Annotated in this window: 50 protein-coding genes and 1 pseudogene; 31 read left to right on the top strand and 20 right to left on the bottom strand. The window is 60.8% G+C overall.

Features of this window, described 5'->3' with window-relative positions:
- Positions 1-610, top strand: a 610-nt coding sequence (locus JHD62_RS09800) for a TlyA family RNA methyltransferase (protein ID WP_199102732.1), incomplete at its 5' end; no start/stop codon positions are given.
- Between the two features lie 96 nt (positions 611-706).
- On the opposite strand, the gene JHD62_RS09795 is transcribed toward JHD62_RS09800, so the two are convergent.
- On the bottom strand, positions 707-1,165 hold the full coding sequence (locus JHD62_RS09795) for a universal stress protein (protein ID WP_199102731.1): 459 nt from the start codon (positions 1,163-1,165) through the stop codon (positions 707-709).
- 248 nt (positions 1,166-1,413) lie between these two features.
- Here JHD62_RS09795 and JHD62_RS09790 point away from each other — a divergent pair, with 248 nt between their 5' ends.
- Positions 1,414-1,728, top strand: coding sequence for a hypothetical protein (locus tag JHD62_RS09790; RefSeq protein ID WP_199102730.1), 315 nt, complete (start codon positions 1,414-1,416; stop codon positions 1,726-1,728).
- A gap of 14 nt (positions 1,729-1,742) precedes the next feature.
- Here JHD62_RS09790 and ggt read toward each other — a convergent pair whose 3' ends face one another.
- The 11 genes from ggt to JHD62_RS23065 form a co-directional block, all read right to left on the bottom strand.
- Positions 1,743-3,461, bottom strand: a complete 1,719-nt coding sequence (ggt, locus tag JHD62_RS09785) for a gamma-glutamyltransferase (RefSeq protein ID WP_199102729.1) — start codon at positions 3,459-3,461, stop codon at positions 1,743-1,745.
- Between the two features lie 152 nt (positions 3,462-3,613).
- Positions 3,614-4,966: a glutamine synthetase family protein gene (locus JHD62_RS09780; protein WP_199102728.1), complete on the bottom strand. Its 1,353-nt coding sequence runs from the start codon at positions 4,964-4,966 to the stop codon at positions 3,614-3,616.
- A 573-nt stretch (positions 4,967-5,539) separates the two neighbouring features.
- Positions 5,540-7,150, bottom strand: a complete 1,611-nt coding sequence (locus JHD62_RS09775) for a methyl-accepting chemotaxis protein (protein WP_199102727.1) — start codon at positions 7,148-7,150, stop codon at positions 5,540-5,542.
- A gap of 266 nt (positions 7,151-7,416) precedes the next feature.
- Positions 7,417-8,799: a DUF2252 domain-containing protein gene (locus tag JHD62_RS09770; RefSeq protein ID WP_199102726.1), complete on the bottom strand. Its 1,383-nt coding sequence runs from the start codon at positions 8,797-8,799 to the stop codon at positions 7,417-7,419.
- 95 nt (positions 8,800-8,894) lie between these two features.
- A complete protein-coding gene (locus JHD62_RS09765; RefSeq protein ID WP_199102725.1) occupies positions 8,895-9,641 on the bottom strand; it encodes an alpha/beta fold hydrolase in 747 nt (248 codons plus the stop codon).
- Positions 9,642-9,913: 272 nt separating this feature from the next.
- Positions 9,914-10,273, bottom strand: coding sequence for a hypothetical protein (locus JHD62_RS09760; protein WP_199102724.1), 360 nt, complete (start codon positions 10,271-10,273; stop codon positions 9,914-9,916).
- A 77-nt stretch (positions 10,274-10,350) separates the two neighbouring features.
- Entirely contained in the window at positions 10,351-10,824 is a 474-nt protein-coding gene (locus tag JHD62_RS09755) for a hypothetical protein (RefSeq protein WP_199102723.1), read from the bottom strand.
- A 155-nt stretch (positions 10,825-10,979) separates the two neighbouring features.
- Positions 10,980-12,239, bottom strand: a complete 1,260-nt coding sequence (locus JHD62_RS09750) for a glutamate-5-semialdehyde dehydrogenase (protein ID WP_199102722.1) — start codon at positions 12,237-12,239, stop codon at positions 10,980-10,982.
- Between the two features lie 104 nt (positions 12,240-12,343).
- A complete protein-coding gene (locus JHD62_RS09745; protein ID WP_199102721.1) occupies positions 12,344-12,730 on the bottom strand; it encodes a DUF1987 domain-containing protein in 387 nt (128 codons plus the stop codon).
- A gap of 11 nt (positions 12,731-12,741) precedes the next feature.
- Positions 12,742-13,299, bottom strand: a complete 558-nt coding sequence (locus tag JHD62_RS09740) for a SiaB family protein kinase (protein ID WP_062788682.1) — start codon at positions 13,297-13,299, stop codon at positions 12,742-12,744.
- Positions 13,300-13,326: 27 nt separating this feature from the next.
- Positions 13,327-14,493, bottom strand: coding sequence for a SpoIIE family protein phosphatase (locus JHD62_RS23065; protein ID WP_199102720.1), 1,167 nt, complete (start codon positions 14,491-14,493; stop codon positions 13,327-13,329).
- Positions 14,494-14,873: 380 nt separating this feature from the next.
- Between JHD62_RS23065 and JHD62_RS09730 the strand changes: the two genes are divergently transcribed.
- A complete protein-coding gene (locus JHD62_RS09730) occupies positions 14,874-16,772 on the top strand; it encodes a propionate--CoA ligase (protein WP_199102719.1) in 1,899 nt (632 codons plus the stop codon).
- 99 nt (positions 16,773-16,871) lie between these two features.
- Here JHD62_RS09730 and JHD62_RS09725 read toward each other — a convergent pair whose 3' ends face one another.
- Both JHD62_RS09725 and JHD62_RS09720 read right to left on the bottom strand, forming a co-directional pair.
- On the bottom strand, positions 16,872-18,497 hold the full coding sequence (locus JHD62_RS09725; RefSeq protein ID WP_199102718.1) for a methyl-accepting chemotaxis protein: 1,626 nt from the start codon (positions 18,495-18,497) through the stop codon (positions 16,872-16,874).
- A 238-nt stretch (positions 18,498-18,735) separates the two neighbouring features.
- A complete protein-coding gene (locus JHD62_RS09720) occupies positions 18,736-20,034 on the bottom strand; it encodes a DUF3422 family protein (RefSeq protein WP_199102717.1) in 1,299 nt (432 codons plus the stop codon).
- 360 nt (positions 20,035-20,394) lie between these two features.
- On the opposite strand from JHD62_RS09720, the gene JHD62_RS09715 reads away from it, so the two are divergent.
- The 4 genes from JHD62_RS09715 to JHD62_RS09700 are packed head-to-tail and all read left to right on the top strand — an operon-like array spanning position 20,395 to position 24,256.
- Entirely contained in the window at positions 20,395-21,387 is a 993-nt protein-coding gene (locus JHD62_RS09715; RefSeq protein ID WP_045846446.1) for a sulfate ABC transporter substrate-binding protein, read from the top strand.
- A gap of 20 nt (positions 21,388-21,407) precedes the next feature.
- The gene (cysT, locus tag JHD62_RS09710) at positions 21,408-22,238 is read left to right on the top strand and encodes a sulfate ABC transporter permease subunit CysT (protein ID WP_199102734.1); all 831 of its coding nucleotides are present in this window, start codon (positions 21,408-21,410) and stop codon (positions 22,236-22,238) included.
- Positions 22,239-22,247: 9 nt separating this feature from the next.
- The gene (cysW, locus tag JHD62_RS09705) at positions 22,248-23,126 is read left to right on the top strand and encodes a sulfate ABC transporter permease subunit CysW (protein WP_199102716.1); all 879 of its coding nucleotides are present in this window, start codon (positions 22,248-22,250) and stop codon (positions 23,124-23,126) included.
- Between the two features lie 47 nt (positions 23,127-23,173).
- Positions 23,174-24,256: a sulfate/molybdate ABC transporter ATP-binding protein gene (locus JHD62_RS09700; RefSeq protein ID WP_045846443.1), complete on the top strand. Its 1,083-nt coding sequence runs from the start codon at positions 23,174-23,176 to the stop codon at positions 24,254-24,256.
- A 98-nt stretch (positions 24,257-24,354) separates the two neighbouring features.
- On the opposite strand, the gene JHD62_RS09695 is transcribed toward JHD62_RS09700, so the two are convergent.
- The 4 genes from JHD62_RS09695 to JHD62_RS09680 all read right to left on the bottom strand — a co-directional run bounded on the left by JHD62_RS09695 (position 24,355) and on the right by JHD62_RS09680 (position 29,726).
- A complete protein-coding gene (locus JHD62_RS09695) occupies positions 24,355-25,965 on the bottom strand; it encodes an inorganic phosphate transporter (RefSeq protein WP_199102715.1) in 1,611 nt (536 codons plus the stop codon).
- A 159-nt stretch (positions 25,966-26,124) separates the two neighbouring features.
- The gene (locus JHD62_RS09690; protein ID WP_199102714.1) at positions 26,125-26,556 is read right to left on the bottom strand and encodes a DciA family protein; all 432 of its coding nucleotides are present in this window, start codon (positions 26,554-26,556) and stop codon (positions 26,125-26,127) included.
- A 99-nt stretch (positions 26,557-26,655) separates the two neighbouring features.
- Positions 26,656-27,972, bottom strand: coding sequence for an AAA-associated domain-containing protein (locus tag JHD62_RS09685; protein WP_199102713.1), 1,317 nt, complete (start codon positions 27,970-27,972; stop codon positions 26,656-26,658).
- A gap of 14 nt (positions 27,973-27,986) precedes the next feature.
- On the bottom strand, positions 27,987-29,726 hold the full coding sequence (locus tag JHD62_RS09680; protein ID WP_233160799.1) for an ABC transporter permease subunit: 1,740 nt from the start codon (positions 29,724-29,726) through the stop codon (positions 27,987-27,989).
- 478 nt (positions 29,727-30,204) lie between these two features.
- Between JHD62_RS09680 and secA the strand changes: the two genes are divergently transcribed.
- The 7 genes from secA (at position 30,205) to JHD62_RS09645 (ending at position 38,485) form a co-directional block, all read left to right on the top strand.
- Entirely contained in the window at positions 30,205-32,922 is a 2,718-nt protein-coding gene (secA, locus tag JHD62_RS09675; RefSeq protein WP_199102712.1) for a preprotein translocase subunit SecA, read from the top strand.
- A gap of 177 nt (positions 32,923-33,099) precedes the next feature.
- Complete coding sequence (locus tag JHD62_RS09670; protein WP_199102711.1) at positions 33,100-33,696, top strand: nucleoside triphosphate pyrophosphatase; 597 nt, start codon at positions 33,100-33,102, stop codon at positions 33,694-33,696.
- A gap of 14 nt (positions 33,697-33,710) precedes the next feature.
- Positions 33,711-35,207 carry a ribonuclease G gene (gene rng / locus JHD62_RS09665; protein WP_045846438.1) on the top strand — a complete coding sequence of 499 codons (1,497 nt, stop codon included), beginning with the start codon at positions 33,711-33,713 and terminating at the stop codon, positions 35,205-35,207.
- Positions 35,208-35,254: 47 nt separating this feature from the next.
- Positions 35,255-36,040 carry a serine O-acetyltransferase gene (gene cysE / locus JHD62_RS09660; protein WP_045846437.1) on the top strand — a complete coding sequence of 262 codons (786 nt, stop codon included), beginning with the start codon at positions 35,255-35,257 and terminating at the stop codon, positions 36,038-36,040.
- Complete coding sequence (locus JHD62_RS09655) at positions 36,037-36,816, top strand: DUF3658 domain-containing protein (protein WP_199102710.1); 780 nt, start codon at positions 36,037-36,039, stop codon at positions 36,814-36,816. The genes cysE and JHD62_RS09655 overlap by 4 nt, the downstream gene beginning before the upstream one ends.
- A gap of 105 nt (positions 36,817-36,921) precedes the next feature.
- The gene (locus tag JHD62_RS09650; RefSeq protein WP_199102709.1) at positions 36,922-37,764 is read left to right on the top strand and encodes an isopenicillin N synthase family oxygenase; all 843 of its coding nucleotides are present in this window, start codon (positions 36,922-36,924) and stop codon (positions 37,762-37,764) included.
- Positions 37,765-37,948: 184 nt separating this feature from the next.
- A complete protein-coding gene (locus JHD62_RS09645) occupies positions 37,949-38,485 on the top strand; it encodes a cell division protein FtsI (protein WP_199102708.1) in 537 nt (178 codons plus the stop codon).
- On the opposite strand, the gene JHD62_RS09640 is transcribed toward JHD62_RS09645, so the two are convergent.
- A complete protein-coding gene (locus JHD62_RS09640; protein WP_199102707.1) occupies positions 38,472-39,134 on the bottom strand; it encodes a flagellar basal body L-ring protein FlgH in 663 nt (220 codons plus the stop codon). The genes JHD62_RS09645 and JHD62_RS09640 overlap by 14 nt on opposite strands.
- A 229-nt stretch (positions 39,135-39,363) precedes the next feature.
- Here JHD62_RS09640 and JHD62_RS09635 point away from each other — a divergent pair, with 229 nt between their 5' ends.
- Positions 39,364-39,585, top strand: coding sequence for a hypothetical protein (locus tag JHD62_RS09635; RefSeq protein ID WP_062788424.1), 222 nt, complete (start codon positions 39,364-39,366; stop codon positions 39,583-39,585).
- On the opposite strand, the gene JHD62_RS09630 is transcribed toward JHD62_RS09635, so the two are convergent.
- On the bottom strand, positions 39,569-40,483 hold the full coding sequence (locus JHD62_RS09630) for an ABC transporter substrate-binding protein (RefSeq protein WP_199102706.1): 915 nt from the start codon (positions 40,481-40,483) through the stop codon (positions 39,569-39,571). The genes JHD62_RS09635 and JHD62_RS09630 overlap by 17 nt on opposite strands.
- Positions 40,484-40,609: 126 nt before the next feature.
- Between JHD62_RS09630 and uvrD the strand changes: the two genes are divergently transcribed.
- From uvrD to JHD62_RS09550, 16 genes and pseudogenes are all read left to right on the top strand, one after another.
- Positions 40,610-42,760, top strand: coding sequence for a DNA helicase II (gene uvrD / locus JHD62_RS09625; RefSeq protein ID WP_199102705.1), 2,151 nt, complete (start codon positions 40,610-40,612; stop codon positions 42,758-42,760).
- A 34-nt stretch (positions 42,761-42,794) separates the two neighbouring features.
- Positions 42,795-44,507 (top strand): tetratricopeptide repeat-containing response regulator, encoded by a 1,713-nt coding sequence (locus JHD62_RS09620; protein ID WP_199102704.1) that lies wholly within the window; start codon positions 42,795-42,797, stop codon positions 44,505-44,507.
- Positions 44,495-45,235: a LytTR family DNA-binding domain-containing protein gene (locus tag JHD62_RS09615; RefSeq protein WP_199102703.1), complete on the top strand. Its 741-nt coding sequence runs from the start codon at positions 44,495-44,497 to the stop codon at positions 45,233-45,235. Before JHD62_RS09620 ends, JHD62_RS09615 begins: the two co-directional genes overlap by 13 nt.
- Before the next feature lie 236 nt (positions 45,236-45,471).
- Entirely contained in the window at positions 45,472-46,953 is a 1,482-nt protein-coding gene (locus JHD62_RS09610) for a sensor domain-containing diguanylate cyclase (protein ID WP_199102702.1), read from the top strand.
- 105 nt (positions 46,954-47,058) lie between these two features.
- Positions 47,059-47,238 (top strand): DUF3460 family protein, encoded by a 180-nt coding sequence (locus tag JHD62_RS09605; protein WP_199102701.1) that lies wholly within the window; start codon positions 47,059-47,061, stop codon positions 47,236-47,238.
- 118 nt (positions 47,239-47,356) lie between these two features.
- Entirely contained in the window at positions 47,357-48,025 is a 669-nt protein-coding gene (locus JHD62_RS09600) for a class I SAM-dependent methyltransferase (RefSeq protein WP_199102700.1), read from the top strand.
- A gap of 133 nt (positions 48,026-48,158) precedes the next feature.
- On the top strand, positions 48,159-48,572 hold the full coding sequence (locus JHD62_RS09595; RefSeq protein ID WP_131356292.1) for a biopolymer transporter ExbD: 414 nt from the start codon (positions 48,159-48,161) through the stop codon (positions 48,570-48,572).
- A 3-nt stretch (positions 48,573-48,575) separates the two neighbouring features.
- A complete protein-coding gene (locus JHD62_RS09590) occupies positions 48,576-49,535 on the top strand; it encodes a TonB C-terminal domain-containing protein (RefSeq protein WP_199102699.1) in 960 nt (319 codons plus the stop codon).
- Between the two features lie 95 nt (positions 49,536-49,630).
- Entirely contained in the window at positions 49,631-50,896 is a 1,266-nt protein-coding gene (gene tolB, locus JHD62_RS09585; RefSeq protein WP_233160798.1) for a Tol-Pal system beta propeller repeat protein TolB, read from the top strand.
- A 31-nt stretch (positions 50,897-50,927) separates the two neighbouring features.
- Positions 50,928-51,458: a peptidoglycan-associated lipoprotein Pal gene (gene pal, locus JHD62_RS09580; protein ID WP_199102698.1), complete on the top strand. Its 531-nt coding sequence runs from the start codon at positions 50,928-50,930 to the stop codon at positions 51,456-51,458.
- Positions 51,459-51,588: 130 nt separating this feature from the next.
- Positions 51,589-52,344 (top strand): tol-pal system protein YbgF, encoded by a 756-nt coding sequence (gene ybgF / locus JHD62_RS09575; protein WP_199102697.1) that lies wholly within the window; start codon positions 51,589-51,591, stop codon positions 52,342-52,344.
- A gap of 54 nt (positions 52,345-52,398) precedes the next feature.
- A complete protein-coding gene (locus JHD62_RS09570; RefSeq protein WP_199102696.1) occupies positions 52,399-53,220 on the top strand; it encodes a CPBP family intramembrane glutamic endopeptidase in 822 nt (273 codons plus the stop codon).
- A gap of 121 nt (positions 53,221-53,341) precedes the next feature.
- Positions 53,342-53,830: a 5-(carboxyamino)imidazole ribonucleotide mutase gene (gene purE, locus JHD62_RS09565; RefSeq protein ID WP_199102695.1), complete on the top strand. Its 489-nt coding sequence runs from the start codon at positions 53,342-53,344 to the stop codon at positions 53,828-53,830.
- Positions 53,831-54,961, top strand: a complete 1,131-nt coding sequence (locus JHD62_RS09560) for a 5-(carboxyamino)imidazole ribonucleotide synthase (RefSeq protein WP_131356274.1) — start codon at positions 53,831-53,833, stop codon at positions 54,959-54,961.
- A gap of 111 nt (positions 54,962-55,072) precedes the next feature.
- Positions 55,073-55,954 carry a phosphoribosylaminoimidazolesuccinocarboxamide synthase gene (locus JHD62_RS09555; RefSeq protein WP_045846420.1) on the top strand — a complete coding sequence of 294 codons (882 nt, stop codon included), beginning with the start codon at positions 55,073-55,075 and terminating at the stop codon, positions 55,952-55,954.
- Between the two features lie 133 nt (positions 55,955-56,087).
- Positions 56,088-56,313: pseudogene (locus JHD62_RS09550) on the top strand (alanine acetyltransferase); the annotation flags it as partial.

Raw genomic sequence — 56,313 nt, 5'->3', positions numbered from 1 at the left:
GCCGCTGGAAGTGCGACCGGACCCATCCGACCGCTTTGTCTCACGCGGTGGACAGAAGCTGGATGCCGCCCTGCAGGAAGCCGGGCTGGATATCCATGGCTGGCGGGTGCTGGATGTGGGCCAGTCCACCGGCGGCTTTACCGACTGTGTGCTGCAGGCCGGTGCCGCTTATGTGGTTGGCGTGGATGTAGGGCACGACCAGTTACATCCGCGACTGTGGGATGACCCGCGCGTGCGTTGCTTTGAAGGGGTGAATGCGCGTGAGCTGGACCGCCAGCGCCTGCTGCAGGCCAATGACGGTTTGCCCTTCGACCTGATGGTGTGCGACGTGTCCTTTATTTCGCTCACGCTGATTCTGCCGTCTGCCTTGCCCTTGCTGGGTGAGAACGGCTGCCTGCTCGGCTTGGTGAAGCCGCAGTTCGAGGTGGGGCGAGGAGCCTTGGGGCATGGCGGCATCGTCCGCGATGAAAGCCTGTTTGCCGGGGTGCAGGACAAGATCACCGATTGCCTGGACGAACTGGACTGGAAGGTGGAGCGCTGGTTTGACAGTCCGATTACCGGTGCCGATGGCAACAAGGAATTCTTTGTGCTGGCGCGTCCGCTGTTCTGAACCGGCAAAGAAAATCCGCAGGGGCATGGGCCGCTGCGGATGGCACCCGCCACCTTGCCTGTGGCGTTGTGGTGCGGTGGGATGAAAAACGCTGTGTCAGTCCTCGCTGCTGCGTACCACCAGCAAGGGACAATGTGTCTTGCGCATCACGTTTTCGGCAAAGCTGCCCAGCAGCAGATGCGCGAGGCCGGTACGGCCATGGGTGCCGATGACGATGAGTTCGGCATGGCGGCTGTCGGCAAAGCGGATCAGTGATTCGGCCATATCCTTGCCGCCCTCCCAGCTTTCCGCAATATGGCATTCCACCCGGCCAATGCCTTCGTTGATGATGCGTTTTTCTGCCTTCTCCAGCAGCTCGCGTGCCTGCCTGAAAGCCAGATCGTGCAACTGGTGGGTATCCAGCGCACCCACACCTTCAATCGCCATGTCGCGCAAGCTGGCGACATGTACCAGCGATATCGACGATTTGGCTATTTTTGCAATGCGGATTGCTTCATCCAGTGCTTTTTCTGCCGTCTTGCTGCCATCTACGGCAATCACGATATGTTGATACATGGCATACTCCTCTTCTATACCGGCGGTAAACCAGCGGCGCTGGCCTGTACTGTACGCAAGGCATGCCATGATGTCGGCATGCGTGGCGACAGCATCTTGTGTTTGGTTTTAGCATACTCGCGAGCAGACTAGCCTCTCTCGAACTAATTGGCAGGCGGTTGATCTATCACAAATATTAAAATAAGCACATAAGTCGACACAGACTGATGTTGCGAATTTCATTCTTTTTCAGGGGAAATTTCTAAGCCATGCTGACTTTTGTCCTGCTAAGCCTGTTGAGCATCATCCTGTTGCTGCTGTGGCTGCGTCACACCGGCAAACGCAACAAGCAGGGTCCGGCTGCGGACAGTCGCATTTATGCGGCTCATACCCAGTCACGCCCGGTGGAGCCGCTGGAACACAGCACCGGTCAGGCTTTTGGCCTGTTGCTCAAGGCGGCACGTGGAGATCGGTCGCAAGTGGAAAAGTGGATCAGCGCCACCCAGCAGCAAAGCATGCCGCCACTGGACCGGGACAGCGCCATTGCCGAACTGGCCCAGCGCCTGCAGGCCAGCCGTCGCTGAGCGCGGCCAGCCGTCTAATCACCCAGCACCACGCCTTCCCGGCGCGGATCGGCTCCGCCGACATAGCCACGCGAGGTTTTGACGATGGCCGACAGGCCACTGGTCATCTCCACCTGACGAACCACATGCCCCATGGCTTGCAAGGTACTGGCCTGTGCATCCAGACCGCGTCCGCTTTCCAGTTCGGTATCCCCATTGCGGTTGCCATAGTGTGGCAGGCTCACCGCTTGCTGCGGGTCCAGTTTCCAGTCCAGCAGGCCCAGCAGTGTCTGGCCGACATAGCCGATGATCTGGCTGCCACCCGGTGAACCGGTGGCTAGCAGGAATTGCCCGCGGGCATCAAACACCACGGTGGGCGACATGCTGCTGCGCGGGCGCTTGCGTGCTTCCACCCGGTTGGCAACCGGCGTGCCGTCTTCATCCGGACGGAAAGAAAAATCGGTGAGCTGGTTGTTCAGCAAAAAGCCCTTCACCATCAGCCGGCTGCCAAACTGGTCTTCGATGGAGCTGGTCATGCTGACCACCCGCCCGGCACCATCCACAATGTTCAGATGCGAGGTGCATGGGAATTCCGGCGCATTGTCCCGGCCGTAACGGCTGAGCCGGATGCCGGAAGGCTCGCCCGCTGTGGCGCGTCCCATGCTGCGGGCCGGGTTGATAAGCTGGCTGCGCTGTTGCAGGTAGTCCGTTGCAATCAGGGCCTGGCTGGGCACGCTGACAAAGCCAGGGTCGGCCAGATAGCGGTTGCGGTCGGCAAAAGCCAGCTTGTTTGCCTCGGCAAACAGGTGGATGGTGTTGCTGCCCGTGGGCGACATGGAGGACAGGGGGAAGCGCTGCAGCATGCCCAGCATCTGCAAAACGGCAACCCCGCCGGAGCTTGGCGCATCCATGCCGCATACCTGCCAGCTGCGATAGGGGCCGCATAGCGGTTTGCGCTCGATGGCCTGGTAAGCGGCCAGATCGGCCGCCAGCATGCGGCCGGGGTTGTCCGGGTGATGGTTGACGGCTTCGATGATGGCCCGGCCGATCTCTCCTTGATAAAACGCTGCCGGGCCTTGCTTCGCCAGCAGCTCCAGCGTGGCGGCGTAGTCCGGGTTTTTCAGCAGGGAGCCAACCGGTAGCGGACTGCCATCAGCCTGATAAAAATAAGCCCGCGCCTGCGAGTCTTGCTGCAAGAAGCGCTCGCTCTCCAGCAAGGCATGCAGGCGTGGTGACATGGCAAAGCCGTTGCGTGCCAGCGTAATGGCCGGCTGGAACAGGCTGGCCCAGGCGAGCTTGCCGCCGCGCTGGTGCGCCAGTTTCAGCATGGCCACCACACCGGGCACGCCAACCGAACGGCCACCTACTACTGCGCGGTAAAAATCCATCGGCTGGCCGTTTTTTTGCAGGAACAGGTTTGCCTCGGCAGTAGCGGGGGCGGTTTCCCTGCCGTCAAAGCTGGTGAGCTTGCGGCCATCGAAATACAGCATGAAAGCACCACCGCCGATGCCAGAGGATTGCGGCTCGGTCAGCCCCAGCACCAGTTGTGCGGCGATGGCTGCGTCAATGGCACTGCCGCCACGGTGCAAGATATCGCGTGCGGCTGCACTGGCGTAGGGATTGGCCGTGCTGACCATGCTGTGGCGGCTGTAAACGGCAGGGCGGGTCTGAAAGCCGCTGGCCGCTTCCGGTGCTGCGGTATCGGCCAGTGCACACAGCGGTACCAGCAACAAGAGCAGGGCGGTAAAGCGCATGTCATTCCTCGGGGACGGGGTTGGCAGTCTGGTCCGTACAGGACAGCAGCATGGTGGCTCAGGCGCTCTGCAGGGTCAATCCAGCGCGGTTGGCAACAAAAAAGCTGCCAGTCGCAACAGGGCGGCTGGCAGCTTGGTGTGCTGGGTGAAGATCAGGCTAGCGTGGTCAGGTACTGGCGTTCCCAGGCGGTAATCTGGTTGTGATAGTGGCTCAGCTCGATGTCTTTCACTGCCAGATAGGCATCAGTGAATTCCTGACCAAACAGGCGTTTGGCGGTGTCGTGCGCGGCCATCAGGGCGCAGGCGGCATCCAGGGTGTTGGGCAGGGTGGCGGCGTCATCGTTGTTGAAGACATTACCCACGGCGGCCTCACTCGGGCTGCGCTTTTCTTCCACACCCAGCAGGCCGGCGCCCAAGCTGGCGGCCAGCGACAGATAAGGGTTGGCATCGCAGCCGGGCAGGCGGTTTTCCACGCGGCGCGCAGCCGCGCCGGATACCGGCACACGGATGCCCACCGAACGGTTGTCAACCCCCCAGCTGACATTGACCGGCGCGGCCAGGCCCTTGACGAAGCGGCGGAAGGAGTTGGGGCTGGGGCAGAACAGCGGCATCAGGTGCGGCAGGTATTGCTGTAGGCCGCCAATGTAATGGAAGAAATCCGGGCTGGCCTCGCCATCGGCCAGGCTGAACACATTGTTGCCCTGGCCATCCACCACGCTCTGGTGCAGGTGCATGGAACTGCCGGGCTGACCGGACAGCGGTTTGGCCATGCATACCACGTTAAGCCCGTGCTGATAGCCGATTTCCTTCAGCGCGTACTTGAACAGGAAGGTCTGGTCGGCCAGTTCCAGCGCATTGCCGTGCTTGAGGTTGATCTCGAACTGGCTGGGGCCCATTTCATGGACATAGGTATCGGTGTCGATGCCCAGCTGTTCACAGGCGCGGTACAGGTCGTCGAAGAAGCCTTCCAGATCGTTCAGCGTGGAAAAGCTGAAGGCATCGAAGCCACTTTCACGCCGGCCGGTGCGCAGCGCCGGTGCCTGGTAGGGCTGATCGGCATCGGCATGGGCGGCAAAAATGTAGAACTCCAGCTCGGGTGCCACCACCGGGGTCCAGCCGCGCGCCTGATAGCGGGCCAGGATGTTTTTCAGTGCCGAGCGCGGGGCCAGCGGCGACAGGCTGCCGTCATGGTCGATGTTGTCGCACACCACCAGCGCGCGCGGGGTTTTGGCCCAGGGCACCGGGCGCAGAGTGGCAAAGTCCGGGCGCAGTACCACGTCCGGATCGTTCTCGCCGTAAAAGCGGTAATCGGGAAATTCGCCCACGCAAGTCTGGATGGCCACGGCGCGGGCAATGCGTAATTCCTGGCCTTTGATCAGCGCCTGAGCGGGCAGGGTTTTGCCGCGCGGGAAGCCGCTGACATCGGCAAAGGCCAGTTCTACGTCGCGGACGTTTTGTTGCGTCAACCATTCGGCCTGAGCGGCCGTGATGGAGAGTTGGGACATGCAGGTCTCCCTTGGAGCGTTCTTGATTGTTTCAACTATCTGCCTGTCTGTCTGTCATGCATTTTTTTGATTTTGCGGGCTTGGCCCTGTGGGCATTATGCCACCGGCAGGGGGGAGGGCAAGCGTGGCGTCGCCTTGTTGATCGGATGTGGCCCAAATACAAGGCTGCTGTATGAGACAGGCCACAGTATGATCACAAACGGCAGCACGTGTTTGGTGTGGAATGCGCGGCATTCTGGCCGCGCAAGAGCGGATGGATGGGAATCTATCGGGAAGAGTGTTAAGGCAAAGGCTTTGCCAGACAGGCTGGATGATGCCGGGTTCTGTTGTGGTCTTGGGCTGTTTGCTCAGTACACATGGGGTGGTGCTGTTGTGTGATCAAAAATTCATCAAGCCTGCGGTGCAGTGCTGCGCTGATGTCAGCCAAGGGCGGCGTGGTGGGGATGAAACGGGAAGGCCGTGCAGGCAAGCAGTCTTCCCGAATCATCCCGGCAATGCCAGGTTCAGTTCTGTATTTGCACCGCCCCTTGCTGACAGCCTGGCATCCGCTTGCCATGGGGCGGGTTTAACGCATCACAGCCGGAAGCGGGATACCGAAGCGTTCAGTTGCCGTGCATGGTTGTCGATGTTGTGCATGGCCTCCACCGCCAGTTGCACCGAGGACTGGGTTTCTTCCACCACCCCGGCCACCTGTTCCACGCTGACGGCAATATTGGCACCGGCCTGGCTTTGTTCGGTCATGGCACTGACCACGGCGTGCAGGCTTTCCAGTGCGGCATGGGCCTGCTGGCTGATGGTGTCCAGCGTCTCTGCGGCCTGGTTGGCCTTGCCTACCCCCAGTTGCACTGCCGGGCGGATTTCTTCCATGCGGCCAGCTACCGTGCCGGTTTCGTTGACCACTGCCTGGACGATATGGGTGATTTCATCGGTGGCGGTCGCGGTACGCTCGGCCAGTTTGCGCACTTCGTCGGCCACCACGGCAAAACCGCGGCCCATTTCCCCGGCGCGTGCCGCTTCGATGGCGGCATTCAGTGCCAGGAGGTTGGTCTGGTTGGCAATGTCGCGAATGGTTTCGGCAATACCGCTGATATTGCGGGTGCGTTCGGCCAGGCTGCCCACCAGGTCGCTGACATCGCCCACCTGGGTGGCAATGGACTGGATACCGCTGGCCGCTTCCTTGGCCACGACTTCCCCTTCGCGCGCCAGCTGGCTGGAGCGGCGTGCGCCCTCTTCCGAGCCGCCGGCATTGTCCTTGACGTGATCAATACTCACTGACAGCTGTTCGATGGATGCCGCTGCGGATGCAGTGGAGTTGCTGGCAACACCGGAGACCTCGTCCACTTTCTGCATTTGTTCCGACAACTGCTGGCCGGCCACGCCGATGTCGTCGGTGGACTGGCGGATCTGGCTGATCATTTCCCGCAGCTTTTGCTGCATTTCCTGCATGGCGGCCAACAGGCTTTCCGGCGGGCCATTGACTTCGATCCGCTCGGTCAGGTCGCCCTGGGCAATATGGCGCACCACCTGGGCGGCATAGGCCGGCTCACCACCCAGCGAGCGCACGATGCTGCGCGACATGGCGGTACCCAGCAGAATCAGCGTCACCACGGCCACGGCGCTGAGCACCAGCAGTACCGTGCCTTGCTTCCAGAACAGGGCGTCGATGTCGTCAATGAAGAAGCCGGTGCCAACCGTCCAGCCCCATGGGTCGAAACGCACCACGCCATTGAGCTTGGGCAATTGCTCCTTGTTGGCCCCGCGCGAGGTGATGATGGTGACGATGCCGTAGTGGTCCTTTTGCAGCGCCTCGTCATACACCGCTACTGTGGTGCGGCCGTCGGGTACGGTGCTGCCCATGTCCACCTTGCCTTCGCGCTCCGCCTTGGGATGAAGCACCAGCCGGTTATCCTTGTCGCGGGCAAAGAAGTAAATGTCATCCACCTTCAATGCCTTGAGCGTCTTGCTCGCCTGGTCTTGTGCCTGCTGGCGGGTCAGCTTGCCGCTGGCTTCCTGCTTGGCATAGTAGTCCAGCGTGTTTTCCGCCATGCGCAACAGCATGGTGATCTGCTCGCGTTTTTCACTCTGCAGCGTGCTGCGAGTGATGTACAGGGACGATGCCGCCAGCGCGATCAGGGCAATAAGGCTGGCTGCAACGATGATGATGAGGCGGGTATTGACTCGCACGATTGTCTTCCCGTTTGGCTGTATTGGTTTTGTCAAACACCGTCATGACCCCTTGTCTTGCTGCGCTTCTCCGGGCTAGCAGCTCAGGCAGCGCAGCTTGTTTTTCGGGCAATGACCGGTGAGGGGTGATGCAGTAAGTCCGCTTTTGCAATCGGCATTAAAAATATACCGTGGCATTTTTAATACTAAACCGTGTCTGCCGGGGAAAATAACTGCTGAAAACCCGAATCCGGCAAACGCTTGTGTCGTTTTTTTAACTCTTTTGTTTATAGCTCCTGTTTTGCCAGAGCAGCAGTGAAAACCGCAAAATCACGTTCTACCTGATCTGCATAAGCGGTGGCATAGCTGGCAATCGCCTGGTCGAATTTGTCCGACTGGCCGATGTAGCCGGCCAGTTCGGCCGCGCGGCCACTGGATTTGGCATGTGCCCTGGCCAGGGCCCAGGCGCAGGCCTGGCCAAAGGCAGCCAGGCTGTCCGCGCTGGCGAATGACTCCAGTGACGGTGCGGCCTTCATGTCGCGCAGCTGGCGCACATAGAAGTGCCGTTCACCCGGCCCGCTCGTCCAGCCCAGAAACACATCGCTGGCGGCCTGCATCAGCCGTTGGCCAAACACCACCCGCTTGCCCTGATGGCCATGCACGCAGGCAGCGGTGTAGGGCTCCAGTACCGAGCGGCGCGCTTCTTTCAGTTGCAAGAACAGCGGCTGGTCGTAGTTGTCCTGCAGCAGCATCACCAGGCAGCGCGTCCCCACGCTGCCCACGCCCACCACCTTGAAAGCGGCGTCCACCAGCCGGAAGCGGTCCAGCAGCGTCTGGCGATCCTCCTTCAGCGTTGTGCGGTAGGCGGCCAGCATGGGACGCAGCAGGTCGTGGGCCTGCCCTTCGCCCAGCCAGTGTTCGTCATTGCCCCATACCTGGTCTTGCTGCTGCATGTGGAAAATGACCGGCGGATTGTCCTGCAGGCGCAGATTGCCATTGTCCAGCACCGTCATCTTGGGCAGCAGCTTCTCCTGCGTCTGGTTTCTGGCCTTGTCCGCCAGCTTGAGCAATTGCTGGCGCACCGTGTCGCTGGGCGAGCGTTCCAGCAATTGTTCAAAACCCACCTTGCTGTACCACAATTCCAGCTGGCTGATGCGGGCGTAGTCCTGCATGCGGCGGCGGTAGGTGCCCACCAGCTGGTACACCGCCTGCGCGCCGCTGACGGTGCCAAAGCCGCGCTGGCGGGCGGCCAGCACCACGCTGACGGCCAGACGTTTCAGGTCCCACTCCCAGGGGCCGTGATGGGTTTCGTCGAAATCGTTGATGTCGAACATCAACTGCCGTTCCGGCGAGGCGAAAAAACCGTAATTCATCAGATGGGCATCACCACACACTTGCAGGTGGATGCCGCTGTCAGGGCCGGCGGCCAGGTCGGCAGCCTGGATCATGGCCATGCCGCGGAAAAAGGCAAACGGGGAGGCCTGCATGCGCTGGTAGCGCAGGCCAATCAGCCCGGGTACGCGGTCCGCCGAACTCTGGCGCAGCATGGCCAGCACATCGCGGCTGGGGCTGAGTACGCATTCTGCCTGCCGGGTGCGCGGGCAGTGTTCACGTCTGGCCTTGCCGGCGGCAAGGCCGTTTTCATATTGAGGATGGGTAGTGCTGGGCATGGCAGGCAACCTGATAGATGACAGTCAGCCCCAGTGTAATGGTTAAGTCATGAAATTTTGATGATTGGTGGCATGGCGCGCTGCTTGCGGCGGCTTCAGTCCTGCAACAGGAAGCGGGCAATGTGCTGCTGATAGCGCCGGGCGGCGTCCGGATGGGCTTGCCAGTGGGCAGCCAGCAGGTGGCCGGCACCGTCAATCAGCAAGCGGCTACGGCTTTTGGCCTGACTGGCGCTGTCATGCAGCCGCTGGCTCAGCGCGCGGGGAATCACGGCATCGTGTTCTGCCTCCACCAGCAGCAGATGGCCGCGAAAACCAGCCAGCCTGTCCCAGGCATCGCTATCCAGCCAGCTGTCCTGCTGGCGCAGCACGGCGCTGAACGCCGGGCCGAACGGGACGGCAAAGGCATCTGGCGTGTAAGCGCCGGGTACTTGCAGGATCAGATGGCTGCATTGAATGTCGTCCAGCAGCCGGATGGCGATATAAGCGCCCATGCTGCTGCCCAGTAAGGCCAGGGACTGTGTGTGCAGCCCGCCTGCAACCATTACGGTTTCGGCCTGGCGGACGCGGTGTGCCAGGCTGGAGCCGGTCAGGCTGCCGCCGGTGTCGCCATGGCCGACAAAATCAAAGGCGGTGCTGGCAATGCCTTGTTGTTGCAAGGTCAGGCGCAGGGGCAGGAAAGGCGCGCGCTGGCCATTGCCTGCGCCGTGCAGCAACAGCAGGTGGGTGCGTGGTTGCGGGCAATGCAGTTGATCGCCGTGCAGCAGATGGTTATCGCAGGCAAGCGGGAACAAGGACATGGCGGTGAAGGGTGGAGGGCAAAACGGGAATCTTGCCCCTTGCACAGGCGTTTGTCATGTGGATGTTATCCACAGAACTATCCACAGGCTGTGCACAGTATCCACCGGTACAGGTATTGCCTTGCGCTTTGTACACAGCGTGTTACGTCGTCAGTGATGGGGCTTGTCACGCAAATGTGCATGAAAATACAGCTTATCCACAGCTTGTGCAGGAACTGTTCAGGCTATCCACTGATCTGTGCCAGTTTTTCATATTATCCACAGCCATCCGGCAGGACGGCTGGGTTGTCATGGCTGGCCGGGGATGGCCTGTGTGTTCATTCGGCGCAGCGTTTGATCATACGTTGCCAGGGCGGGGTGAGCGGGATGCCGTTCTGGTCCACCTGCACCTGACTTCCCGATGCTTGTGGTGTGATGCTGACTTGCAGGCTGGTGTTGTTGCTGACCGGATTGAGTAGACGGATGGCGGCGGCACCATCACTGGCGGTGTCCCGTTTTACATAATCGTCGGGAATCTTCAGCCGGCGCATGCCTTGCTGCAAGCATTCGGCAATTTCTGCCGGCGGCTTGGCGGACTGTAATTGCAAGGTGCTTTCTGCCTGCGCGCTGATGCTGGCGGAAAAAATGCCAAGGCAGGCCAGGACAGGCAGGATGCGGGACAGGGTCTGTGGTGGCATGGGTTGGTTTCCCGACAATAAAAACGGATGGAGTGCTGTGCCTGGGGGGCTGGTTCCGCCCTCCGGGCGGGCAGATGTTAAGGAGTGTTGAACAGCCCGGCATGCCAGGCGGTGGACAACAGCAGCAACAGCAGCAGCAAGGCCAGTTGCCGGCGACTGGCGCGGTATAGCCGGCTGCGCAGCTCATCTGCGGGCAAGCGGCCCCTTTCCAGTCGTTCGCGGCATTGGCGCAGCAGGGACAGGCTGCGCCATTCCTGCATGAACAGCAGCAGGCAGCCCAATAGTTTGGCAAGGGCCACTGGCGGCAGCCTGCCGGAAATCCACAGCTGCTCCGGGTGCTGGCCCAGCATGGGAAGGCCGCTTGCCAGCCACAGGCATAGTGCCAGATGCCACCAGTTATTGGCGCGCAGGCTGCGCTGCCAGGCCGGGGCATCGGGCTGATCGGCCAGATTGCGCCCGCGTGCGGCGATGGCACCCAGGCCGCAGCCCAGCGCCAGCAGATGAAGCGTGGCAAGCAGCCATTGCAGCATGATGACCCCCCGGTCTGCCAAGTTTTCCTACACTAGAGAAGCCGTTGCAGGCTGGCAAGCGGTGGCCGGAATAAAGGGCCGCAGCTGGCATGGCTGTGGGATATTTGCCGATGTCTGTCAGTACGAAGGCATGAAAAAACCGGCCGGAGCCGGTTTGTCAGAATGGTTTGTCTGGCCTAGCCGCGCACCTGACCGTCACCCAGTACCACCCATTTCTGGCTGGTGAGGCCTTCCAGTCCTACCGGGCCACGGGCGTGGATTTTGTCGGTGGAAATGCCGATTTCCGCACCCAGGCCATATTCGAAGCCATCGGCAAAGCGGGTGCTGGCATTCACCATCACGCTGGAGGAATCCACTTCACGCAGGAAGCGACGGGCGCGGCCGTAGTCTTCGCTGACGATGGCATCGGTGTGGTGGCTGCCGTAGTGATTGATGTGCTCGATGGCTTCGTCCAGATCCTTCACCACCTTGATGGCCAGAATCGGGGCGGAATATTCGGTGAACCAGTCGTCTTCCGTCGCCGCCAGTACCTTGTCACCCAGGATGGCACGGGTGCGTTCGCAGCCACGCAGTTCCACGCCCTTTTCCCAGTAGGCTTCAGCCAGGCGCGGCAGGATGAATTCGGCAAATGCGGTGTGCACCAGCAGGGTTTCCATGGTGTTGCACGGTGCATAGCGCTGGGTCTTGGCATTCATCGCGATGTTGAATGCCTTGTCCGGATTGGCGGTGTCGTCGATGTAGACATGACAATTGCCATCCAGATGCTTGATCACCGGCACGCGTGCTTCGGCACTGATGCGGGCGATCAGGCTCTTGCCGCCACGCGGCACAATCACGTCGACGTATTGCTGCATGGTGATCAACTCGCCCACGGCGGCACGGTCGGTGGTTTCCACCACCTGCACCACTTCGGCGGGCAGGCCGGCCACCCGCAGGCCTTCGCTGACACAGGCGGCAATGGCCTGGTTGCTGTGGAAGGCTTCCGAGCCACCACGCAGAATGGTGGCATTGCCGGATTTCAGGCACAGGCCGGCGGCATCGGCAGTGACATTGGGGCGGGCTTCGTAAATGATGCCCACCACGCCCAGCGGCACGCGCATCTTGCCCAGCTGGATGCCGGAAGGACGGTAGCAGAAGTCATCCATTTCACCCACCGGGTCCGGCAGGGCGGCGATCTGGCGCAGGCCTTCGGCCATGCTGGCCACGGTGGCGTCAGACAGGGCCAGACGGTCGATGAAGGCGGCGTCCAGCCCGGCGGCGCGCGCAGCGTCCAGGTCTTGCCGGTTGGCGGCCAACAGTTTGGCGCTGTCACGCACGATGGCATCGGCCATGGCATTGAGTGCCTGGTTTTTCTGGCGGGTATCGGCCTTGGCAATGGCGCGGCTGGCTTTGCGCGCCGCCTGGCCGACGCGCTGCATGTAGTCCTTCACATTCATGGCGGATGTCCTGAATCAGATCTTGTCGGGGTAGTCAGCCAGATTACCGCAAAACCTGCTGCCGTATCCAGTCAGCCGCCAGATGGATATTGTCGGACAGTGGCTTATTCCACCAGTGCGCAGGGGTGGAAGTCCAGCGCGGTGAAGTCATCCGCCACTTCCTGGCCGAATTCCAGAATGGTTTCGTCGTCCTCGATGTAGTGCCAGTTGAGGGTGATGTAATTGCCTGCCACTGCTGCGTCATTGAACAGGCTGAACAATTCCAGCAGCACCTTGGTGCTGGAACTGTTGAAATAGGCCAGCTGCACGTCCACCGTGACCTGGGTGGATTGCAGGGTGGGCAGGTAGGCATTGATGGCCTGCATGATGGGGCCGAAGAAGGCGTGGGCGTTTTCCGGATAGCTCTCGCCGCGCAGGCTCAGCTGGTGGCGGTCAAACTGGAAATTCACTTCCGGGGTGGACGAAGTGGGCGCGATATACAGGTTTTGCATGATGGCTGCTTTTAAATGGTGGCTTTGAGGTAGAAGGTGGTGAAGGGTTTGCCGTCGTTTTCTTCAACAAAATCGAATTCGATGGGATTGCTGGAGTCACGGGCCACGGTGAGAAAACCAAGGCCAGCGCCCTTGCTGCCGGCTTCGCCTTCTGCGCGCAGCTTTTCCTTGTAGCGTGCCTTGATTTCTTCATTGGTCATGGTGCGCAGCGGTTCCAGCTTGGCGCGGATGTGCTCCACGCCTTCCGGGGTGATGGGGTTGGCGCAGACCACGTAAAACTGGCCGTCGGTTTCGCCCACCCACAGGGAGCCCATGCGGATTTCATGGTCGGCTGCGCTGCTGGCGCTCAGATGGTCGGCGGAGTAATGCACCACGTTTTGTGCCATTTCCACGAAGACGGAAAACAGCTTGCGGCGGGCGGTCTGGCTGGCATCCAGGCTGGCCAGCCGCAGACGCAGCGAATCGCCCATGGCAGTGACAATGCTTTGCGAGAAGTAGCCGGTATAGAAAAACACCACGTTTTCCTGGCGGGCCAGTTCCTTGAATCGGTGAAAGTCGGTCAGGCTCATGCTGTGCTCACTTGCAATGTTGATGGGTCAGGCCAGGTGGACGCCGAACAGGCTGACGTCGTCGCGGCGGCTGTTCTCGCCCTGCCACTTGAGGAAGGCGTCGATCAGCAGTTTTTGTTGTTGCTGCATCGGCTTGCCGGCGTGCTTGAGGATGTTTTCCTTCAGCCGCTTTTTGCCAAAACAGATGCGCTTGGGGCCGCCGATCTGGTCGATGATGCCGTCGGTGCTGATATACAGGCGGCTGCCCGGCGGCAATTGCACCTGATGGTTGTCCCAGTGGTAATCCAGCGGGGTGCCGACATAGCCCACGCCCTTCTTGTTGCCGTCCAGTGTGTCCACTTCCTCCTTGCCCGGCTGCAGTACAAACAGCGGCGTCTTGGCCGAGGCATAGGTGAGGGTGCGGCTGGCGTTGTCGAACCAGCAGAAGGCACCGTCCATGCCGTCGTCCGAGTTCAGTTCCGGGTGATCGGCAAGGCCGGCTTCTTCCGGGGTGAGCTGGCCCAGCGACTGCTTGACCTGCTGGTTGATGGCGCGCAGCAGGGCGGCCGGGTTGTGCAGGTCGTGGCTGCTCAGTACCTGTTTCAGGGTGGAGGCCATGATCAGCGTCATGAAGGCACCCGGCACGCCATGGCCGGTGCAGTCGATGACCGCCACAAAGAAACCATCCGGCCGTTTGACAAAGTAGTAGTAGTCGCCACCAACGATGTCGCGCGGGGCCCATACCATGAAGTAGTCGTCCAGCGCGGCGGCCATGTCGCGGCGCGAACTTTGCAGGAAAGACTGCTGGATCACGCTGGCGTAGTTGATGCTCTCCATCATCTGGCGGTGCTTTTCCGCCTGCTGGTCGGCCAGCGCCTGCATCAGCGACACCCCCTGGCCCATGCCGGCATAAGCATTGTCCAGATTGATCAGGAAACCGTCGGACAGCACCTTGCGGTCTGCTTCCAGCGCCATGAAGGACAGCTCGGTGATGGGCGTGAGGTAGTCCACGATCAGCGGGCTGGCATTCATGAATGAGGTGCATGGCTTGCGGCCGAAAATCTCGCGGTGGAAGGGCCGTGCCAGCGTGCTCATGAAGGTATTGCGGTTGATGATGCCGACCGCGCGCTGCTGTTCCACCACCGGAATGTTGGCCAGAGATTCGTCCTGCGAAAACAGCTCCAGTACGTGGTAGTTGTTGTCAGAAGGGCTCACGGTTGGCGGCGTTTGCAACAGATGACCAGCCATCGTGGCGGTGTGTGCGGGCTGGGGCGTGCTGTCTAGCGGCATGGTGTGTCTCGGCAAGAAGTGACTGGCGGCAGTCTAGGATTCCCGCATGATGATTCGGTTACGGCACCATGAATTTTGCTTTATTGCTAATCAAATACGTATCAATTGGTAATTATCTGTTGCAAGTGAAGTTACGGTACTTGCAGGGCCAGGGTTGTTGCTTTGGGCCCACCGGCCAGCTTGTGCAGCGGGCCTTGGCCATGATCAGGCTTGACCCTGTGATGCAAAGGGCTTATTTTGTTAATCTAGCAACCGCTTGGTTGATAAATAAAACAATGAACTAGCCTACATCCTCGGGAGACTGCATGAGCGCCTATCAAGAATTCCACCGCCGTTCCATCGAGCAGCCAGATGTCTTCTGGGGTGCCGAGGCACAGCGGATTCACTGGCACAAGCCCTGTACGCAGGTGCTGCAATACGACAATCCACCGTTTCGCCAATGGTTTGCCGGTGGCGAGACCAACCTCTGTTACAACGCGGTAGACCGCCACCTGGAAACCCGGCCCGACCAGGCCGCGCTGATTCATGTCTCCAGCGAAACCGGTGCCGAAATCACCTACACCTATCGCCAGCTGCACGAAGAAGTCAGCCGCTTTGCCGCCATCATGCAGGCACAGGGCGTGGGCAAGGGCGACCGGGTGCTGATCTACATGCCTATGGTTCCCGAAGCCGTGTTTGCCATGCTGGCCACGGTGCGGCTGGGTGCGATTCACTCGGTGGTGTTTGGCGGTTTTGCCTCGGCCAGCCTGGCCACCCGTATCGAAGACGCGGCGCCCAAGCTGCTGATAACTGCCGATGCCGGCATGCGTGGCGGCAAGGTGATTGCCTACAAGCCGCTGGTGGACGAGGCGATGGAGCTGGCAGGTGCTGCAGCCCCGGCCAAAGTGATTCTGGTCAACCGTGGCCTCGCCGAAGCACCGATGATGAAGCCGGGGCGCGATCTGGATTACGCCACCCTGCGTCAGCAGCATCAGGACGACCGCGCCGAGGTGGTGTGGGTGGAGTCCAACCATCCCAGCTACATCCTGTATACCTCCGGCACCACCGGCAAACCCAAGGGCGTACAGCGCGACACCGGCGGCTATGCCGTGGCGCTGGCGTCCAGCATGGAATACATCTACGGCGGCAAGCCGGGGGAAACCTTCTTTTCCACTTCGGACATCGGCTGGGTGGTGGGTCACTCCTACATCGTGTACGCCCCGCTGATCTGCGGCATGGCCACGCTGGTGTACGAAGGCCTGCCGATTCGCCCCGATCCGGGCATCTGGTGGCAGCTGGTGGAAAAATACCGCGCCACGGTGATGTTCTCTGCCCCCACCGCCATCCGCGTGTTGAAGAAGCAGGATCCGGAATGGCTGCACAAATACGATCTGTCCAGCCTGCGGGCCTTGTTCATGGCCGGTGAGCCGCTGGACGAACCCACCGCCAGCTGGATTTCCGAAGAGCTGAAAATCCCGGTGCTGGACAACTACTGGCAGACCGAAACCGGCTGGCCGATGCTGACCGTGTGCAATGGCGTGGAAGCCCTGCCCACCAAGCTGGGCAGCCCCGGCTTGCCGGTATATGGCTATAACGTGAAGCTGCTGGACGAGGCTACCGGCGAGGAAGTGCCGGCCGGCGAGAAGGGCGTGATTGCGGTGATTCCGCCGCTGCCGCCGGGCTGCATGAGCACGGTGTGGGGGCAGGACGAACGTTTTGTGAACACCTATTTCAGCCTGTTCCAGGACCGCAAGGTGTACTCCTCCTTCGACTGGGGCATCCGTGATGCCGACGGCTACTTCACCATTCTTGGCCGCACCGATGACGTGATCAACGTCGCTGGCCACCGCCTGGGTACGCGGGAAATCGAAGAAGCCGTGTCCGGTCACTCCGCCATTGCCGAGGTGGCGGTGGTGGGCGTGCATGACACGCTGAAGGGACAGGTGCCGCAGGCCTTTGCCGTGCTGCGCGACCCGTCGGTGTTGAAAGACCCGGAAAAGAAAGCCGCACTGGAAAAAGAAGTGATTGCCAAGGTGGCATCCCAGCTGGGGGCCATTGCCAATCCGGCACGGGTGTATTTCGTCAACCAGCTGCCCAAGACCCGTTCCGGCAAGGTGCTGCGTCGCTCCATCCAGGCATTGGCCGAGGGGCGTGATCCGGGCGACCTGACCACGCTGGACGACCCGACCGGGCTGGAGCAAGTGCGCGAGGCGGTGCAGTCCTGAGCAGATAACTGATTGGGTGGAAGCAGCCGGTACGGGTCAGTTTCCGGCTGTGGATTCAGCCGCATCCTTTGCAGGATGCGGTTTTTTTACGGCTGATTATCAGGCGCGGAACACGCCAACGGCCGCATGCAGCGCCTTGGCATGGCTGCTCAGCTGGTCGGACGCGGCGGCGGAAGCTTCCACCGTGGCCTGGTTGGCCTCGGTCATGTTGGCCACCACTTCGATACGCTGGGCCATGTCGGTCATGGCGGCTTGCTGCTCATGCAAGGCCAGGCTGATGCCCTGGATGTGCTGGGCGATCTGGTCGGTATTCTGGCGGATGCCGCTGATGGCTTCGCGTGCCTTGTGGGTTTGTTCAACGCCGTGATTGGACGCATCCACGCTGCTTTGCATCACCCCCACCACGCTGCCCATGCCCTGGCGTATGGTGTCGATCTGACCGGAAATTTCCACCGTGGCCACGCCGGTGCGCTCGGCCAGCTTGCGCACTTCATCGGCCACCACGGCAAAGCCACGGCCCATTTCTCCGGCGCGTGCCGCCTCGATCGCTGCATTGAGCGCCAGCAGATTGGTCTGGTCGGCAATGTCATGAATGGTACGGGTAATGGAGGCAATGGCGTCGGTCTGCTTGTCCAGGTCGTCAATCGCGCTGGCGGCACTGGTGATGCGCTCTGCAATGTGGCTGATGTCGCTGGCGGTGGCATGGATCAGCTGTTCGCAATCGCCCACCATCGCGCCGGCATTGCGGGCTTCGTGGCCAACGTCGTCGCTTTGGCTGCCCAGCTGCTGGATGCTTTGCAGCACTTCTTCCACCGACACGCTCATTGTGCGGGTGGATTCGCTTTGTACCGTGCTGCTTTGCTGCAGATTGTGCGCGGCACCGCTCATGCTCTCGGCGCTGCTGTCCAGTTCGCCGGACAGGGTGCGGATATTGCTGGTGATGTTGCGCAGCTGGCGTTGCATGGTGGACAGGCTGTCCATCAGGCTGCCCTGGCTGGCGGACGACAGCTCGATGCGCTGGCTCAGGTCTCCGCTGGCAATGCGGTTGGCCACTTCCATGGCAAGGGCGGGTTCGCCGCCCAGTACGCCAAACACGCGCCGGTACAGCAGTACTCCGCCCAGCACCACCACCACCACCAGCATGGCGGTCAGGCCCAGCATCATGTTGCGCAGATCATTCGCCGTCTTGTTCATGGCGGCATAGGCCGCGTCATCGGCCTTGTGGATGTGCTCGTTCAGGGCTTCAACCTGTTTGGTCAGTGCTTCGGCGCGGTCATCAAAGCCGCTGCCTTTTTCCTTCATCAGCACATTGCCAGCTTCACGGCCACCTTCGACATAGGCCTTGGCCATGCGTTTGCCAACGCTGTAGAACTGGTCGATGGACTGCTGGATGTTGCTGACCTGGCCTGCCAGTTGCGGGTCGAGCCGGGCAATGGTCGGCAGGGTTTTTTGCACGGCCTGATAGTGTTCTTCCGCGTCCTTGTATCCATCCGCTTCGCCGGTGGCGCTGACATCGGTCAGAAACTGCTGGATCTGCACCACGTGGTAGCGCACGTCCGTCATGTTCTGTACCAGATCATTGGTGACGTCCTGTTCGTAATGGGCGGTCTGGTCTATGCGTTGCAGGCTGAACAGGGTGATCAGGCCCAGGCCGAGCAGCAGGACGACAACAATGGCAATAAAGCCGGTCAGGACGGGTTTTAGCTTCTGGTTCTGGTGAGTCATGGCGTGAATCCGCTCGGGAATGAGGCTGAGCCTGTTGTTATGTTGATTTGCTGGTGAGCATGCAGGAGTGCTCCGGCTGCATGGTACTTACCCTGTTCGAGACTAGGGATTTTCCGGGAATGCCTGTGTAATGACAATCATAATTGTCAAACAATGGCCTGCTTGAGCCGGAAGGACGGGCTGCGGCCCGGTGTATCCTGACAAATCGGCCCGCTTGCTGGTGGCGGGCCGTCAGGTTTCAATCGTGTCCCTTGCTCAAGGATGCCTTCAGCTTGTGCATGCTGAACCACACCACCAGTGCCACCAGCGGAATGGCGATGCCGGTGAGCAGCTCCACATTCAGATGAATGCCGACGGATTCCACCGCAGCCAGCAGGTGGTGCAGCAGGCTCACCATGTAATAGGTCAGCACTCCCACCGACAGGCCTTCCACCGTTTCCTGCAAGCGCAGTTGCAGGGCGGCGCGGCGGTCCATGCTGGCCAGCAAGGCGCGGTTCTGTTCTTCATGCAGCACTTCCACCCGGGTACGCAGCAGCGCAGTGGTGCGTTGCAGGCGGGCGGTGATGCGGTCTTGCCGCCGCAGCACGGTGTCGCAGGTGTTCATTGCCGGGGACAGCCGTCGTTCCATGAATTCACGGAAGGGCTGCATGCCGGAGATGCGCTGTTCGCGCAATTCGCCAATGCGGGCTTCCACCAGACGGTAGTAAGCCTGTGAGGCGGAAAAACGGTACTGGCTTTCCGAAATCAGCTGTTCCACCCGGGTGGCAAGGCCGGTGAGCTCGGACAGCAGTTGTGCGTCCGAGCCATTGCCCTCGCCACTGGCCATGCGTTCGGTGATGGCACGCAGCTCGATACCCAGATTGTCCAGATCGCGCATTTGCTTCTTGGCAATGGGCAGCGCCAGCAAGGTGAGCATGCGGTAGGTTTCCAGCTCGAACAGCCGTTGCAGCATGCGGCCGGACTGGTTGGGGCCCATGGCGCGGTCCACCACCACATAACGGGAGAAGCCCTCGGCCAGGCGGGCATCGGGATGCAGTCGCAGGTCGGTATAGGCCGCGCCGTTGCCATCGCCGATTTCGGCACCAATCAGCTCGCGGCCACCAAACCAGCGGCTGGACATGTCGGCCAGCTCGGTTTCGCGTTCGGCGGGCAACAGCACCGCGTGCAGTGCCACCAGCACCACGCCGGGCAGCTCGCGCAGCCAGGCTGAAGGAATCCGGTCCAGCGGGGTGCGGTCGAACGGGTCGTTGCAATCGCCACTGACAATAAAGGTGTAACGGGCAAACTCGGCATGCAGGGACCAGCGCACCAGCAAGTCGCCTGCGCTGGCCGAGTAATAAGCCTGGCCGGGCAGGGGCGCAGGCAGGCCCATGCGCTGGGCCAGATCGGCCAGTGCCGCGCGTTGTGGTGCGTCGTCAAAGTCGTAATACAGGCTGAGCGAGGTCAGCCGGGCTGGCGAGGGAATGGCGGCATAGGGCCGGGCATGCGCCTCTTCGTTCAGTTCACGGCGCAGGTGATGCGGGGTGAGTGTGGTCATGACAGGTCCTGAAAAAGAAACGGTTTCAGGACTGGGGTGGCCGCCAGCCTGCCCAGTACTCAAACCGCTTGCGCGCATCAGCATACCCGAACGTCGCCCTGGCATACCATGCAATTACCACGCCAGCGCGCCAGAGCGGGCACTGAACACCATTCAGCAAGGCCTGGCGCTGTGATGGCGCCGTTCTGCGGTAGCGGGCTGTGTTGGTTTCCGGACAGCCAGCATGGCCGAGTGGAAACTTGCTTGTCACCCGTCACCGGATTGATAGATTAATTTTGTATAAGTGTAGGTAATAATATTATTAAATCGAATAAAGCTGTCGGGTTAGCATGATGCAACCTCACCATTCTGGAGTCCATCATGAAATTGCGCGCGTTTGCCGGTGTTCTGGCAGCTTTGCTATCCGCTCATGTGCTGGCTGATGCCAGCTTGCTGAATGTGTCTTACGACGTGATGCGCGATTTCTACAAGGACTACAACCCGGCCTTCCAGAAAGCCTACAAAGCGAAGACCGGCGAAACTGTCACCATCCAGCAGTCGCACGGCGGTTCCAGCAAGCAGGCCTTGTCGGTGGCCAATGGCCTGGCGGCGGATGTCATCACCATGAACCAGGCCTCTGACATCGACCTGCTGGCCACGCGCGGCCTGATTCCGGCCAACTGGTCCAGTCGCCTGCCCAATGCCTCGGTGCCGTTTACTTCCACCACGGTGTTCCTGGTACGCAAGGGCAATCCGCACAAGGTGCGCGACTGGAATGACCTGGCCAAGCCGGGTGTGCAGGTGATCATCCCCAATCCGAAAACCTCCGGCAATGGCCGCTACACCTATCTGGCAGCCTGGGGTGCCGGGCTGAAACAGCCGGGCGGCAGCGAAGCCAAGGCGCGCGCACTGGTGACGGGCATCTTCAAGAACGTACCGGTGCTGGATGGCGGTGGCCGTGCCGCCACCACCACCTTCATGCAGCGCCAGATCGGCGATGTGCTGGTGACCTTCGAGAACGAAGCCGAGCTGATTGCCCGCGAATTCGGCCGTGGCAGCTTTGAAATCGTCTACCCGCCGCTGTCGGTGCTGGCGGAAAACCCGGTGGCCATTGTCGACAAGGTGGTGGACAAGAAAGGTACCCGCAAACAGGCGGAAGACTATCTGCGCTTCCTGTGGAGTACCGAAGGCCAGACCATTGCCGCACAAAACTATCTGCGCCCGCAGGACAAGGCCGTGGCACAGAAGTTCGATGCCCAGTTTCCCTATGTGAAAACCTTTACCGTGCAAAGCGTGTTCGGTTCCTGGGCGGCGGTCAATCAGAAGCACTTTGCCGATGGCGGCGTGTTTGACCAGATCTACAGCAAGCGTTAAGCGGAGTGACTGTGAGCAATATCTTCAATCTGCGCCATAGCGTGCTGCCGGGTTTCCGGCTCAGCTTTGGCATTACTTTGTTCTGGCTGGCGCTGATCGTGCTGCTGCCTTTTGCCGCGCTGGTGTATTCCACCGTCGGCATGGGCTGGGACGGTTTTTCCGCTGCGGTGGGCAGCCCGCGGGTAATGGCATCCATCCGGCTGTCCTTTGCCACTGCCGGTCTGTCCGCCCTCATCAACCTGGTGTTCGGCTTTCTGGTGGCCTGGGTGCTGGTGCGCTACCCCTTCCCCGGCAAGCGGCTGGTGGATGCGCTGGTGGATCTGCCCTTTGCCTTGCCTACCGCAGTGGCCGGTATCGCGCTGACTACCCTGTATGCGCCCAATGGCTGGATCGGCCAGTTTCTGGCACCGCTAGGCATCAAGGTAGCGTTTACCCCGCTGGGCATCATCGTGGCGCTCACCTTCATCGGCCTGCCCTTTGTCGTGCGTACGGTGCAGCCGGTACTGGAAGACCTGGAAAAGGAACTGGAAGAAGCCGCCACCTGCCTGGGTGCCAGCCGCTGGGACATTTTCCGCCGGGTGATTTTCCCGGCCACGCTGCCCTCGCTGATTACCGGCGGCACCATGGCCTTTGCCCGCGCCACCGGCGAATACGGCTCGGTCATCTTCATTGCCGGCAATATTCCGATGGTGTCGGAAATCGCCCCGCTGATCATCGTCTCCAAGCTGGACCAGTTCGACCAGCAAGGGGCCACCGCTGTGGCGCTGGTGATGCTGGGCATTTCCTTTGTCTTCCTGTTGTTGATCAACCTGATCCAGTGGTGGGCCGCACGCCGCCACGGTGCGCGTTAAGGGGTAAACATGGCCACTCTGACGACTGAAAGCCGCCCGGTACGCTATGCCCTGACTGCCGTGGCGCTGGTATTTTTGTTCCTCTTCTTGCTGCTGCCCTTGATTGGCGTGTTCTGGGAGGCGCTGCACAAGGGCTGGCAGCTGTACCTGACTGCGCTGGTGGAGCCGGAAGCACTGTCTGCCATCAAGCTGACACTGATTTCCGCTGCCATTGCCGTGCCGCTCAACCTGGTGTTTGGCGTGGCGGCCGCCTGGGCGATTGCACGCTTTGAATTCCGCGGCAAAAGCCTGCTCACCACGCTGATCGACCTGCCGTTTGCCGTGTCGCCGGTGGTGGCCGGGCTGATGTTCATCCTGCTGTTCGGTGCCAATACGGTGGTGGGCGGCTGGCTGCAGGACCACGGCCTGCAGGTGATCTTTGCCGTGCCGGGCATCGTGCTGGCCACGGTATTCGTCACCTTCCCCTTTGTTGCCCGCGAGCTGATTCCGCTGATGCAGTCGCAAGGGGCGGATGAAGAACAGGCTGCCATCGTGCTGGGGGCCAGCGGCTGGCAGACCTTCCGCAAGGTGACGCTGCCCAATATCAAGTGGGGCCTGTTATACGGGGTGATTCTCACCAATGCCCGCGCCATGGGCGAGTTTGGCGCAGTCAGCGTGGTGTCCGGCCATATCCGGGGCGAAACCAACACCATCCCGCTGCATGTGGAAATCCTTTACAACGAATACAACTTTGTTGGCGCTTTTGCCTGCGCCTCGCTGCTGGCCTTGCTGGCGCTGGTGACCCTGCTGGTGAAGTCGCTGGTGGAATGGCGGCTGCACCGCCAGCAACAGGCCTCTACCCTGCGTACTGCCGAAGCCCGCTTGCAAGCCCAGGCGGCACAACCCTGAACCGAATGATGTGAACCGCTGCCAGGGGCGGCGGCCGGAGAACCACGATGAGCATTGAAATCCGCAATATACGCAAACAGTTTGGCCAGTTCACCGCGCTGGACAATGTCAGTCTTGATGTCGCTTCCGGCGAGCTGCTGGCGCTGCTGGGGCCGTCCGGCTGCGGCAAGACCACCTTGCTGCGCATCATTGCCGGTCTGGAAAAACCGGATGCCGGCCAGGTGCTGTTTGGCGGAGCCGACGCCACCAATACCCATGTGGCAGAGCGTCAGGTGGGTTTTGTGTTCCAGCATTACGCGCTGTTCCGCCACATGACGGTATTCGACAACGTGGCCTTCGGCCTGTCGGTGAAGCCGCGCCGCGAACGCCCGTCACAAGAGGAAATCCGCGAGCGGGTGATGAAGTTGCTGAAGATGGTTCAGCTGGACTGGCTGGCCGATGCCTATCCCGGCCAGTTGTCTGGCGGCCAGCGCCAGCGTATCGCCCTGGCCCGCTCGCTGGCGGTAGAACCCAAGGTGCTGTTGCTGGATGAACCCTTTGGTGCGCTGGATGCCAAGGTGCGCAAGGACTTGCGCCGCTGGCTGCGCGACCTGCACAACGACATGCACATCACCAGCGTGTTCGTGACCCACGATCAGGAAGAAGCGCTGGAAGTGTCCGACCGCGTGGTGGTGATGGATCACGGCCATATCGAACAAGTGGGCCGCCCGGATGACATCTACGAACATCCGGCCACGCCTTTCGTCACCCAGTTCCTGGGCGATGTGAACCTGTTCCACGGCCGGGTGGATGCCGGTCAGCTCACCATCGGCAATTACGAACAGGCACTGAGCCAGCATCAGGATGCCGACGGCGACGCTGCCGTGGCCTATGTGCGGCCACATGATCTGGACCTCAGCCTGCAGGCCGAAGGTGCATTGGCGCAAGGCCGGGTCGAACACATTCATGCTGTCGGGCCGGTGGTGCGGGTGGAGTTGCAGCAGGCCGATGGCCAGACCATCGAGGCCGCAGTCAGCAAGGAGCGCTTCCGCGCGCTGGGCATCGTGCCGGGCGATACCGTGTACGTGACGCCGCGCAAGTTGGCGGTATTCCTGAAAGATGCCTCCGGCCAGCAGGACTATGTGATCTGATTCCGTTTTGCCGGAACACTAAAAAGCCGCCCTCGGGCGGCTTTTCTCATGGTGAGCTGTGAGCGCGATGCCAGTACGGTACCCGCTCAGACTCAGGCTCAGACAAACAGCTTGCTGAACAGCCAGTACAGGCTGGCCGACAGGGCAATGGCCACCGGCAGGGTCAGCACCCAGGCCATCAGCAGATTGCGGATGGTATCGATTTGCAGGCCGGAGCGGTTGGCCGCCATGGTCCCGGCGACGCCTGAAGACAAGACATGGGTGGTGGACACCGGCAGGCCAAAGGCATCGGCAGCCCCAATGGTGCTCATGGCCACCAGCTCGGCTGAGGCACCCTGGGCATAGGTCAGATGGGTTTTGCCGATTTTCTCGCCCACGGTCACCACGATGCGACGCCAGCCCACCATGGTGCCCAGGCCAAGTGCAATGGCCACGGTCACTTTCACCCAGGTGGGAATGAACTTGGTGGCAGCATCCAGTTCGCTCTTGAAGGTTTTCAGATTGCCAAGCGTGGCCTGATCCAGATGCGCGTCCTTGCTTTGCAGCAGCAGGCGAATGGATTCCGACGCCAGGTACATGTCATTGCGCACATTGCCCACTGATGCCTGTGGTACGGCTGCCAGCGTGCCGTGGGTTTCTATCTGTTTGCCGATCTGGCCGGTAACCGCCGCCAGCGCCGGCACCACATCGGATTCCCAATGCTGGTTGCGGATATAGCGGGTCAGCACCATGCGCGGCTCAAGTGGAGCTGCAACCGGAGCCGCCTGTTGCAGCGACTGTCGGGTGGCCTGGGCCACCAGTACGAACTTGCCCATTTCGCTGGCCGGCAAGGCGCGGTTCAGGCCATAGGACAGTGGCACCGTACCCACCAGAATCAGCATGATCAGGCCCATGCCTTTCTGGCCATCGTTGGAACCATGCGCAAACGACACACCAGAGCAGGTAAGCACCAGCAGGCTGCGAATCCACCACGGCGGAGCCTCCTTGGTTTCCGGTGCTTCAAATAGCTGCGGCTGTTTCACCAGACGCTTGAGCAGTACCAGCAGCAGGGCAGCACAGAAAAAGCCCACCAGCGGCGACAGCAGCAGCGAATAGCCCACCTTGCCGACCTGGGTCCAGTCCACCCCGCTGGTGCCATCGCGACCATGCATCAGCGCATTGGCAATGCCCACGCCGATGATGGAGCCGATCAGCGTGTGCGAGGAGGAGGCGGGCAGGCCCAGCCACCAGGTACCCAGATTCCACAAAATGGCGGCAATGAGCAGGGCAAACACCATGGCAAAGCCGGCACTGGAACCCACTTGCAGGATCAGTTCCACCGGCAGCAGCGAAATGATGCCAAATGCCACAGCGCCACTGGAGGTCAGTACACCGAGGAAATTGAACAGGCCGGACCACACCACCGCCACATGCGGCGGCAGCGAATGGGTGTAAATCACCGTGGCCACCGCATTGGCCGTGTCATGGAAGCCATTGACGAACTCGAAGCCCAGCGCGATCAGCAAGGCCAGAATCAACAGCAGGATGGAAATCCAGCTGCCATGGCGGGCCATGGTGTCATTGACATCGTGAAACAGGTTCAGCCCGGCAAACAGCAAGCCGCCTATCAGCAAGGCCACAAACAATAAAACCGTGCTGCTGTTGGTTGGGCGGTGTACTGCCGTTGCGGCCGTACTGCGGCTGAGTGCCACCTCGGAAGACTGGTTCATGCAAGCTCCTTGAGAATATTCAAAGAGCATTGATAACCGAGGCAGATTGCAAGGGAGTGACAATAAGCTGTCGTTGATTGAATTAAAACAAAACTTAATATATTGCTGTTGCATGCACCTGCCTGTAGCAGCCACACCGCAGTGTGGCTGTCATCAAATCTAGCGCTTGCGGTGATGAGCAACCAGCCGCGCCAGCGCCGCGCTGACCAGCGGGTTGCTTACCTGCTGGGCACCGGCTTCGATTTCGGCCAGTGCTTGTTGGCTGATGCCAATGCGCTTGGGTGGCGGTGGCGGTGGCGTCAGGTGGATGTCCACCTTGATACGCACCTTGCTGGCGCTGTAGCCGCGCGCCTCCAGCGGGGCCAGTAGGCTGTTGCCCATCATGCGCAGCCGTGCCGCCACAATGCCGTTATTGGCAAACACCACCAGCTCGCCATCGCGAATGCGCACCGCACGGCAGGCCTCGGCCAGCTGCGGTGGCAACTGGCTGCGGAATACCTGATCCAGCGCCATCAGCGCATTGGCCTCGCGCGTGAGCTGGCGCAGCGTGCTGTCACCACGGGCGATATCTTCAAACTGGCGTTCTGACATGGGAAGTCTGACTGGGTGGAAGCAGGTATTGTAGCCGAATAATGCACAAGGGCCGCCACCCGGGGGGTGCGGCCCTTGTGTCCACTACCATGCAGCAGTTTACTGCCCGCCTTCCATGTCTTCCAGACTGAAGGTTTCGGTGTGGTCGTTGTAGGAGAAGATTTCCGCGTAACGTCCCCAGCTGATCACGGTATCCAGCGTTTCCTCGGCGGCACCGTCGCTGAGCGAGTCTTCCAGCTCCTGTTCAAAGCGCAGGCGCGGCGCGCGCTGGCCGGGGCGTTCCTGCAGTACACGACGAATCCGCGCTGCCAGCGGAATGTGGCGCAGCAGGTGTTCGGCAAACAGCACCTTGCGTTCCTGTGTGCCGTAGTCGGCAAACAGTTTGCCGGCAGCTGTCAGTTCGATATCACCGTCGCGCAGTTCGACAAAACCCAGGTGTTCCAGCGTTTCGGCCACCGGGAACAGGTCGTCCACTTCCAGCAGCAGCTTGCTGCCGATTTCCGGCAGGTCGGCGCGGCCGTTGTACGGTGCGGCGGCCAGCGCTTCCATCAGGCCGGCCATCAGGTTGGTGGACACTTCGGTCAAGGGGCTGCCGATTTCCAGTTGCACCTTGTGCAGGGTGTCGGCGCTGCGGCGCTGGGTCATCAGCGCGTAGATGTCATCCACCATCTTGCGGAATGCCGGGTCCAGCCGGTTGCGCGGATGGGCAAACGGTACCTTGATTTCCGCTACTACCCGGCCGGGGTTGGACGACAGTACCATGATGCGGTCACACATGAACACCGCTTCCTCGATGTTGTGGGTGACGATCAGCACGGACTTGATCGGCAGTTGCTTCTGGTTCCACAGGTCGAGCAGGTCGGTACGCAAGGTTTCTGCGGTCAGCACGTCCAGCGCCGAGAACGGTTCATCCATCAGCAGCAGGGTGGGGTTCACCACCAGGCCACGGGCGAAACCGACACGCTGGCGCATGCCGCCGGACAGTTCACGCGGATAGGCGTTTTCAAAACCATCCAGGCCGATCAGGTCGATGGCGGCCAGGGCGCGGCGGCGGCGCTCCTTGGGTTCCACGCCCAGGGCTTCCAGCCCGGCTTCCACGTTTTGCAGCACGGTCAGCCACGGGAACAGGGCAAAGGTCTGGAACACCATGGCCACGCCTTCGGCCGGGCCGGTCAGCGGCTGGCCGCAGTAGTTCACTTCGCCGCTGCTGGCCTGAATCAGCCCGGCAATGATGCGCAGCAGGGTGGACTTGCCCGAACCGGAACGGCCCAGCAGGCCGACGATTTCGCCTTCATGCAAGGTGAGGTTGACGTCGTCCAGCACCTGGATATCGTCTTCGCCACCCTTGTGATAGCCCTTGTCGACATGCTTGAGGGAGAAGATTTCCTGCCGCAGGGTTGTGGTTTCGTTGTGCATGATTTTCCCCCTGGTCAGTTGAGACGGAGTTTGTTTTCGGCAATGGCGTACAGCGGACGCCACAGCAGACGGTTGAACAACACGACAAACAGCGACATCACGCAGATGCCGAGCAGAATCTTGGGAAAGTCACCAGCAGCGGTCATTTGGGCGATATACGCGCCCAGGCCGTGGGCTGCCAGCTTGTCATCGCCCCAGGACACCATTTCCGACACGATGCTGGCATTCCAGGCACCGCCGGATGCGGTGATGGCACCGGTAATGTAGTAGGGGAAAATGCCCGGCAGCATCACTTGCCGCCACCATTGCCAGCCCTTGATGTGGAAATTGGTGGCTGCTTCGCGGAAGTCATTGGGGAAGGCACTGGCACCGGCCACCACGTTGAACAGGATGTACCACTGGGTACCCAGCACGATCAGCGGCGACAGCCAGATATCCGGGTTCAGCTTGAAGTGGACAATGAACACCACAAACACCGGGAACAGCAGGTTGGCCGGGAAGGCTGCCAGGAATTGGGCAACCGGCTGGATCATCTCGGCCAGGCGCGGACGCAGGCCGATCAGCACGCCCAGCGGCACCCAGATGACGGAGGCCAGCGCAATCAGCAAGGTGACGCGGATCAGGGTGATGAAGCCCAGGCCAACCACCTTGAAGGTTTCACCCAGTCCCACTTCGCTGCTGATGAAGCTGTACAGCCGCCAGCAGACATAGCCTACCAGCAGGGTGATGAAGGCACCCCATACGATATCCAGCCCGCGGGATACGCCGGAGTGGGATTCGGTGTGGATGGCACGCGGCAGGCTGATGTTCAGGCGCAGGCGCGCCAGTTTTTTCAGCAGCTTGCCAAACGGACGCAGGATCTGCTGGATGACGCGGGTGCGCTGGATCAGGTTCAGCACCCAGGATTCCGGTGCCGCCTGCGACATGGTGTCTTCCAGGCGGAACTTGTCGGCCCAGGCCACCAGCGGGCGGAACAGGAACTGGTCGTAGATGATGATGACCACGGTCATGGTGAGAATCACCCAGCCAACGGCCGTCAGGTTTTTCTGCGCAATGGCCATGGCCAGATAGGAACCCACCCCCGGCAGGGTGACGGTCTTGTCACCCACGGTGATGGCTTCGGATGCCACCACGAAGAACCAGCCGCCGGACATGGACATCATCATGTTCCAGATCATGCCCGGCATGGAGAAGGGCACTTCCAGCTTCCAGAACTTCTGCCAGCCGGACAGGCGCAGGTTTTGCGACACTTCTTTCAGGTCGTTGGGCACGGTGCGCAGCGACTGGTAAAAGCTGAAGGTCATGTTCCAGGCTTGCGAGGTGAAAATCGCAAAAATGGCGGCAAATTCAGCGCCCAGCACCCGGCCGGGGAACAAGGCCAGGAAGAATGTCACGGTAAACGAGATATAACCCAGCACCGGCACCGATTGCAGGATGTCCAGAATGGGCACCAGCAATTGGCCGGCGCGGCGGCTTTTTGCTGCCAGCGTGCCGTAGATCAGCGTGAACACGATGGACGCAAACATGGCGGCCAGCATGCGCAAGGTGGTGCGCAAGGCGTATTCGGGCAGGTTGGCCGCATCCAGCGAGATGGGTTCGGTTTGCAAGGCGCTGATCGGGGCCCAGGTTCCTTGAATGCCGGTGGTGGCAAACAACAGGAAACCCAGGATCAGCGGGAAAGCAATCAAGTCCCAGCGATTGGGCAGCAGCCGCTTGGCTGTGGCGGGAATAAACGGACGGATAACGCTAGTCATCAGGCCTCTCCGATTGGTGTGGTTAACCTGGCGGCACGGTGCAGGCCCCGTTCCGCTTCTTCATCAGATGAGCACCATCTTTTGTTATGGCACGGCATGCCGTGGGCAAACATCAAACTGGCTCTGCAAATGCGCACGAATGATAACAAGGCGCTCATAAAATTTTGATGAAATTTGACATTTTTTTGTATGGATTATGTAACGACATGATTCGATAGAAAAATAGCGGGAAATCAGCCATTTGCCGGTCTTTATGCTTGCTCTGCCTTAATTGGCAAATCAGGATTCATTGCCGTGTTGTGAAATTGCTTGTCATGGCAACGATGACAGCTTGTCATGACTGCCGTATGGCGGCGACAAGTTTGGCCCATATGGCTTGATTCAGCGCAAGCTCGCCCCCATAACCTTGTTCTCGGGATGTGCTACACTTTCGCCTATTTTGTTTTATCGGCCCGTCCGGGCCTCTGGATTGGAATACATGATTTCCTCGCTACTCAAGAAAGTATTTGGCAGCCGCAACGACCGTCTGCTGAAGCAGTATCGTCAGGAAGTGGCGCGCATCAATGCCCTCGAAGATGGCATGAAAGCGCTGTCCGACGAGGCTTTGGCGGGAAAAACCGCCGAGTTCAAAAAGCGCATCGCTGATGGCGCATCGCTGGACAGTATCCTGCCGGAGGCCTTTGCCGTCTGCCGCGAGGCCTCGCGCCGCGTGCTGGGCATGCGTCACTTCGACGTGCAGCTGATTGGCGGCATGGTGCTGCACAACGGCAAGATTGCCGAAATGCGTACCGGTGAGGGCAAGACCCTGGTGGGCACCCTGCCGGTGTACCTGAATGCGCTGACCGGCAACGGTGTGCATGTCATCACCGTCAACGACTACCTGGCCAGCCGTGACGCCGGCATCATGGGCCGCCTGTACAACTTCCTCGGCCTGACCGTGGGCGTGAACCTGTCGCAGATGGCGCATGACGACAAACAGGCTGCCTATGCCTGCGACATCACTTACGGTACCAATAACGAATTCGGTTTCGACTACCTGCGCGACAACATGGTGTTCACCACCGGCGAGAAGGTGCAGCGCAAGCTGGCCTTTGCCGTGGTCGACGAAGTGGACTCCATCCTGATCGACGAAGCGCGAACCCCGCTGATCATCTCCGGCCCGGCCGAAGACAATATCGACATGTACCAGCGCATGAACGCGGTACCGCCGCTGCTCAAGCGTCAGGAAACCGAAGACGGCGATGGCGACTACTGGGTGGATGAAAAAGCCCATAGCGTATTGCTGTCCGAAGCCGGTCACGAGCATTGCGAGGACATCCTGGTACAGCTGGGCATGCTGAAGGAAGGCGACAGCCTTTATTCCGCCACCAACATCACCCTGATGCACCACCTGATGGCCGCCTTGCGCGCCCATTCGCTCTTCCATCTGGACCAGCACTACGTGGTGCAGGATGGCGAAGTGGTGATCGTGGATGAATTCACCGGCCGCCTGATGGCTGGCCGCCGTTGGTCGGAAGGCCTGCACCAGGCGGTGGAAGCCAAGGAAGGCGTGGAAATCAACCGCGAAAACCAGACCCTGGCGTCCATTACCTTCCAGAACTACTTCCGCCTGTACGGCAAGCTGTCCGGCATGACCGGCACGGCCGATACCGAAGCCTACGAATTCCAGAGCATCTATGGCCTGGAAACGGTGGTGATCCCCACCAACCGTCCGATGCAGCGCAAGGATGCGCAGGACAAGGTGTATCGTTCGGCACGCGAGAAGTACGACGCCATCCTGGCCGACATCAAGGACTGCCACGAGCGTGGCCAGCCGGTACTGGTGGGTACCACCAGCATCGAAAACTCCGAGCTGATTGCCGAGCTGCTCAAGCAGGCCAAGCTGCCGCACAATGTGCTGAACGCCAAGGAACATGCGCGTGAAGCCGACATCGTGGTACAGGCCGGTCGCCCGGGTGTGATCACCGTGGCCACCAATATGGCCGGTCGTGGTACCGACATCGTGCTGGGTGGCAACCCGGAACCGGAAATCCGCGCGGTACAGAAGGACGACAGCCTGTCCGAGGCCGAGCAGAACGCCCGCATCGAAGCCATCCGTGCCGAGTGGAAGCAACGCCACGACGCGGTGCTGGCTGCCGGCGGCCTGCACATCATCGGTACCGAGCGTCATGAATCGCGCCGTATCGACAACCAGCTGCGTGGCCGTTCCGGCCGTCAGGGCGACCCGGGCTCCTCCCGTTTCTACCTGAGCCTGGAAGACCCGCTGCTGCGCATTTTTGCCTCCGACCGCGTGGCCGCCATCATGGACCGTCTGAAAATGCCGGACGGCGAAGCCATCGAACACCCGTGGGTATCGCGCTCCATCGAAAACGCCCAGCGCAAGGTGGAAGGCCGCAACTTCGACATCCGCAAGCAATTGCTGGAGTACGATGACGTGGCCAACGACCAGCGCAAGGTGATCTACCAGCAGCGTAACGACATCCTGCAGGATGAAGACGTCAGCGCGGTGGTAATCAATATGCGCGAAGGCGTGCTGTCCGACCTGGTGGACCTGCACCTGCCGCCGGAATCCATGGAAGAGCAGTGGGACCTGGTCGGTCTGGAAAAAACCCTGGAAGCCGAATTCCAGCTGGCCGCCCCGGTGGCCGACTGGATCAAGGCCGAATCCACCCTGGATATTCCGGACATCAAGGCCCGCATCATCCAGCAGGCTGCCGATGCCTATCAGGCCAAGGTGGAGCTGGCTGGCGAACAGGTGATGCGCCAGTTCGAACGCAGCCTGGTGTTGCAGATGCTGGATACCCACTGGCGCGAACATCTGGCCGCCATGGACCACCTGCGTCAGGGCATCCACCTGCGCGGCTATGCGCAGAAGAACCCGAAGCAGGAATACAAGCGCGAAGCATTTGAGCTGTTTGCCGATATGCTGGAGCGTATCAAACGCAGCGTGGTCAATGTCCTGATGACCGTGCAGATTCGCGGTCAGGAAGACGTGGACGCGGTCGAACCGCATCAGCATGGCGAGTACGAAATGCAGCATGCCGAGCCGGGCTCTTCGCTGGGTGCCGCGGACGAAGAGGACAATCCCTTCTCGCCCGAAGCGCTGGCTGAGCAAGGCCTGCGCGTGAGCCGCAACGACCCTTGTCCCTGCGGCAGCGGTAAAAAATACAAGCAGTGCCACGGCCGTCTGGCCTGAGTCCGACCTCGTCTGACCATGCCATGAACCAGCAAACGCCCTGCTTTATGCAGGGCGTTTTGCGTAGGTGCAGCTACGTAGCCGGGTACATTTTGCGGTGCAGCAGATGGTGGGCCAAGGGCCGCTCTGCTACCCTTGCAGCTCATAAATATTGATAACACTGGCAGCGACAACATCATGACCTCAAGCGATACCCGAATTTACCTGGCATCCGGCAGCCCGCGTCGTCGCGAACTGCTGGAACAGCTGGGCGTGCATCTGGAACGCATCCATGCCGATATTGACGAATCCGTGCTGCCCGGCGAAAACGCCGTAGCCTATACCGAGCGCCTGGCGCGTGAAAAAGCGGCTGCCGGTTGGGCCGTGGTACAAAAATGTGGTCTGCCCTCGCGTCCCCTGCTGTCTGCCGATACCACCGTGGTGCTGGATGGAGAAATCTTCGGCAAGCCTGCCGATGCTGCCGATGCCGCACGCATGCTGCGGGCCTTTTCCGGCCGCAGCCATCAGGTGGTCACCAGTGTTGCCGTGCGGCAGGACGAGCGGGTAGAACTGCGTAGCAGCATCACTGACGTGCATTTCCGCGCACTGAGCGACAGCGATATCCAGCGTTACATCGACAGCGGCGAGCCGTTTGACAAGGCTGGTGCCTATGGCATCCAGGGCCTGGCGGCGGTGTTCATCGACCATATCGCCGGCAGCTACACCGGCGTGATGGGCCTGCCGATGTTTGAAACCGCAGAACTGCTGGGCCTGTTCGGCCACCCATTCCCTTGAGCGGAGACAAGACCATGCTGCATCAGTCCATTCCGCTGCCGCGCGACATCCAGCGCCCCAAGGAACAAATCCTCGTCAACATCACCCCGCAGGAAACCCGCGTGGCGGTGCTGGAGGACTCCATCGTGCAGGAGCTGCACGTGGAACGCGCCGCCAGCCGCGGCATTGTCGGCAATATCTATCTGGGCCAGGTCAAGCGCGTGCTACCCGGCATGCAGAGCGCTTTCATTGAAATCGGCCTGGAACGCGCGGCTTTCCTGCACATTGCCGATGTGCTGGAACAGCGCCAGCACCCCACCGAGCCGCAGCGTATCGAAAAAATGCTGTTCGAAGGCCAGACCGTGCTGGTGCAGGTGATCAAGGATCCGATCGGCACCAAGGGTGCGCGGCTGTCCACGCAAATCTCGCTGGCCGGGCGTTTTCTGGTGCATCTGCCGCAGGAAGAACACATCGGCATCTCGCAAAAAATCGAAAGCGAGTCAGAACGCCACAGCCTGAAGGCGCGGCTGGAAAAGCTGCTGCCGCCCAGTACGCCGCGTGGCTACATCATCCGTACCAGTGCGGAAACTGCTACCGATACCGAGCTGCAGGCCGACATCGAATACCTGTCCAAGCTGTGGGCCGACATCCGCCACAAATCGCAGCACCTGCCGGCGCAAAGCCTCTTGTACGAAGACCTGCCGCTGGCGGTGCGCGTGCTGCGCGACATGGTGAGCGACACCACCGAGCACGTGATTGTCGACTCGACCGAAAACTACAGCCGCATGGTGGAATTCGCCGAGCAATACGTGCAGTCTGCCGTGCGCAAGATCGAGCGCTATTCCGGTGAGCGCCCGCTGTTCGAGCTGTTTTCCATCGAGGCGGAAATCGACAAGGCGCTGTCGCGGCGGGTGAACCTGAAGTTTGGCGGCTACCTGATCATCGACCAGACCGAGGCGATGACCACCATCGACGTCAACACCGGCGGCTTTGTCGGCAACCGCAATTTTGACGAAACCATCTTCAAGACCAATCTGGAAGCCACCCAGGCCATTGCCCGCCAGCTGCGGCTGCGTAATCTGGGCGGCATCATCATTGTCGATTTCATCGACATGGACAATGAAGAGCACCAGACTGCGGTATTGAGCGAAGTGGCCAAGGCACTGGCGCGCGACCGCACCCGTGTCACCCTCAACGGCTTTACCAGCCTGGGGCTGGTGGAAATCACCCGCAAGCGTACCCGCGAGAGCCTGGCGCATGTGTTGTGCGAACCCTGCCCCACCTGCCAGGGGCGTGGCGAAATCAAGACTGCCCAGACCGTGTGTTACGAGGTGCAGCGCGAGATCGTGCGCGAGGCACGCCAGTTCGATGCCAAAGGCTATCGCATCCTGGCGGCCCAGCCGGTCATCGACATGTTCCTCGACGAGGAGTCGCAAAGCCTGGCCATGCTGGTGGATTTCATCGGCAAGCCGATTTCGCTGTCAGTGGAAAGCACCTATACCCAGGAACAGTTTGACGTGGTCCTGTTGTAAGCACCGGCCCGGCATGGTCCGGGCTGTGTGGTAATGGAGTAACAAGCATGAAGCAAGATTCCGGCGACGCCCTGTGGCTCGCCATTTTGCAGGAAGCCGAACAGGCCGCGCGTGACGAGCCGCTGCTGGCCAGCTTCCTGCACATGACGGTATTGCGGCACAGCACGCTGGAAGACGTGCTGGCCTTTCACCTGTCCAGCAAACTGGCCAGCCCGGTGATGGACGCCCGCGCCCTGATGGAACTGTTCCGCGAGGCGCTGGCATCCGACCCGGTGATCAGCGCCTCGGTACGGGCCGACATCCGCGCCTGTTTCGAGCGCGACCCTGCCTGTGACAGCTATTCCACACCGCTGCTGTATTTCAAGGGTTTTCACGCGCTGCAAAGCCAGCGCATCACCCACTGGCTGTGGCAGCAGCAGCGCAAGACCCTGGCCTTGTTCCTGCAGAACCGCATTTCCGAAGTCACCGGGGCGGATATCCACCCGGCAGCGCGTATCGGCCAGGGCGTGATGCTTGATCACGGCACCGCGCTGGTGGTGGGTGAAACCGCCGTCATCGGCAATAACGTGTCCATTTTGCATGGCGTGACGCTGGGTGGTTCCGGCAAGGAGCGGGGCGATCGTCACCCCAAGATCGGCGACGGCGTGATGCTGGGTGCCGGTGCCGCCGTGCTGGGTAATATCCGTGTGGGCGACTGTGCCAAGGTGGGCGCAGGCAGCGTGGTGCTGGAAGACGTACCGCCGCACACCACGGTAGCCGGGGTACCGGCCCGCGTGGTGGCGCAAACGGTGGAAGGCGCCATGCCCGCCCTCGACATGGACCAGCGCGTGTGACCCAGTCCACCGTGCACCTGCTGACCGGCCCTTCAGCCGCCCAGGCCTTGCGTACCCTGTTGCCGGGCGATGAGGTGCTGGAGGTGGTGGAAGACTTCGCCCACGGCCCGCTGGCCGATGCCGATGCCATCGACCCGCAGGCGCGGGTGGCGTGGTGGAACCGCATCTGGTGGTCCATGCGCTGGCTGCCGGACATCGACGAAGCCTTTCTCAAGGACTACTGGCACTGTCGCAAGCAGTTGTTCCGCGTGTTTGCCCAGCGCCAGCCGCTCTGCCTGTGGTTGGGCGATGGCGCGCATGACCATTTGCTGCTGGCCATGGTGTGCGCGCATGCTCACGCCAGCCAGCCGCTGTCGCTGGTGGAAGCCGGTGGCAAGGTGGATATCCAGCACAATGGCCGTGTTGCCATGGGCATGTGCGGCCAGCAGGAAATCCGGCAGTTGATCGGCACAGCAAGGCCTGTCGGGCAGGAAGAACGCCAGCGCCTTGCCGCCGAATGGGAACACTGGCAGCAGGCCCCGGCCGGCTGGCGTGAATTGCACCATGGTCAGCTGCTACAGCAGTCCGCCGACTGTTTCGATGCTGCCCTGCTGGAAGCATTGCGTCGTGATGGGCCGCAGGCCGCCGCCCGGCTGGTGGGTGGCGTCATGGGTCAACATGTCACGGCTTTTGTGCCGGACAGCTATCTGTTCTGGCGTGTGGCCATGCTGGCGGAAGCCGGCCTTGTGGTATTGACGCCGCAAGCGGATGGCCCGCCCCACGTGGCCCTGCGCTGAACTCACTTCGCTGTGCTTTGCCTGCGACGGCGGCAAGGGTAGAATCCGCCGCCGTGGTCCGTCCCGATCTTGCCTGACGGCCGCTTTCCGCAAGGATTCCCTCGCATGAACGTCCGCATTGTCGACTACCGCGCAGCCGATGCTGCCGAACAATTCACCCGTTCCCTGCACGAAACCGGTTTTGGCGTGCTGGTGAACCACCCCATCGACCAGCAGCTGGTGGAAAAGATCTACAGTGACTGGCTGGCCTTCTTCGGCACCCAGCAAAAGCACGATTACGCTTTTTCCGTAGAGAAGCAGGACGGTTATTTTTCCCCGGCCATTTCCGAAACGGCCAAGGGCGCCAGCCTGAAGGACATCAAGGAATACTTCCACATCTACCCCTGGGGCCGTGTGCCACCACAGCTGGCCGATGATGCCCGCCGCTACTATGCCAGTACCATTGCGCTGGCGCGCGAGCTGCTGGGCTGGGTAGAGCAGTACACCCCTGCGGACATTGCCGCCCATTACAGTGAACCGCTGTCTGGCATGATTGCCGACAGCCAGCAAACCCTGCTGCGGGTGCTGCATTATCCGCCGCTGACCGGGCAGGAAGCGCCCGGCGCATTGCGTGCCGCCGCACATGGCGACATCAATCTGCTCACCATCCTGCCTGCTGCCAGCGAACCCGGCCTGCAAGTGCAGGACAAGGCAGGTAACTGGGTGGATGTGCCGTGTGACTTCGGCATGCTCATCATCAATATCGGCGACATGTTGCAAGAGGCATCACGCGGCTACTATCCGTCCACCCGGCATCGGGTGGTGAATCCGCAAGGGGAGGCTGCGCGCAGCAGCCGGGTATCACTGCCCTTGTTCCTGCATCCGCGCCCGGAGGTCGTGCTGTCGGAACGCCACACCGCCGGCAGTTATCTGGATGAACGCCTGCGTGAACTGGGCGTGAAAAAGTAAGACCGGTCAATCCGGTGTAAATGACTGTAAATGCCCTTCGGGGCATTTTTTTTTGCTGCTAGGGTGGCTCTGTTTCAATTGTCCGGTGAGTTTCAAGGTGAATGTTCTGTGGCGCTGTCTTATTGCACCTGCGGCCCTTTCTTTAAGTGCCTGCAGCCTGATTACCTCACCGCTGGTGGCCGGTGTGCAATTGGCCAGTACTGCCGTCACATCGGTTGCCAATATGGCACCCAATACCAGTACCAATGGCATGGCTCATCCGCATGATGAGCTGCGCAATATCTGCATCGAATTGAATGCCAATGTAATCGTGGCGGATTTCATTCCCGAATTGCAAAAGCAATTGCGCGACCGCGAAGTGGAAAGCCGTATTTATGCGCCCGGCAATGCGCCGTCAGATTGCGAAGCCATGCTGTATTACACCGTGCTCACGCAATGGGGCTCGCCCATGTTCAGCGATGAATTGCGGCCCTACATCACCGACATCAACCTGCTGCTGAAAAAGAATGGCAAGGTGCTGGCCAATGCCGCTTACCGGCTGGACGGCATGGCCTATGACAAGTGGAGTTCGACCGGCAGGAAGCTGTCACCCTTGCTGAACAAGATGTTTTCCGGCGAAAACATGGACCAGTGGCAGGGCAGTGGTGATGGTGCCAATGGAGCGGCCCGCTTTGAGCAGGATGTCAGCAAGCGGGCCGGTGCAACGACTACCAGAAATTGATCAGCCCGGCGAAGAAACGCTGGGCATCAGTGCGCGAAGCCACTTCGCTGGCGATACCGTTGACGATCTGCTCGATGCGGGCATCGCCCACATCACTGGAAGACACCACATTGCCCACCTTGATGTCACGCTTGTTCACAATGCCGGAAAAGCGCAGCACGGTGGTATTGCCACTGGCCGCCACGGCCTTTTCCCCGGCAATCGCCAGATAGCCATTGGGCAATACATCGGTCACCGACACCATCAGGCTGCCGCTGATCTGGTTGGAGTTGCTGACCTGGCCGGTGCCTTTCAGGCTGCTGCTGCCGGACGCCTTGCCGCTGTAATCAAAGATTTCCTTCAGCAAGCCACCCATGGAAGACAAGGCACCGGGGCCGGATTCGGAAATGGTGGAAGTGCGGTTGGAGGTGGTATTGGCGTTATTGCTGGAAGTCAGGTTTTCCGCAATATTGATTTTCAGCGCATCACCCACATGGCTGGCAATCGGCTCTTCAAACAGCAGCATGGCCTTGTTGGGCTGGTAGATGGAGCCTGGGCTGTCTTCTAATGCCACCGGGGTAAATTGTGGACGAATATGTACCGGTGCAGTCACCAGCATTTGCGGAGAAGAACAGCCGGTGATGAAACCGGAAATGAGCAAACCAGCCATTATCTTGATTGCCTGATTTTTCACGATATCACCCGCTTTCTCTTTGATTACTCCTTATTAATTCTATTGGCATGGAAAGTTAATTAGGGTTACCGATGCCAAATTAAGGTAATAAGATGTAAAGCGATTGGCTCCATCTCTTAACCATGCATAACGTAAATTTACATGGCAGCCGGTACTGACCATGTAATGGCGGACAACAGCCAATTAACGGTATGGGGAGAACAAAATGAGCACAATCGGCGGTATCACTAATCAGGCACCCACGACTTACCAGGTGCTGAAGCAGGGTGCGAAGAAGGTGGCAGATGATGTGGAGTCGGTGGCCAGGGCGGCGGGAAGTGGCCTGGCAAGTGGTGCCAGCGGTACCGGCAGCGCCATCGCGCATGGCCTGACCGCGGCGGGCGACGGCCTGAGCACGCTGGGGCGTACCATCAATACCCTGGTTTGAGCGGGCAAATGCCTTCCGGCCCGGCCCGGTACTTGTGGCGCCAGCCACTGCCCTGGCCGGGTTCGGGGCAACGGGCGGAAAGCTTGTCGTTGTCCGCCAGCAAGAGCGGGCCATCCTGACGCAGTTGCGCATAGAGATCGACCAGCTCGCCAGGGAAGTCTTCCGTGCCGATGTATTTCTGGCGCAGCCGTTTGAGCTCGCCGTTTCTTACCAGCGCATCCAGTGCATTCTGCAGCTGCCGGATGGTGGCATCCGGGGTTTGCCGGTTCAGGGCAAACCAGTACTGTGCCTGACCATCCAGCAGCGCCACCGGGCGGACCTGATTGTCCGGCATGCCGGTTTGCCGTGTCTGCCAGTGCATGGCCCAGTCCAGCATGGCCACCATGTCCACGCGCCCCATTCTCAGCTTGGCCAGGTTGCTGGCATCATCCGGCGCATTGTCCTGCTCTATTCCCGGCCGCAAACCAAGCTGTTCCAACTGCTTTTGCGAGGCAGAGGCAAAAATGGTGCCGACACGCCATTGCGCCAGCTGGCGGATATCCGTGAGCCGGATGTCCTCGCGCTTGCTTAAGCGGTACAGATAAATATGGCGTTTGCCGATGGGGCCAACCCAGCGGAACTGGTTCTCCCGCTCCGCGGTGCGTACGGTGCTGAACAGCACGGTGTCCGGCGTGGATTGCACCGTGGCATAAGCGCGCGACCAGGGCAGCAGTTGCAGCCTGAGCGCCAGGCCGGCCTTGCTGGCCATGGCAGTCAGCAATTCGCTGGCAAAGCCACTCACCTGCTGGCCTTGCAGATAATTCAGCGGCGGCAATTCCTCGGTATAGGCAGTCAGCCCCGCCGCGTGGGCAGGCAGGTGCAGCAGCAGGAATAACGCGACAAGCAGGCGTGAGCGCATGGGGAAGGGGGCAGTTGTTTGACAGAAATTAACCTGTCGCCGCCTGTCAGGCAAGCCTGCCCACGGCTTGCCGGTCAGCTGGTGTAAAATGCCACCCATCAACCACGCCCAGAAGAAATGCCTGTCATGAGTGAGCTTTTAGCCGGATTGAATAATGAACAGCTGCGTGCCGTCACCTGGCCGGCCAAAAGTGCGCTGGTACTGGCAGGTGCGGGCAGTGGCAAGACACGGGTACTGACCACCCGCATTGCCTGGCTGATAGCCACCGGCCAGGTCAATCCCTCCGGCATTCTGGCAGTTACCTTTACCAACAAGGCGGCGCGGGAAATGCATACCCGGCTGGGGGCCATGGTGCCGGTGAATGTGCGTACCATGTGGATTGGCACTTTCCACGGCCTGTGCAACCGCTTCTTGCGTGCTCATTACCGCGATGCCGGGCTGCCGCAGGCGTTCCAGATTCTGGATTCCGCCGATCAGCAAGCCGCCATCAAACGCCTGCTCAAAAGCCTGGAACTGTCGGACGAAAAATATCCGCCGCGTGCGGTACAAAGCTTCATCAACGGCAACAAGGAAGCCGGATTGCGTGCCGACCGCCTGCCGCCGGCGCTAACGCCGTACGAAGCCAAGATGGTGGAACTGTATGCCGCCTACGACGCTCAGTGCCGTCGCGAAGGGGTGGTGGATTTTGCCGAGCTGCTGCTGCGCAGCTACGAACTGCTGCAGGCCAATGCCGCCTTGCGCGCCCATTATCAGGGGCGCTTCCGCCATATTCTGGTGGACGAATTCCAGGATACCAACCGCCTGCAATACGCCTGGCTCAAACTGTTGTCCGGCGAGCACAACGTCCTGTTTGCCGTGGGGGATGACGACCAGTCCATCTACGCTTTCCGCGGTGCCGAAGTGGGCAATATGCGCGCGCTGCTGAGCGACTTCCAGGTAGCCGAGCCGGTGCGGCTGGAACAGAACTACCGCTCGGTGGGCACCATCCTGAATGCCGCCAATGCCCTGATCGAACGCAATGATGGCCGGCTGGGCAAGAATTTGTGGACCGACGCAGGCGAGGGCGAGCAGATCCGCCTGTACGAAGCCTATTCCGATGGTGACGAAGCCCAGTTCATCATCGATGAAGTGAAGAACCTGCAGCGCGAAGGCATGAATCTGTCGGACATGGCCATCCTGTACCGCTCCAATGCCCAGTCACGGGTGCTGGAACATGTATTGGTGAATGCCCAGCTGCCCTACCGCATTTATGGTGGCCTGCGCTTCTTCGAGCGACAGGAAATCAAGCATGCACTGGCCTACCTGCGTCTGGTGAGCAATCCGGATGACGACAATGCCATGCTACGTGTCATCAATGTACCGGCGCGAGGTATCGGTGCCCGCACCGTGGAAAACCTGCAAGCCATCAGCCGCGAGCAGGGTGTCACCCTGTGGCAGGCCTGCTGCGCCGCGGGTGGTGGCCGTACCGCCGCCAAGCTGGGCGAGTTCGTGCTGCTGATCGAAGCCTTGCGCAACAAGAGCACTGACATGACGCTGGCGGAAACCGTCAGTCTGATCATCGACCACTCCGGCCTGCGCGCCATGTACGAGCAGGACAAGAAAGAAGGCGAAGAGCGGCTGGCCAACCTGGACGAACTGGTCAGCGCAGCAGCCGGTTTCTTCCCGGATCAGCCAGAGCTGGCCATTGTCGAATTCCTCAGTGCGGCCAGCCTGGAGGCGGGAGAGCATCAGGCCGAAGCCGGCGAGGACGCCCTGCAACTGATGACGGTGCATGCGGCCAAGGGCCTGGAGTTCGATGCCGTGTTTGTGTCCGGTCTGGAAGAAGGGTTGTTCCCGCACGAAAACAGCATGAACGACAGCAAGGGGCTGGAGGAAGAACGCCGCCTGATGTACGTGGCCGTTACCCGAGCCCGCAAACGGCTGTACCTGAGCTGCGCCCAGAGCCGCATGCTGCACGGACAAAGTCGTTATCCCATTCGCTCCCGTTTCATCGACGAAATACCGAACACGCTGGTACGGGTACTGTCTGCTACAGTGAAACCTGTTCCGCAAGCAAGCCCGCGTCGTGCGCCCTGGCTGGATGAGGCGGTCGCACCTGCCACTGCCATGTCGCTGCAGGGTTTCCGCATTGGCCAGGGCGTCAGTCACGCCAAGTTCGGTTCCGGCGTGGTGATCAATGCCGAAGGCAGTGGCAGTGATGTGCGTTTGCAGATCAATTTTGCGGAGCACGGGCTGAAATGGCTGGATTTACGCTATGCCAAACTGACCGCCGAATAATGACATTCCAGCCAGGCTGGCAGATGATGACGCCATGAGTGACAAACTACCTTCCACCACCTACCAGAGCCTGACTGACGGACTCGATACCACAAATAATGCACGGCGACGTTATGAGGACCCTTACGCCAATCGCTTGTTCCTCATCATCGACAGCCTGCCCGAGATGCAACGTGCACTGTCAATGACGCTGGCCTCGTTTGGTGCTGACAAGGTTGAGTTTGCCAGCAAGGCCGGTGATGCACTGGCCAAAATGGCCAAGTTCGAATTCGACGTGGTGCTGTGCGACTACGATCTGGGCAATGGCTACGACGGCCTGTATCTGTTCGAGGAGGTCAAGGAGCGCAACCTGATCAAGCAGTCCTGCGTGTTCATGATCGTCACCGGCGAGCGCCGTTCGCAACGCGTCATCTCCGCGGCCGAACTGGCACCGGATGACTACCTGCTCAAACCGTTTACCGGCGAAGTGCTCAGCCAGCGTCTGGAAAAGGCCATGCGCCGCCGCGAGGCTTTTCGCGTGGTGGACGAAGCCATCATGCGCCACGAATATCTGGCCGCCATTGATGCCTGTAGCCGACGCATCAGCCAGCGCGGTGAATTCACGCTGGACTTCATGAAGCTCAAGGGCAGCCTGGCGCAAAAAATTGGTGACTTCGACACCGCGCGTAATCTGTATATGGAAGTGCTCCGGCTCAAACCCCTCTCCTGGGCCAAGCTGGGTCTGGCCAAATCGCTCACCGGCCTGAAAGCCTACGACGAAGCCAAGCTGTTGTTCGAAGAAGTACTGGCCGACAACGAAAGGGTGATGGAAGCCTACGACTGGCTGGCCAAGCTGCATCGCATTCATCACGACCTGCCCGGTGCGCAGGACACCCTGCAAAAGGCCACCGCGCTGTCCCCGGTGGTATTGCGTCGGCAAAAGCAGCTGGCCGAAGTGGCCTTGCTGAACAAGGATCTGGAAACCGCCGAGGCTGCCAGCGAAGAAACCCTCAATATTGCCAAATACACCTGGCATCGCAGTCCCACTCATTACGCCATGCTGGCGCGGGTGCAAATGGCCCGTGGCGAAACCGGCACTGCCGCCCGCACCCTGGGTAATTTGCGCCGTGATTACCGCTACAACGAGATGGGCGAGTGGATGTGCAATGTCATCGACAGCCAGTTGCAAACCAGGCTGGGTAATCACGAAAAGGCGCGCACCCTGCTGGCCAGTGCCGAAACGGCTTACCAGAAGCTGGGCAGCAATCTGCCGGCCGAGGCGCAAATGGAATTTGCCCGTGCCTGCTTTGCCCAGGGCAAGCAGGACAGCGGCAATGCCGCCATGCGCGACCTGGTGCGTAACAATCATGATGATGAAGAACTGCTGTCCAGCATTGGCAGCCTGTTCGAGGAAGTGGGGCTGGGTGATGTCGGCCGCCAGCTGATTGCCGAAAACGTGCAGTCGGTACTGGAGCTGAACAACCAGGCGGTACGCGAAGCCCAGGCTGGTCGTTTCGAGCAGGCCATCGAGCGCTTCGTCAAGGCGCACGAGGAAATGCCGCACAATGTGCAGGTGATGCTCAACCTGGCCAATGCCACCATGGCCTATGTCCACGGCAATGGCTGGCACGAAAGCCATATGCGGCGTGCCTATGACATGCTGACCCAGGTACGGGACCTGGCGCCGACCAACAACAAGTTCCAGAAAATCCTCAAGGCCTGGCGGCAACTGGTGGAAAAGCTGGGCAAACCGCAATGGGTGCTGTAAACAGGCTGCGCGTGCTGGTGGTGGATGACGAACCACTGGCGCGCGAACGCATGGTGGGGCAGGTGGCCCAGTGCGGTGCCACTGCGGTGGCAGCCTTGCCGGATGCCGCCGAGGCTGCCCGCTGGCTGGAACGGCAGACGGTGGATGTAGTCCTGCTGGACATCTCCATGCCCGGCATGAGCGGGGTGGAACTGGCCCGCAAACTGCGTACCCAGCAACTGCCTCCGCAACTGGTGTTCACCACCGCGCACGAGCAGTATGCAGTCGATGCCTTCGAGCTGGATGCCGCTGACTACCTGCTCAAGCCGGTACGGCTGGAACGATTGCGACAGGCACTGGACAAAGCCGCCGCCCGTCGTGGCCAACTCCCGGCCATCGAAGCCCATTTCACCGTGCGCCATCGCGACAGCCTGCTTAACATCCCCGTTTCCACCGTGCGTTATCTGAAAGCCGAGCAGAAATATGTCAGCCTGGCCACAGCCAATGGCGAATACCTGCTGGACGAGTCACTGGTAGCGCTGGAGCAGCGACTGGGCGACAGCGTGCTGCGCATACACCGCAATTGTCTGGTGATGCGCCATGCCTTGCTGGCGCTGCTGCGCATCGGGAATGAAGAAGATGAGCAATGGGGTGTGCAGCTGCGGGATATCGCACAGCCACTGGCCATCAGCCGGCGGCAGTTACCCCAGATTCGTGCCTGCTTGCGTCAGGCAGACCACCTGCCCTGAGCGCTGATTTCCTCCCACCGCAAGCGTGCTGTCGGTCACTTTTCATGGTTCGTCAGCATTGGTTTACACAGCTAAAGCCCGCTATTTAGATTAAGGACCAATAAGTCTAGGTATAATTACTTAGTTGGCGGCTGAGTTCGGCTTTGCCCATCCGGGCTGCCATCGCTTTCTATAGAATTCCGTTTTTCCCTTCTCCTCCCTCGTCCATGCGGATAAAACTGACCACGCTGGGATGCGTGCTGCTGTGGCTTTTGCTCAGCCTGCTCATTGCCCTGGCCTTCATCAGTCGTGCCGTACTCAGTGCCGAACAAGAGTTCGACATGCTGGGCGAGCGCCTGTCCGAGCAACTGAACCAGAAGTTGCTGGTCAACCAGACCATTCTCGACAGCTATGCTGCGTTCAGCATGCTCAATGCCCAGCATGCCGGTGAACAGGAGCTGCTGTTTGTCCAGCAAATGGCGGAGCGTTATCCGCAGCTGGTCTCGCTGGAGCGCATCGAGCGGGTGCGGGCGCAGGATGTGCCGTCCTGGCATCGCGCCATGCAGGCCAGCCTGGGCAGCGATTTCCACCTGCACGCCTATACCCGGCAGGGACAGGCTCCACTGACCGCCATGCCGGTACAGGCCGAGTACTACCCGGTCGTGTCCATTTTGCCGATGAACCCTACCGTGCGCCCCTTGCTGGGCACCGAACTGTCGGTGGATGAGCGCTTCCGCCGTGCCTTGCAGGAGGCACAGCATTTTGGCCGCACCGCGATGTCGGCTGCCTTCTCCCTGCGCGAGGGCTATCGCGGTCATTTGCTGTTGCAGCCACTCAATACCAGCAGCGTCCTGCTACGTGGCCAGCTGGCCGATCAATTCGTGGCGCTGGTGTTACGCACCGATTACCTGCGCCCGGCCAATACCGCCCTGCCGGTCGGGCTGAGTTTGAGCCTGCGCGCGCGCGGGCCTGGCAGTCAGGGCCTGGAGCCCTATGTGACCATTCAGGGCCAGAGCCATGGCTGGCTGGACACCCTGGGTTTTCCGCGTCTGCGGCTGGAGCGGGCCGTCGGCAACGATTCGCAGCCCTTGCTGCTGCAACTGGACTGGCAGCTGGGCTGGTATCTGCTCAGTGGTTTCGAGCGCAGCGTCATCCTGTGGCAGTCGCTGCTGTTGCTGGTGTTGCTGGGTCTGGGGCTGCGCTTTTACTGCGGTCAGCTCACCAAACAGCAACGACGCGAGAACCATCTGTTTCATCTGGCCAATCACGACCGCCTGACCGGGCTTGCCAACCGCAACCTGTTCTACGACCGTCTGCAGCATGCCATCTCGCGCCTCAAGCGCAGCGACAGACGACTTGCCGTACTGTTTCTGGATCTGGACCGCTTCAAACCGGTCAACGACCGCTTCGGACATGCAGTAGGCGACAAGGTGTTGCAACTGATTGCCGCCCGTATCCTGGCGGTGATGCGTAATGAGGACACGGTGGCGCGACTGGGTGGCGATGAGTTTGTCCTGTTGATGGAAGATGTGGAGTCCAACCGCGAGGCGGACCGGGTGGTGGAGCGGCTCAAGCATGCCATCCAGCAACCTTACGAGGTGGATGGCCATACCGTGTTGCTGGGTGTGAGCATAGGCATTGCTTATTATCCACAGGACGGCATGCTGATCGAGGAACTGCTCGATGTGGCCGACCGCAAGATGTATGGCGACAAGGCGCCCGCCATCGAACGCCATTGAATGCTGTGGTGTTTGTGTTGCCATGCAGCGCAAATATCCGGCCTCACCGTGGTCAGCGTCGGCGCTTATGCATTAGAATCCTGCGATCATAGCCAGGGGAACACCATGTACCAGTCCGACTTCACCAAATTCATGAGCGAATTTCTGGACAAGCATCCGGAAGTAGACCAGCAACGTCGCGAACTGCGCCTCACCCTGTGGGACCGCAAGGTCAGCCTGGACGACCAGCGCCGCTGGAAGGAATCGCGCGTACCGCAAAAGCCTTACGTCTACCAGCCGGAATAAGCAGTCCCGGCCCGGCGTCCGCCGTGGCCATTTGCCAACGCCCCCTGCTGCCACTGATGGTTAACCCCGTCGGTCAGGTGCTGCCAGTGGGCGTTTTGTCATTTTTCCGAGAGTATCCATGACCAGTCGTACCGTGCCGCTGGACGGCACCTTGCATGATTACCTGATGGCCATTGGCCTGACCGAACACCCGGTGATGCGTGAGCTGCGCGAATTCACCGCCGGCCATCGCATGGCCAAGATGCAGATCGCCCCGGAGCAGGGCCAGTTCATGGGCTGGCTGGTGCATTTGCTGGGCGTGCGCCGTTATCTGGAAATCGGGGTATTCACCGGTTACAGCATGCTGGCGGCGATGCTGGCGATGCCGGCAGATGGCGACGCGGTGGCCTGCGACGTCAGCGAAGAGTTCACCAGCATTGCCCGCGACTACTGGCAGCGTGCCGGGGTGGCCGGGCGTATCCGGCTGCAGTTGCAGCCCGCCTTGCTCACCTTGCAGCAACTGCTGGCAGAGGGGCAGGCCGGTCAGTTCGATCTGGTGTTCATCGACGCGGACAAGCCCTCCTACCAGGACTATTTTGAAGCCTGCCTGCAATTGGTACGGCCCGGTGGCGTCATTGCCATCGACAATATCTTCCTGTCCGGCCGCGTGGTGTCGCCACGGCCGCAAGACCCGCCCGGCGTGCACCTGATGCATGCCTTCAATGCCCGTCTGCAGCAGGATGCGCGCATCCGCCATTGCGTGCTGCCCATTGGTGACGGCCTGACCCTGTGTACCCGTCTGCGCTGATGGCCGGCTGACCGGTCAGAACTTTCCGCCCGTCCGGCAAGTCTGACCGGTTTTTTGTTAAGCAAGATGTTTGTCATCCGGCCGCTGCGGTTGCGGTGCTATGATGGCAAGCTGAACTTTGGTCTGGATTGTCATGCTCAACCGCCGTCCCCGCCGTCAAATGAACCAGATGAACGTGGTGCCCTACATCGACGTCATGCTGGTGCTGCTGGTCATTTTCATGGTGACTGCTCCCATGTTCACCCCTGGTGTCATCCAGGTGCCCAGCGTATCGCAGGCCGCCACGCTGGATGCGCCGCCGCTGGAAGTGGTGCTGGATGCCGGTGACAAGATGCAAATCAAGGATGGCGACAAGGTGACACCGGTGGATTCGCGCAGCACGCTGGCCAGCCAGGTGGCCGCCATGCTGGCCGGAGCCGACCGTCCGGTGGCCATCTCGGCCGACAAAGACCTCAAGTACGCGGATGTGGTGTCCGTGGCCGATGATCTGCACAAGGCCGGTATCAAGCGCGTTGCCCTCACCGTCAAGCAGCAGAATCATCAGTAAGGCATGAACCGTTCTCCTTCTTCCTCCTGGTCTTTGCTTGCCTCCTTGCTGTTGCATGGTGCAGTGATTGGCCTGATGCTGTGGGCCGGTCTTGCCAGCAAGCAGCCGGTGAGCGAAGTTCCGCTGGCGCTGGAGTTGTGGAGCAGTCCACCGCCAGCCCCCGCTGCCGTGGTAGAACCGGTGCCGGTCAGCAAGCCGCTTCGTGTTGCACCTCCCCCAACTCCCCCCGCCCCGCCGCCGGAGCCGCCTGCTGAGGTGAATCTGGGTGCGAAGAAAAAGCCGGAACCCAAGCCGCAGCATCTGGTAAAACCACCGGTTGAAGTACCGAAAAAGCCTGAGCCGGTACATAAGCTGCTGCCGGAAAAACCCAAGCCGGAGCCGGTAAAAACACCGCCAGCCAAACAGCCTGAACCCGCGAAAAAGCAGGAAAAACCAGCCAAAACGGTAGAAAAAGCCCCGGCCAAGCCTGTTACGCCGGTTGTAACGGAGAAAAAGCCGGTCAAACTGCCGCCAGCCACCACGCCGGGCAAGGGCAGCAAGCAGTCGAAAACCTATGACAATCAGGCTGACGATTTGCTGTCGCAACTGGATGCGCCCAATACCGGTCACAAGGCCAATGCACGCAGCACCCAGGCCGGCAGTGCCAATGGCGTGGCTGGTGGTGCGGTGAATGGTTCGGCCGCGGCCAAAGGCGGCTGGATCGACAAGGTCAAGGCCAAGATCACCCCGCTGGTACAACTGCCGCCCGACCTGAGCGGCAACCCCAAGGTGGTGGTGCTGGTCACCCTGTTGCCCACGCTGGAAGTGAGCAAGGTGCAGGTGATCGGGCCAAGCAGCAGCAGTGCTTACAATGAGGCGGTGCAACGTGCCATCTGGGAAGCACGCACCTTCCCCAGCTTGCCGCCAGGTGCCAATTTCAATGACGGCTACCGCCAGTTCAAGATGGAATTCCGCCCGCGCTGAGCAACAGCGCCGGGAGGAATACCGTGTTTTTGCAAAAATTTCAGTCTCAGAGGGAACTCATGCCGGGCATTCGTACTCTGTTTAAGCTATTGCTAATGTTTGTCTTGCTCGCAGGCCAGTCTGCCCGTGCCGAGATGACCATCGAGATTGTCGGTGGTGGTGCCAGCAAGCACGCCATTGCCGTGGTGCCGTTCAAGGATGAAACCACGCGCATGCGTGAGGCGCTCACCCCCATCATCCGCAGCGATCTGGAACTCTCCGGTGTATTCCGCATGGTGGATGGCTCGGCCATTGCCAATGTGCCGGTCGAGCCGGTGGATATCCGTTACCCGCTGTGGCAGGCCGCCGGAGCGCAGTCCATCGCCATCGGCAAGGTCGAAGCCGTGGCCGGTGGTCAGGTGAAGGTCAGCTTCCGGCTGATGGATGTGGCGCAGAAAAAGCAGCTGACCTCTGGCGAGTTCACCGTGACGCCGGACCGCAGCCGCGAAGTGGCACACACCATTGCCGACATGATTTACGAGGCCATCACCGGGCAGAAGGGGATTTTCAATACCCGCGTGGTGTATGTGCTCAAGAGTGGCCGCAACTACATGCTGCAAGTCGGGCTGATCACTGATGTGGACAGCAACCGGGCGCAAACCATCCTGCGCTCCAAAGAGCCCATCATCTCGCCCAGCTGGAGTCCGGATGGCCGCTATCTGGCCTATGTCTCCTTCGAGAGCAAGAAGCCGGTGGTATGGGTGCAGGATCTGGCCACCGGCCAGCGCCGTGCAGTGGCCAATTTCAAGGGCAGCAACTCGGCACCGGCCTGGAGTCCGGATGGCAGCAAGCTGGCAGTGGTACTGACCACCACCGGCAATTCGCAGATTTACCTGGTCAACACCCTGGGTGGAGCGCCGCGCCGTATCAGTTACAGCGATGGCATCGATACCGAACCGACCTTCACTCCGGACGGCAGCCAGATCTACTTTGTGTCCGACCGTACCGGCGGGCCACAAATTTATCGCATGGCTGTCAGCGGCGGAGCCGCACAGCGCGTTACTTGGCAAGGTAACTACAATGTTTCACCGCGCGTATCGCCGGATGGCCGCACCCTGACCTTCATCCGGCGAGAATCCGGGCGTTTCCGGGTGATGGCACAGGATCTCACTACCGGGGATGTCCGTGCGCTGTCGGAAAGTGGTTATAACGAACGACCCAGTTTTGCCCCCAATGGCCGTATGGTGCTGTATGCCAGCGATACCGGCGGCAAGAGCGTGTTGTATGCCACCACGCTGGATGGCAGCAGCAAGGTCAGACTGGCAGTGATTAATGGCGAAGTGCAGGACCCGTCGTGGGGCCCTTTCAACAATCCGCAATGATGTAGTGCATTCAAATCCAAGGAGCGAAGGCATGAACTGGAAACAACTCGTACTCGGCACCGCTACGGTTACCCTGCTGGCTGCTTGCGCCAGCACCAAGCCGGCCGCCGTCACCAGCAACACCACCCCGGCTGCTACCGCCAATCAGGGCGTGGCTCCGGCTGATACCGGCAGCAGCAATCAGGGCAAGCTGAATGCAGACCCGCTGCACGACCCGAACAGCCCGCTGTCCAAGCGCAGCGTGTATTTCGACTTTGACTCCTCCACCGTCAAGAGCAGCGACAAGCCCACCGTGGAAGCCCATGCCGGCTACCTGAAGGACCATGCCGACCGCAAGGTGATCATCCAGGGTAATACCGACGCCCGCGGCAGCCGCGAATACAACCTGGGCCTGGGTCAGCGCCGTGCCGAAAGCGTGAAACGCTCGCTGGAAGTGCTGGGCGTGAAGGACAGCCAGGTTGAAGCAGTCAGCCTGGGCAAGGAAAAGCCGAAGGCTACCGGCAATACCGAGGCTGATTACGCCGAGAACCGTCGCGCCGACATTCTGTATAACGGCGAATAAGGCAGGGTAGGGCAGGCTGTTGCGGCCTTGCCGACTTGCCATTCCATCAGGCCGGACATCTAGCCAGAAACCTGTTTCAGGCTGCTATGATGTCCGGCCATCCTGTATGCAACGGACCGAGAACCGCCCCATGAAACGCCTTGCCCTCAGCGCGGCGCTGCTGCTTACCCTGTCTGCCTGCGCTACCACCAGCGATATCGAAGCCACCCGCTACCAGATCGACCAGGTCAATCGTCAGGCCAATGCCCGCCTTACCGAAGTGGAAAGCAAGCTGTCCAACGAGAAGCTGCTGGAAATGGTCAATCAGGTGGAAAGCCTGAAAGCCGAAGTCGCCAAGCTGCGCGGCGAAGTGGAAGTGGCCAACTACAATCTGCAAACCACGCAAAAACGCCAGAACGATTTGTATAACGATCTGGATGGCCGTCTGAGCCATCTGGAGAGCGCGGGCAAGGAAGCCGCCGCCCAGCAGGCGGCCAGCCAGCCAGCCAGCAGCCAGCCTGCCGCTGCGAACGATACCCAGACCAGCCCGGACTACGACAAGGCGCTGAACCTGCTGCGCGCGCGTGATTTTGCCAAGGCAACGGCGGCACTCAGCCTGTACATCCAGCAGAATCCCAATGCGCCGCAGGCGATTGATGCCCTGTACTGGCTCGGTGTGGCCCATACTGCGCAGCGTCAGTACGATGCCGCCATCGAAATCCACCGTCGCTTTGCCGAGCAATACCCTGACAACCCCAAGGCACCTGATGCATTGCGCAATGTCGCCAACTGCCAGCGCGACCTGGGTCAGGTGGATATTGCCAAGGCCACGCTCAAGCGCCTGATCAAGCTGTATCCGTCCAGCTCCGCCGCCCAGAAAGCGCGCGAGCAGCTCACCAAGATGTAATTCCCCACAGCCTGCTTGCACGGCACATGTCGGCAGGCGGGCTGAACCCACCTCATGATGCTACCCGCCCTTATCGAACAGGCCAGCTTCGGCCTGCTGGCCATGGCCTTGCTGTTGCAATGTCTCGGTCTGCCGCGCTCCTCCTTGCTGGCGGGCGCAGCAGCCATTGGCCTGGCATCCTATTGCGGCTTGTTACAGCTGTTGGGTCTGCTGGCGTTATTGCTGGCCGGTGGGCTCAGCTATGTGGTGTACCGCTTTCCCCGTCCTGCCTGGACTGCCTTGTGGCTGGCACTCTTGCTGGTGCTGGCCTTACATGTGCTGCCCGGTTTTGACAATCCGCTGCTGTGGCAGGGCAAGCTGACGCCGGACAGTCAGCCCTACCGGCTGTTCTGGAGTTTTGACAAGGGCGTGGCCGGATGGCTGTTGCTGCTGGGCCTGCACGATGCCCCCCACCATGGCCGGGCCTGGGGCGGTACTGTGGCGGCGGTGGGGGTGTTGTTGCTGGTACTGGTGCTGGCGCTGGCGCAGGAAAGCGGCATGGTTGCCTATGCCCCCAAGCTGCCGGCCTGGTTGTTGCCCTGGCTGTTTGCCAATTTCTTCCTGACTGCCATGCCGGAGGAGGCCCTGTTCCGTCATGGCCTGCAACGCTGGCTGGAAAACCGGGTGGAGCCTCTGCCTGCGCTGATTGCTGCCTCACTACTGTTTGGTGCCGCCCATGTGGCAGGAGGCTGGGGCTGGGTGGGTCTGGCCACGCTGGCCGGGCTGGGTTATGGCCTGGTGTATGCCGCCACCCGGCAGGTGGCGCTGGCTGCGCTGGCGCATCTGGCCTTCAATACTGCGCACTTGCTGCTGTTTACCTACCCGCGTCCGGGCTGAGCCAGAGACAGCGCGTGCGACAGTTGGTGCAACTGTCTTGATATCAAAATAAAAAACCATTCCGGCCCCCCCCGGCTCTCAGGTAAAATCACGTCTTTATTCCTCCCTGAGCTTCACCGCCATGATTGAAGTCGGCATCGTGATGGGTAGCAATAGCGACTGGGAAGTCATGCAGAACGCCGCGCGCGTGCTCAAAGACTTCGGTGTCGCTTTCGAAACCCGCGTCGTCTCCGCCCACCGTACCCCGGATTTGTTGTTCCAATACGCTGAAACCGCCGCCAAGCGCGGTCTGAAAGCCATCATCGCCGGTGCCGGCGGTGCTGCCCACCTGCCGGGCATGCTGGCCGCCAAGACCCACCTGCCGGTGCTGGGCGTGCCGGTGCCGTCCAAATACCTGCGTGGCGAGGATTCGCTGCTGTCCATCGTGCAAATGCCCAAGGGCATTCCGGTAGCCACCTTTGCCATCGGTGAAGCCGGTGCCGCCAATGCTGCACTGTTTGCCGTTGCCATGCTGGCCAATGCCGTGCCGGAACTGGCGGAAAAGCTGATTGCCTTCCGCAAGCGCCAGGAAGAAACCGTGCTGGGAATGACCTTGCCGGAGGTGGAATAAATGGCGGCCATCCTGCCTCCGTCCATGCTGGGCATTCTTGGCGGCGGCCAGCTGGGCCGCATGTTTGCCGTGGCTGCCAAGACCATGGGCTACCGCGTGACGGTGCTGGACCCGGATGCCAATGCGCCGGCCGCCCAGTTTGCCGATGTGCACCTGTGCGCCCCGTTCAACGACGCCGATGCACTCAAGACGCTGGCGCAGACCTGTGCCGCCGTCACCACCGAGTTTGAAAACGTCAATGCCGACGCCATGCGCGAACTGGCCCGCACCACCCGTGTATCGCCTTCGGGTGACTGTGTGGCCATCGCTCAGGACCGCATTGCCGAAAAAGCCTGGATCAACAAGGCCGGTCTGCCGACCGCGCCCTATCTGGCCATTGAAAGCGTGGAAGACATCCAGGTCGACCTCACGCCTTACCTGCCCGGCATCCTGAAAACCGCCCGTCTGGGTTACGACGGCAAGGGCCAGGTACGGGTCAGCACCCAGGACGAAGCCCGCGCCGCCTATGCCAATCTGGGTGGTCAGGCCTGTGTGCTGGAAAAAATGCTGGACCTGAAGCTGGAAGTATCGGCCATTGTCACCCGCGTCAGTGCGGCGCAGATGGCGGTGTTTCCGGTCGCGGAAAACAGCCACGCAAACGGCATTCTGGATGTATCCATTGTCCCGGCACGGATTGCCCCGGCGCTGGCGGCATCCGCCCAGCAGATGGCGCAGAATCTGGCCGAAGCGCTGGACTACGTTGGCGTGCTGGCGGTGGAATTCTTCGTGCTGGCTGATGACAGCTTGGTGGTGAATGAAATCGCCCCGCGCCCGCATAACTCTGGCCACTACACCCTGACTGCCTGTCTCACCGACCAGTTCCAGCAGCAAGTACGTGCCATGTGCGGCCTGCTGCCGGGCCGTACCGACCTGCTCAGCCCGGTGGTGATGGTGAACCTGCTGGGTGATGTCTGGAAGGAAGACGGCGGCGAGCCCAATTGGGACGTACTGGCCGAGGCCCCCAACGCCCAGCTGCACCTGTACGGCAAGAAGCAGGCGCGTCCGGGTCGCAAGATGGGCCACTTCAACGTGATGGCCGCCACTGCCGACGAGGCACTGGAACAGGCACAGGCGCTGAAGGATACGCTGTAAGCCATTCCGGCTCCGCCAGCTGACAACCCGTTGGCTGCGGAGCCGACAAGTTTTCAAAATCGCCAGCCCGCCCACAAGGCAGGGTGGCCCAGCCTTTAGCAAGGACGTGTCATGAGCGGACTCAACACCACCAATCTGAAAAGCCTGAAGAAAATCTACTCCGGCAAGGTACGCGATCTGTACGAGATCGACGACAAGCGCATGCTGATGATCGCCACCGACCGTCTGTCCGCCTTCGACGTAATTCTGGACGACCCGATTCCGGCCAAGGGCCAGATCCTCACAGCCATCTCCAACTTCTGGTTTGAAACCCTGAAGGACGTGGTGCCCAACCACCTGACCGGTGACAAGCCGGAAGACGTGGTGTCCGCCGAAGACCTGCCGCAAGTGGAAGGCCGTGCCGTGGTGGCCAAGCGCCTGAAAGCCGTGCCGATCGAAGCCGTGGTGCGCGGTTATCTGGCCGGTTCCGGCTGGAAGGAATACCAGAAGTCCGGCACCGTGTGCGGCATTGCGCTGCCAGCCGGCCTGCAGGAATCCAGCAAGCTGCCCGAACCCATCTTCACCCCGTCTACCAAGGCGGCCGTGGGCGATCACGATGAAAACATCAGCTACGAGCAGTGCGTGGGCATCGTTGGTGCCGAACTGGCTGCCAAGGTGCGTGACACCGCCATCCTGCTGTACAAGACGGCTGCCGAATTCGCCGCCAAGCGCGGCATCATCATCTGCGACACCAAGTTCGAGTTCGGACTGGATGAAGACGGCACCCTGGTGCTGATGGACGAAGCGCTGACTCCGGATTCCAGTCGCTTCTGGCCCGCCGACAGCTATGCTGCCGGGACCAATCCGCCGTCCTTCGACAAGCAGTTCGTGCGTGACTGGCTGGAAGCCTCCGGCTGGAACAAGCAGGCTCCGGCCCCGGCAGTACCGCTGGACGTGCGTGAAAAAACCGCGGCCAAATACCGCGAGGCACTGGAACGCCTGACCGGCAACTAAGCCGCCACGCGCAGCACAGCAAGACCCGACGCCCGGCCTGTCCGGGCGTTGTCGCATCCGGAGTGGCGCTTGAGTGCGGCATGGCGCAACGCTTACACTGGCTGCCTGCCGCCATTGTCGAAGGATGTGCCTCATGACCACCTTGCAAGCCGTGCTGGTCACCCCGCGTTTGCACTTGCTGCCGCCCCATACCGGGCTGGCCCGCGCCATGCTGGATTATCAGGTAGCCAACCGCCAGCACTTTGCCCCGTGGGACCCCAAGCCCGGTGACATGTTCTACACCGAGCTGTACTGGACCATGCAGTTGCGCCAGCAGGCGCTGGGCTGGGAGCAGGGCATGTGCGCGCGCTATTTGCTTA

It is taken from the genome of Aquitalea sp. ASV11 (genome assembly GCF_016429185.1).
Classification (GTDB): domain Bacteria; phylum Pseudomonadota; class Gammaproteobacteria; order Burkholderiales; family Chromobacteriaceae; genus Aquitalea; species Aquitalea pelogenes.
This window is presented reverse-complemented; position numbering and strand designations above follow the sequence as displayed.

Coding starts and splice junctions, on each gene's coding strand:
- JHD62_RS09650 (WP_199102709.1), top strand. CDS start 36,922: ATGAACGTCCGCATTGTCGACTACCGCGCAGCCGATGCTGCCGAACAA.
- purE (WP_199102695.1), top strand. CDS start 53,342: ATGATTGAAGTCGGCATCGTGATGGGTAGCAATAGCGACTGGGAAGTC.
- uvrD (WP_199102705.1), top strand. CDS start 40,610: ATGAGTGAGCTTTTAGCCGGATTGAATAATGAACAGCTGCGTGCCGTC.
- JHD62_RS09670 (WP_199102711.1), top strand. CDS start 33,100: ATGACCTCAAGCGATACCCGAATTTACCTGGCATCCGGCAGCCCGCGT.
- JHD62_RS09740 (WP_062788682.1), bottom strand. CDS start 13,299: ATGAGCCTGACCGACTTTCACCGATTCAAGGAACTGGCCCGCCAGGAA.
- cysE (WP_045846437.1), top strand. CDS start 35,255: ATGAAGCAAGATTCCGGCGACGCCCTGTGGCTCGCCATTTTGCAGGAA.
- JHD62_RS09570 (WP_199102696.1), top strand. CDS start 52,399: ATGATGCTACCCGCCCTTATCGAACAGGCCAGCTTCGGCCTGCTGGCC.
- JHD62_RS09560 (WP_131356274.1), top strand. CDS start 53,831: ATGGCGGCCATCCTGCCTCCGTCCATGCTGGGCATTCTTGGCGGCGGC.
- cysW (WP_199102716.1), top strand. CDS start 22,248: ATGGCCACTCTGACGACTGAAAGCCGCCCGGTACGCTATGCCCTGACT.
- JHD62_RS09790 (WP_199102730.1), top strand. CDS start 1,414: ATGCTGACTTTTGTCCTGCTAAGCCTGTTGAGCATCATCCTGTTGCTG.
- JHD62_RS09780 (WP_199102728.1), bottom strand. CDS start 4,966: ATGTCCCAACTCTCCATCACGGCCGCTCAGGCCGAATGGTTGACGCAA.
- JHD62_RS09605 (WP_199102701.1), top strand. CDS start 47,059: ATGTACCAGTCCGACTTCACCAAATTCATGAGCGAATTTCTGGACAAG.
- JHD62_RS09635 (WP_062788424.1), top strand. CDS start 39,364: ATGAGCACAATCGGCGGTATCACTAATCAGGCACCCACGACTTACCAG.
- JHD62_RS09555 (WP_045846420.1), top strand. CDS start 55,073: ATGAGCGGACTCAACACCACCAATCTGAAAAGCCTGAAGAAAATCTAC.
- secA (WP_199102712.1), top strand. CDS start 30,205: ATGATTTCCTCGCTACTCAAGAAAGTATTTGGCAGCCGCAACGACCGT.
- JHD62_RS09700 (WP_045846443.1), top strand. CDS start 23,174: ATGAGCATTGAAATCCGCAATATACGCAAACAGTTTGGCCAGTTCACC.
- JHD62_RS09720 (WP_199102717.1), bottom strand. CDS start 20,034: ATGACCACACTCACCCCGCATCACCTGCGCCGTGAACTGAACGAAGAG.
- JHD62_RS09600 (WP_199102700.1), top strand. CDS start 47,357: ATGACCAGTCGTACCGTGCCGCTGGACGGCACCTTGCATGATTACCTG.
- JHD62_RS09620 (WP_199102704.1), top strand. CDS start 42,795: ATGAGTGACAAACTACCTTCCACCACCTACCAGAGCCTGACTGACGGA.
- JHD62_RS09725 (WP_199102718.1), bottom strand. CDS start 18,497: ATGACTCACCAGAACCAGAAGCTAAAACCCGTCCTGACCGGCTTTATT.
- JHD62_RS09680 (WP_233160799.1), bottom strand. CDS start 29,726: ATGACTAGCGTTATCCGTCCGTTTATTCCCGCCACAGCCAAGCGGCTG.
- tolB (WP_233160798.1), top strand. CDS start 49,631: ATGTTTGTCTTGCTCGCAGGCCAGTCTGCCCGTGCCGAGATGACCATC.
- JHD62_RS09690 (WP_199102714.1), bottom strand. CDS start 26,556: ATGTCAGAACGCCAGTTTGAAGATATCGCCCGTGGTGACAGCACGCTG.
- JHD62_RS09595 (WP_131356292.1), top strand. CDS start 48,159: ATGCTCAACCGCCGTCCCCGCCGTCAAATGAACCAGATGAACGTGGTG.
- JHD62_RS09685 (WP_199102713.1), bottom strand. CDS start 27,972: ATGCACAACGAAACCACAACCCTGCGGCAGGAAATCTTCTCCCTCAAG.
- JHD62_RS09750 (WP_199102722.1), bottom strand. CDS start 12,239: ATGAATGTGAAGGACTACATGCAGCGCGTCGGCCAGGCGGCGCGCAAA.
- JHD62_RS09615 (WP_199102703.1), top strand. CDS start 44,495: ATGGGTGCTGTAAACAGGCTGCGCGTGCTGGTGGTGGATGACGAACCA.
- JHD62_RS09730 (WP_199102719.1), top strand. CDS start 14,874: ATGAGCGCCTATCAAGAATTCCACCGCCGTTCCATCGAGCAGCCAGAT.
- ybgF (WP_199102697.1), top strand. CDS start 51,589: ATGAAACGCCTTGCCCTCAGCGCGGCGCTGCTGCTTACCCTGTCTGCC.
- JHD62_RS09590 (WP_199102699.1), top strand. CDS start 48,576: ATGAACCGTTCTCCTTCTTCCTCCTGGTCTTTGCTTGCCTCCTTGCTG.
- rng (WP_045846438.1), top strand. CDS start 33,711: ATGCTGCATCAGTCCATTCCGCTGCCGCGCGACATCCAGCGCCCCAAG.
- pal (WP_199102698.1), top strand. CDS start 50,928: ATGAACTGGAAACAACTCGTACTCGGCACCGCTACGGTTACCCTGCTG.
- JHD62_RS09770 (WP_199102726.1), bottom strand. CDS start 8,799: ATGCCCAGCACTACCCATCCTCAATATGAAAACGGCCTTGCCGCCGGC.
- JHD62_RS09695 (WP_199102715.1), bottom strand. CDS start 25,965: ATGAACCAGTCTTCCGAGGTGGCACTCAGCCGCAGTACGGCCGCAACG.
- JHD62_RS09760 (WP_199102724.1), bottom strand. CDS start 10,273: ATGCCACCACAGACCCTGTCCCGCATCCTGCCTGTCCTGGCCTGCCTT.
- JHD62_RS09640 (WP_199102707.1), bottom strand. CDS start 39,134: ATGGCTGGTTTGCTCATTTCCGGTTTCATCACCGGCTGTTCTTCTCCG.
- ggt (WP_199102729.1), bottom strand. CDS start 3,461: ATGCGCTTTACCGCCCTGCTCTTGTTGCTGGTACCGCTGTGTGCACTG.
- JHD62_RS09795 (WP_199102731.1), bottom strand. CDS start 1,165: ATGTATCAACATATCGTGATTGCCGTAGATGGCAGCAAGACGGCAGAA.
- JHD62_RS09745 (WP_199102721.1), bottom strand. CDS start 12,730: ATGCAAAACCTGTATATCGCGCCCACTTCGTCCACCCCGGAAGTGAAT.
- JHD62_RS09630 (WP_199102706.1), bottom strand. CDS start 40,483: ATGCGCTCACGCCTGCTTGTCGCGTTATTCCTGCTGCTGCACCTGCCT.
- JHD62_RS09715 (WP_045846446.1), top strand. CDS start 20,395: ATGAAATTGCGCGCGTTTGCCGGTGTTCTGGCAGCTTTGCTATCCGCT.